The sequence below is a fragment of the Desulfomonile tiedjei DSM 6799 genome (genome assembly GCF_000266945.1).
Classification (GTDB): Bacteria; Desulfobacterota; Desulfomonilia; order Desulfomonilales; family Desulfomonilaceae; genus Desulfomonile; species Desulfomonile tiedjei.
Genome location: NC_018025.1, coordinates 5827542 through 5885212 on the forward strand (window position 1 = coordinate 5827542; position 57671 = coordinate 5885212).

Sequence of the window (57671 nt, forward strand, 5' to 3'; positions counted from 1 at the left end):
CGACGAGCTTTTCAAGCTCTTCGTTTACCATGACGAGTTTGGTCCGCATTTCACGGAGTATCCTGTTTTGTTCCACTGCGTCCTGGTACGTGGAGAGGAGGAGATTGAGTATCTGGTCTCGGGAAGACTTGATGAGATACTTCTTTGAACCGAGAAATATCTCCAACTCTTCTTCAGGTTTCGAGGGCGGCCGTTTGGCCATTGTCGTGAGGACGGATTCGATTCTGGAGAGGAGAGTTCGTCCGTCGTACGGCTTGCACACGTAGCAGTCGGCTCCGGACTCCAGACCGAGGAATACATCCTCGGGACTGGACAGAGACGTCAGGAGAATGATGGGGATATTTTGGATGCTCTTATGATCTTTTATCGCGCGACACATACGATAACCATCCATTTTCGGCATGATGATGTCGCTCACGATGAGAGTCGGTACGTGTTCCAGTGCCATGGCCAAACCTTCTTCCCCGTCATGAGCCACCAGGACACTGTACCTGTATTCCTCGAGCAGCCTCTTCAAGCGCTTCGCCTGCATGGCGCTATCTTCGACTATGAGGATTTCTCCGGTCTCCATAGTATTTAAATTGCCTCTCAGGGTTTCACTAAATACGTCAACTTTTAGAAGTACCATTCATACCCGAAGTCAACAGAAACACTTCGGATTATTCATTTCTCTAATCTGCATTTAAATACCGAACCAGAATATCACCTTACACCAGAAACAGTCTCAATACAAGAATAAGTCCGATAAACGCACAATATTCGATTTCTTGGAAGACATTTTGCCACAACAAAGAAGAGGAATGTACTTACATTGAGTGGAGACAAAACTCATGACTTTTGGCATGGAAGGCCGCAACTTGGATTGCATAAGCCGAAAAGGACGTTTATTCTGGATCGTGCACGTGCATTCTGACTAAGAAACATATCGATCGGATAACGGGAGATAGAATGCCTGATCAGACAAGGGATCAGCTTCTGACGCAACTCGAGAACATGCGCAGGCGCGTCGCGGAATTGGAAACCGCTCTCAAGAATTTGGCTTCGAGTTGCCAAGAAGCACTGAATCCTCCGCCTCAGAGACGTGAAAAGGGCAAGATCGTCGATTTCCGATGGTTCTCCGAAAGGGCCGCTCAGCTCAAGGCATATGAGTCCCACGATCTTTCAGACCTATCGATGGAAGATGTGGAACGCTTGCTCCGAGAGCTGCAAGTGTCACAGGTTGAAGTGAAAATGCAGAATGAAGAGCTTCGCCGCGTTCACGAACAGCTCATTGAGTCGCGCGACAAATATTCATCATTGTACGATGCTGCTCCTGTGGGCTATTTCACCTTGAACAAAGAAGGCTTTGTGCTGGAAGCCAATCTCACTGCCGCAATTCTTCTTGGAACCACCAAAGCAGGACTTGTGCACAAACCATTTTCGTCTTTTGTTTCCAAAGATTCATATAATGCATACTACTGGCACTTGGAACGTGTCTTCAGAACCCGGTCGAAACAGAGCTGCGAAATACCGCTGGTCAGAGTGGATGGATCTACATTTTACGCCAGATTTGAAAGTGTGGCCTCCCAAAATCCTGACATCACTCCGACGTACTGTCAGACTGTCATAAGCGACACCACCGATTTGAAAAAGGCTCAACAGGACCTTCTCGAATCTGAAGAGCTGCATCGAATAACTCTTTCCAGCATATCGGATACTGTTTTCATCAGTGATGATTCGGGTGGGTTCACCTACATATGTCCGAACGTTCATGTCATCTTCGGCTATACACAGGAAGAGGTGCAGGAATTCAAAAATGTCGCGCATGTTCTTGGGCCGAATCTGTTCGATCCTGCTCGATTGGACAGATGCGAGGAAATCCCCAATATCGAACGGACGGTCAAGGACAAAGCCGGTCGGGAGCATGTATTGCTGATTAATGTGAAACGAGTCTCCATAAAAGGAGGGACAACTCTTTTCAGTTGCAGAGACATTACCGAACGGAAGCACGCGGAACTTGCCCTGCAACAATCCCTGGAAAAAACGCAGAATGAAGGGAAAGTAATCTGATATCAATGCACTTTCAGGGCAGCAAGACTTGGCGACCGTCTCACAAGAAGGATCTCTCCGGTTCCGCCAAACATTTGATAATTGCGCTTTTTGTCTCTTTGTTCCTTGTGTCCTGCCTGGATAAGGGATCGTCGCAGGTGCATAAGTCATCCAGGCTTCTCATGGGGACGTTTGTGGAAGTCTCGGTCGTCGGAAACGATCAGGAGGCCAAAAAGGCCGCTTCGGAAGTATTTGACGAACTGAAGCGCATAGAAATGCTCACATCCTTTCACGGGGATTCCGAGCTGGCAAAAATCAACGCAAATGCCGGAAAAGGCCCTGTGAAAACCGATCCGGAACTCCTCAAGATCATCGATGAAGCACTGAGAGTAGCGCGTGAGACTCATGGAGCGTTCGATCCCACTGTGGGCCCTATTGCTAAATTGTGGGGATTCAGCGGCGAAGGGGAATCCCGGCTTCCGTCAGATTCCGAAATTCAAGAAACACTGCCGTTGGTTGGCTGGGACAAAGTAAAAATCGACCACGAAGCAGGAACCGTTGAACTGCCCCAGGCCGGCATGGCGCTTGACCTCGGAGCAATCGGCAAAGGATACGCACTGAACGGAACAGCCGAGCTTCTGGCAAAAGCGGGAATACGATCGGCTCTCGTGAATATCGGAGGGGACATCCTGGCCTTGGGAGAAAAGTCTCCCGGCAAGCCGTGGGTTATCGGTGTCGAAGATCCCCGCAACAGCCGGGCGATAGTTGCAGTCGTTTCGCTAAAGGATAAAATCATTATCACATCGGGTGATTACGAGCGTTTCTTTGAAAAGGACGGAAAGCGCTATCACCACATCCTGAATCCGAGAACAGGCTATCCGGCAGACAAGCTCCGGTCGGCAACCGTGGTGGGGCCGGTGGGAAGCACGCTTCAGCCCAGCGGTACAGCAGCTTTTGTTCTGGGAGTCGATCAGGGCAGGAAGTACATAGAATCACTCAAAGATGCATATGGGCTGCTCATCGACTCGGAAGGGAATAACCACTTCACGGCAGGGGCTGAAAGCATATTTCAGTTGAAATAAACAAACAAATCCGACACAGGAATCTGGAATACGGGCTGGTCAGGTATTAAATCAGAGGCGAAAAATGTACGTTTGAGGTACGATCAAGATGGAGCATTCCACCATGACCTTTGTAAGGGTTTCAAGAGAAAAACGATATCAAATTGATTTCCTGCTGATTTTGCCAGCACTACTCATCGCCATAGCGATTTTCATTTTTCCAACGAGGATTAGCGCTAACGATTCTACTGCTGCTCTTGGCGCGGGCGGGATTGAGTTGCAGAAGAGCGACGATATACGAATCCTCGAAGAAGTTTTGGAAATATCTCCTTACAATATTCGAGTAAAATACAGATTTTTGAATGAATCTGAACAGGATATTCATACCAAAGTGGCTTTTCCTCTGCCGTTGTATAATGGTGTTGCCCATTCAAATGTTTCAATTGCTGATCCCGGCGGGATTTTTTCAAGCTTTAAGGTTTCAGTAGATGGCAACCCGGTGGTATTAAAACGAGAACGTAAAGCCCTTTTGAAAAATAGAGATATTACTCGTAAATTACGTAAACTGGGTCTGTCCGATAAAGAAATATTCTTTGATGTTGCCGACAGAGAAAAAGGAGAACTGTGGAGCAAGCTGAAGGAATTATTACCCGAGATTGGTCAGTGGTGGGATATATCTTACACTGTTTATTGGGACATGAAATTTCCAACCGGAAAGGAAATCATTGTGGAGCACGAGTATGCACCCGCGGTCGGAGGAGGCTACAATGTAGTAACTGTGGGGACTATCGAAGGAAAATTCAATGAATTCCCCAAGAGTCAAGAAGAGAAAATGGATGAGCTCTGGAGATTTACTGGAACAGAGAACATAAAGAAGGAAGCCTGTATCGACGCGATTACGAAACGGGCGATCGAGAAGAAGGCAGATAGGGCTCTTGCGGTTCTTCCCCAAGAAAAATCCGGTATGTTGGCCTCTTATGATCGTGTTGAATACATACTCGGTACCGGTCGCAATTGGAAAGGCCCCATAGGTGAATTTACCTTAAGGCTGGTTAAACAGAAGCCGGAAGATTTCGTATCCTTGTGCTTTCCGGGCAAGCCTGAGAAGATCAGTTCTACGGTGTATGAATTCAAACAGAAGGACTTTGTGCCTCAAGACAAACTCACGGTGTATTTCTTCAAATTCAACTAGGAAATCCGGAATTGAACTCAAAAAGAGCAAGAAAAAAACTCCTTCTGAAATACAATTTACCTTTTTGTGTTCTGTGGAATGACTCTCTTGGCTGATTTTCAAACAGGCAGTACGTACGGCATATTGATCAGAGATTGTGTATTTAGCGGTTATCGAGAGTCTTGACGGAATCCAATGCCTGCAATGGGAAGAATCAGTAGCGCCGGCGTCCCTGCCGGCGAGAACTGATTGATTTGTTTGGTGAATTGTTCACCGGCACGGAGGCCGGTACTACTGATTGCTGGGAGCTGCTCTTCGCAATCCGTGATTTCTTTCGAGAATCGGTATGGGTGCGATTCCGCTAGGGTTTGTAGTACATCAGATCTCGCGCGTACGGCGCAGTCTGCTCCACCAGCTTGTCCATCTCCTCTTGCGTCATAGGCACGAAATTTTGTGCAAAAGTCACATTCTCCTCCAATTGGCGGAGAGTGTCGCATCCGATAACAGCGGTGCTAATGGGTTGCGAAAGCGCGTAGCGAAAGAACGGTTCCATTGAAGAGTACCATGGAAGCTGTTTGGCAAAACCACGAAAGTACACTTTCATGCCGATGACGGCGGTTCCGTTTTCCTGGGCACGAGGAATAACTTGCGAGATAAAGCTGTCGTACGTGGGTTCGGCTGGATTGACGGGAATCAACACCGTATCGAAATCGAACAAATCCATGCATTCCAGAAGCTGCTGCGGATCCTGGTGTCCCGTGAGACCCACGAATCGTACCATTCCCTTATTTCTTGCCGCTTCGAAGGCCTCGAGGGCTCCGTCCGTACCTAAAATCTCATCTACATCTTCATTCGAACGCACGTCGTGTATCTGCCATAAATCCAAGTAGTCCGTGCGCATATTCTTGAGAGTCTGTTCAAGATGAGCGAGAGCGCCATCTTTCTCTCTGGAATGAGACTTGCTCGTGAGAAAAATGTCCCTTCGTCTTTCCCTGAGCGCCTGTCCGTAATAGGATTCACTGCCCGAGTACGCACGCGCGGACTCAAAATAGTTGATACCCATATCGATGGCGGCATTGATTAAACTATATGCCTGTTTTTCAAAACCGTACGTTCTGAGTATCCCTTCACCACCAAGTCCCATTATGGTAACGTTTCTTCCGGTTTTCCCTAAAGGTCTTTGCTCAATTGACATGCTCGACTCCCCTCGTCACCTGATCCGTCAAGTGTAATTGACGGTACATATACCTGTCCACCAATATTCTTTATGCATGCTGCTTCTGTATATATTTCATATCGATTGTATTGAGAAGAAGTATTGCATGTAAAGAATGTCCCCCACTGTTTATTTCTTGGGAAAGAACGTCTCTCCGATCAGCCGACGAAACCCCACAATTCGTCAATGTGCGCTTTCCACTGCTGAATTGACGAGATCGCCCGTTTTGCTACAGCCTCCTTCCTCAATTTCTTGGGACATCCCTTGGGGGCAGGATCTATGATGCCAAAATTCACGTTCATCGGCTCAAATCGTTTTAAGGGGCAATTTCTCGTATGTTCGAGCAGGCCGCCTACAGCCGTGTCCGTCGGGGGAGTATCCGGTGCCAATCCTGCTCGAATCAAACCTGCCATGAGAGCAATTGCAAGACCCGAAGCGGTGGACTCAATGTATCCTTCCACCCCGGTGATCTGGCCGGCAAAAAACACGTGTGAAGCTGTTCTCGCCCTTGAGTAGGCATCCAGCAGCCTTGGTGCATCCAGATAGGTGTTCCGGTGAACCGATCCGAGTCTGATGAATTCGGCCTGCTCGAGACCCGGGATCATACGAAAAATTCTCTCTTGTTCGCCATAGGTCATTTTGGTTTGAAATCCCACAAGATTGTACATGCTTGCCTCTTTGTTTTCGGCCCTCAACTGCACGACAGCATATGGGCGTTCCCCTGTCCGGGGATCTTTCAATCCAACCGGTTTCATCGGACCGAATGCCAGAGTTTCCGGACCACGGGAAGCCAATACCTCAACAGGGAGGCAACCTTCAAAGTGGGGAATCTGTTCAAAAGGATAAGGATCGACTTTTCGTGCAGAGACAATCTCTTTCACAAACGCGCGATACAACGATTCATCCATAGGAGCATTCAAGTAATCTCCTTCGCTTTCGTCGTACCGGGAAGCCTTGAAAAGCTTGTCTCCATCCAGAGATTCCGCGCTCACAATAGGAGCAATGGCATCATAAAAAGAAAGCCCGTCAGCCCGCAGTAGGCGGCAGATATCACCAGCAAGCGCGTCCGACGTCAGGGGACCGGAAGCAATAATTGTAATGCCTTCCTCAGACCCCGGCACTCTTGTCACTTCCCTGTGTTCTATAGTCACGAGGGGATGTTCGGAGACCTTCTTGGTGATGAATTCCGCAAAGAGCCCCCTGTCCACAGCTAAAGCTTTTCCTGCAGGAACGCGGGCCCAATCCGCTGCCTGAATGATGAGGGAATCCAGAATCCGCAGTTCCTCTTTCAATAAACCGGGCGCTGTGTGGATTTCCGCGGATCTCAGGGAATTCGAACAGACGAGTTCTCCGAACAGGGGGGAACTGTGCGCGGGGGAATACTGTATCGGCTTCATTTCCAGGATGCGCACCGGCACCCCCCTGATTGCCAATTGCCATGCTGCCTCGGATCCTGCCAGTCCACCGCCGATTATCGTGATCGTCATGATATTATTCCGAAAAAAGGTCGAAATATTGTGTCCCGATTGCCAGGATACGGAGTAATGATACTCCCTTGCAGCCGAGATTTGAAGCAAGCGCGCGTGGAGGGAGATTCGGCAGCGCCGATTTGCGAAAAAGAATTTTGGCTTGTAATGTTAATACGTTGACAAGAATGTCTCCAGTCTTATGAAGTTAATAATCGTTTTTGAGAATAACAATGCATAATAAAAATGAATTTTTTGCTTGACAAAATTATGTAATTACGTAATTGAACAAAAACAGATAGTTTGAAGCGGAGGAAGGGTATGTTGAGAAGTTATACCTTTACCATCCTATTATTCCACTCATTTTTTTGAAATTCGAAAGAAGAGCGAAGTCCTGATTCGTGTGTGCTGACAGGTTGTCACTCGTGGATGCATCGCGAGATAAGGCTTCGGTCATCATGAGCGCGTACTGACCGTTCGAGAATCGCTCGATTTGGGTCGATTTCTTGACCTCCCAGCGGGAATTGGCTCGGTTGCGCATTTTTTGCGGTTGTATCTCGGAAGGAGAGGGGGGCTGAAAACCCCTATCCTCAGGGATGGGTACGCGCTTTCCGGGGTGGAACTTAAAGTGTCGCTTTTAGATTTTTGTTCTTAAATGCGGTTATTAGTTTTGAATTATAGATAATTGTTCATTTAAATTGATAAAATACTTTAGAAAATAATTGTAAGCAATGTTTTTTGAAAGATATGTACGGTTTTTGAAAGCTTATTCTAGCAAAAAGCCAAAAACCGATGGTTATTTTTGTCTTTTTTCCTTGACAGTCTTTCGAAAAAAATATTTAAGCATTGCCAGTTAGTTCGAGCTGGGAGGAAGGGTCCAATGAGAAGTTGTACCTTTAGGTTACTGGTATGCTTTGCGTTTCTTGTCGCTACATTTGGCGTTGCATCTGCCAAGTCACAAGACTTTATCCACGTAAATATTCTACCGCCGGAGAATCCCGCCGGTTCGGCTCTCCTGGGATCACATACTCTGAATGGCATATCTCAGGACGGGGCTGTTTACCGACAGGCAAGTGCGTCCTTCTACGGACCCGCATTTGCTCCACCATCCCGGGGAAAGCCTGTTACAAAGTGCAAAGTACCCGTATGTGCTCCGCCTCCTTGCGCTCCAGTATGCAAAACCTGTTGTGTATTACCGCTGCGCATGCCCGGTCAGTTTGAATTGTCTACTCAGGTTTTCTTCCCTCATGTCCGGGGTACCTTCCAGTGGCCGGGAACGGTGCTTGGAGTGCCGGCTTCTGAAGTAGCATTCTCCGATGTAGGTATTCCTTCGCACGCTACGCTTCTGGAGTATTCAGCCAAATATCAGATTGCTCCAAGGTGGGCGCTGTACTACTCAATTATGCCCATTGAACTATCCGGCACCAAGGTCGCCGAAAAGTCTTTCTGGTTCGGTCAGTGGTTTTATCCCATCGGTACACAGGTCCACGGGAAATGGCAGTTCACCTATCAGCGTGTCGGTTTAATGTTCCAACCGATTCTCAATCCGGCTGCAGCGGTATCCCTCTATGCGGGATGGACGTTTAACGAGCAGCGCGTGTCAATTAAAAGCTCCGTATGTTCGGGAAGAGGGAGTACGATAGACCGCACCAGAAACATGGTCAATTCGGGTATCGAAATCCAGAGATGTTTACGCACGCTTCCCAATGGTTCCACATTCGCCTGTGACAACAAGGCTGAGGTAATCTGGTTGGATGGAGCGTTTGGCTACGATATTCAAGCGGGAATGCGGTTCAGCGTTCCCCTGGGATATGGTCGATGGGGATATGCCAAGGGCGGTTATCGGCTCTTGAATCTCAACGAAGATCGTGACGATCTCCGGCTTGACTCCTCGTTTGAAGGCGGCTTCGTGGAAGGTGGCATCATCTTTTAGCACCCACGGTTTGAATGGCGCCGGAACTGAATGTCCAATCATAGGGGCTTTGATACCCGCCTTGATTGAATGTCCCCTCTCAAGGCTATCACCGGGACAAAGCTTCCCTCTCCGGCGCCATTCCTTCTCTACCTCAGGTCCACAAAAACGAAAAGCCCGAAAACGGCTGAATCAGCCGCCCCTTTCAGGGCTTTTCTTTAAATCGAAAGGGTATGTTGAGAAGTAGGTCCCTCCTATCATATTTTTCCACATCTGAGAAACATTTTTTTCAACACTTTCCGCTTGGTTTTCCACCAAGAGGGGAAATTTCATCTTAAAACCCGTAAGTTGCCTGCAACTCGTGACAGGCAACTTCGGTTCTTCTTCATCTATTCCCGATCGCATATCTACGGTCATCTCAACAAACTTGACAATGACCGATTTCTCGTTTACATTGAGTCTCGGCCTTAACTTGTTTTACTCCAGTCGACTTCGCGTCAGCGATCACGGGCGTATGCATGATTAAGATCCTAGGATATAGGTGCCCGTGCGAGGACGTCCAACCATCATGGTCAGACCTATCCCGACACAAAGAGCCCTAATTCTCAAATGTAAACGCACTCCCGCCTAGACGTGTGACGTGCCCTCTCTAAGGAGCTGAAATGAGCATCAAAATTTATGTTGGAAACCTGTCCTTTAATACGAGCGAGAACGAACTCCAGGGTTTCTTTGAGCCGTACGGAGCAGTGGATTCCACAAAGATCATTGTGGACCAGTTCACAAACCGATCCCGAGGATTCGGATTTGTTGAAATGTCCAATCGTGAAGAAGGTCTTCGCGCCATCCAGGAACTTGATTCCAAAGAACTTGGCGGTCGCAGCCTCAAGGTGAATGAAGCCCGTCCCAAGACCGACTCAGGCAATGGACGTCGTGGCGGCGGCGGTGGCGGAGGACGATCCCGCTGGTAACCTTGAGGGTGTAGCCTCACCCTAAATATATGGGGCCGAAGTCTGCTTGCGGACTTCGGCCCTTTTCATTATGGTTGTATTCGCAAGGAGACGTTTCTTTGGGAGAAATTTATAGGCATGCCCTATGTTTGCATCCGTATTATCGGGATAGCCAGTCCGGTTCGTTGGGCCTTGCCGTCTTTCCTCCCACGGGTCTCGAGTATATCGCTTCCGCACTTCAGCCTCATGTAGAAAAAGTCACCCTGTTGGATCTTCGTCTGCCCGGTCCTCTGAGAGATCCTAAGAAACTGCAAGCATTCATCCGGCAGGAGATCGATCTGCTCTGCATAAGCATCAATTGGGAATACCAGTTTCACGAGGTATGCGATCTGGTCAATTCTCTTCCCGCGGAAATTTTCACCGTTGTGGGCGGAAAACAGGCTACCGACTGCCTGGAAGACGTATTTAAAGCGTGCAAGGGAATTGATGTCCTGGTCCGCGGTGAAGGGGAAGAAGTCATCGCCGAAATCGCTTCAGGGGCGGATATCGCCACGATTCCGGGACTTTCTTATCGAAATGGTTCGGATATCGTTCACAATCCCAATAGAGCACTTGCAAACGTCGATGATTACCAGTTTCCCGATCGTTCATTGAGGCAACAGAAATATCACTTCAATATGGGGGGCTTTGCACTACGGGGCGAAGAATTCGATATCATCCTCACTTCCCGCGGCTGTCCCAGGAACTGCAAATTCTGCACGTTCACCATGAATCCGTGGGGTCAAAAGAGACCGTATTCGGTGCGTTCCATAGATTCGGTTATCGAGGAATTGCGACAGGTTTCGGCAGGTATCATTCTTGTTGCTGACGAGGATTTTTTCGTAAATCCGGCAAGGGCCAAGAAGATTTGTGAAAGAATTGCGGAAGAGGGGATAAAGAAGCGATTTCTCGTTCAGGCGAGAATCGAAATCTACAAACACCCCGATGTTCTCGAAGCCGCGGCAAAGGCGGGCATCAAGATCTTTCTCCTGGGCATTGAATCGCCGACCGACCGGATTCTCGATCAACTGAACAAAGGCTTTGATACGGCCACAGTGAGAAAAGCTTTTGAGGTGTTCCGGCAATTTCCTTTCTACTACCACGGTTATTTCATCTATGGGAATGTGACGGAAACAGACGATGAAATGATGCAAATTCCGGTCTTTGCCAAGGAACTGGGTCTCGATTCGATCAGCTACCAGAAATTACGCATAGAAAAGTACTCTCCTCTTAAGGAATTGGTTGAAACTACACCGGGTTATTTCATCGGAGACGACCACATCGTGTATCGTGAAGGAATAGGTCGCAAAGGACTCAAACGTATTGCTGCCCGAATTACCCGCACATTCTATACGCCGGCTCAGTTGACACGAATTACGCGAAAGCTTTTCGGGACTGGGTTGTTTGTGCCAAGGAACATTGCTCCGTTACTCCTCGCAGGACCCATCGTGCTCGGGAATTCCGTAGCTCGACTCGTGAACAAGAAAATGCGTCGGTTCCGGGTATGGCGCGATCTCGTCCCTGAATAGCATAAAGGGGGGTATTGCATATCTGCAGAATACTCCCGCAATTTCCATCCAAGAAAAACATATCTCATACCCATTCGCTTTTCTTTTCATAATCCGGGAGGCTGAGGTATCCTTCGCTCCGGACGACGCGAGGCCGTCTAATCACTCCGCTCAGAACACCTCAGCCTTCGCCATCTTATATGCATAATTGCGAAATGGTATCATACGGACTCGCGATCGAGATAGTTCTCATTGAGGCGACAGCACAGACCTGCGGTCCATACTGTTATACCGATTCTCGTAAGTAATCACGGATTGTGAAGAGGAACTCCCAGCAATTGGTAGCACCGGCCTCCGTGCCGGTGAACAATTCACCAAACAAATCAACTAGTTCTCACCGCAGGGACGCCGGCGCTACTGATTCTTCCCATTGCAGGTATTGGATTCCGTCAAGACTTTCGATAGCCGCTATAGCATCTTGCAAAATCATATCAGAACACAGACATACTCGATCGACAATACAAATGTAACTTGCTTCCCTAAGATAAATAGTTATACCGTCTTTGTTGTTCGGAGAAATATCATTGGAAATGTTTTTGACAGGTTGCATACTGAACGGACTAGTATTCTAAATGGGCCAGGAGTATGTTGAGCCTATATGATGATCGAAGAAGTGAGATTTTGGGTTTTTTCTATTGAGAGCGATTCTCAGAATCTGTCTTTAGCCTATGAATATGTGTTCATTCCCACGAGGCAATGTGTCTCCTGGCATGCATTGAATGGAGGTTGGCGGAATGCAAAAGAGCATCGCGTTATCTAAATCTGTTCTTCCCGTCTGTGTTGCAGCAATCTTTGCTCTTACGGCTATCTTTCCGGTCTCGGGTTTAACTGCGGATAACACCATAACCAGGGGGTCTACCTCCGGACAGACGACCGCGAAGGGGTACGATCATCCCAATCAGTTTATCCACATGAGGCCTGCAAAAATAGCTGAAAACATGGAACCTGTGATGCAGCATCCCGACCAGGACAAAGAAGCCCGGGAGAAATTGGCCGCACTCGAGAAGAAATTCGGAAAGAAACCGAATATTCTCATTTTTATCATGGATGATGTCGGATGGATGGACCCGGGGTTCAACGGTGGCGGAGAGAGCGTGGGAAATCCCACGCCGACAATGGATCGGCTGGCACGAGACGGATTGGTTCTCACTTCAGCTTATTCCACGCCCAGTTGTACGCCTACCCGTGCCACGATTCATACCGGTCAGAATCCGCTTCATCACGGCCTCACTCGTCCCCCGATGTACGGGGAACCCGGCGGACTTGATGGCGCAGTCACAGTCGCTTCTGTCCTGCAGAAGCTTGGGTACGTCACACAGGGAGTAGGAAAATGGCACATGGGTGAGAATGAGGCCTCTCTCCCTCATAATGTGGGATACGACAACTATTATGGATTTCTCGGCGTGTCCGACATGTACACCGAATGGAGAGACACGTATTTCAACCCTGAAATAGCATTGAGTCCGGGGCGCTTCGCTCTCATGCAAAAGCTCCCCTTCAACCACAACAATGTGCGATGCGTAAAAGGAGCAAAATCTTGCGAGAACCTGTACGAAATCGATCTCACGACCATAAAGGATCTCGACCAGGACTGGGCAGCCTACAGTGAAAAGTTCATTCGGGACATGAAAGACAACACTAAGCCCTGGTTTTTGTACCATGCCACCCGAGGGTGTCATTTCGATAATTATCTGAATGATAAGTACGCAGGGAAATCTCCTGCCCGAACCGTGTACTCGGATTGTATGGTCGAGATGGACGATATTCTTGCCAGACTGGTAAAGACACTCGAAGAAACGGGCCAGCTTGAAAATACACTCATCCTTCTGACATCCGACAACGGCCCGGAATGTGAAATTCCGCCGCATGGAAGAACTCCGTTTCGCGGCTGCAAAGGTTCGAATTGGGAAGGGGGCGTGCGGGTACCAACCTTTGTGTACTGGAAAGGAATGGTTAAACCGAGACGATCCGACGGTCTTTTCGATCTGGCAGACCTTTTCAACACGTGTATTTCGCTGGCCGGCTCACCGGGGGCTGAAGTGGCGAAGTTCGTACCTGCAGATCGCTATGTGGACGGAATCGACCAGGCCTCTTTCCTGATCGGCGATCAGGGGCAATCGAACCGTCGAAGCATCATATATACCCTTAATCAATTCGTTGCGGGAGTGCGGGTGGATGAATTCAAAGGCCATCAAACCGTGGAACTCGAACGCGCGATTTACCCCAGGGGGTACACAGGAGGGTTCAGCGGCGCAATCATACCGTTGACCGGAGGAGCCACTGTTACGAATCTCTACACTGATCCGCAGGAAGACGTGAGCGAGGGGATTCGTCACATACCCATTGGCATTCTAATGAGTCAAGAGGGCAACAGGTATGCAGAAGTACTGAAGAAATTTCCGCCCAAAATAATAATCAAGTTCGGAACAAATTAATACTGATTCGCTTTTCTTTTCATAATCCGGGAGGCTGAGGTATCCTTCGCTCCGGACGACGCAAAGCCGTCTAATTACTCCGCTCAGGACACCCCAGCCTTCGCTATCTTATGAACATCACTGAGAAATCCTGTGGCTCTCCATCTCAACTAAAGACATGGTCCACTTACAAAAGGCTTCCTGTATTTCCTTGCGCGCCGTTATTCCTCCTCAGAGCCGTTGTAGACCTCTCCGGAGCATCCCCTGAATCTTCGCTGATATTCGTTCGGTCTCAAACCGGTAAGCCTGATAAATAGTTTTCTGAAAAATGGAATGTCTTCGTACCCAACTTGATAGGTGATTTCGCTGAAAGTCTGGGTACCTTCCTCCAACAAACTTTTGGCTCTTTCCACTCGCAATTTCTGCAAATAACCCAATGGAGTCACTCCAAGTGACTGCCTGAAGCGCCGCTCCATGGATCGACGGCTCATGCGAAGTTCCCGGGCCAGCCGCTCGTAATCGATGTTCTCAGATGAATGCTGTTGCAGCCAGTCCTGGGCTCTCACAACCAAAGGATCGCCGTGATCTTTCGGAAAGAAGAAATGCTCGTACGGAGCCTGCGATACTCTACCCATATCCAGAATCATGGTTTTGGCGGACTGTACAGCCGCTTGTCGACCGCAGAATTTTTCCACCAGGTACAGAGAAAGGTCCAGACCTGCGCTTACCCCAGCCGAACAATAGAGACGTCCGTGATCGAGATACATTTTGTCCTGTTCCAGTTTCACCTGCGGATATCTTTTGCGGAACAAGTCGGCAAACCCCCAGTGAAGAGTGGCAGATTTGCCGTCGAGCAGTCCGGTTTCGGACAACAGAAAGACACCTGTGCAAATACTGGCTACATGTGCCCCTCGATGGTAGTGATCGCGTATCCAGGGTACTAGTTCCGGATTCTTTTCAAGAATTCTGTCGATGTAGGTAGCCGAGGAGATGACAATCAGATCGGTTTGGTGAACATCCGTAATGCTGCAATGAGGTTGGATAGACACGTTATTCACCGATCTAATGGGTAGTCCGTCCGCCGAGGCGATTATCACGTCAAAGAACGGAGTCTGCGGAGATTTCGTCACTCGATTCCACAATCGTCCCGCCTGGTTGAAAATATCCATAGGTCCGAAAATGGTTGTTGCCATAGTGTTGTAAGGCGCAAGAATAGTGACTTTCTTCATCGGTTTCTCCGGAAATGCAGAGAATGGCGATATCACCCACTAATATGACGATTATGCCACTTTCCTTCCGAACTGCAACAGGTATGATCGAAAGAGATACGCCCCGGAGAAGTAAGTATTTCAACCAAAGGAGAAAAGAGCATGACCGATGAAGAAATCAAGGAGTCCATAGCTCCCTGCGGCCTCTGTTGCGAGACGTGTTTTGCACATGTGGACGGGGATATACGTACATTGAGCCTCAAACTCAAAGAGAAATTGGGAAATTTCCACCTCAACGCCAAACGATTCGAGACGCTTCTGGAAAACCCAATTTTCAGCAAGTATCCTGATTTCAAAGAGATGCTTGACTATTTTGCCGCGGAAAACTGCAGGGGATGTCGCAATGAACAATGCAAGTTATTTAGGAATTGTGGAATACGCAAGTGTCACCAGGAAAAGCAGATAGATTTTTGCTATCAATGTGACCGGTTTCCCTGTGAGAAAACGAATTTCGATCCGGGCCTGCATAAAGCCTGGGTAATCATAAATGAAAAGATCAGGACAATCGGTATAGAACCCTATTGCCAAGGTGCCAGGACCCGATGCAGATATCCATGAGTCTGACACGGTTGCAAAGTTTATCTCGGCCGGAAGGAATGCCCCCCACTCACATCGGTTGGATGCGCGCTTCGGCAATAAGCCGTCCCAAACGCAGTCGATCCGGGCTCAAAGAGACCCGGATCGACCAAGAATCGTGCTCGCCTGTTGCTCAAATTATAGCTCAGAAAATGTTCCCGTCAACCATATTGCGCCCGATAATTGTGGACGTTTCGATCTCGACTCCAGGGAACAACCCTTCCCCCAGATGGTCGATGCCCCATACGAATTCGCAAAATTAATCTCGATCGAGAATAGGAGTATTGGTGGGTGTCGGCCTCCGTGCCGGCACATCTTCAATATGATCAATAATATCGACGGAATGGACTGTTAAGGACGCCGCTCCCGCTAATAGCAAGTATTCGAGCGTAGGATAAGCGTCAGAATTTTCAGCAATCGCTCTATGGTCTTTTACAAAAAAAAATGCCCGTTCGGAAACGGGCCAAAGGAAGGATTAGGTTTGGTTTGTCGCTGGCCGTGAAAAAACCATTTTTTTAGATGGTTGTCAAGTTTTTTTAAATAATCTTGTTAAAAAATATGAAGCACAATGACGGCTTTTGCGATAAGTAACTGAAAACACGTAAATGAGGCAATAGTAAAACACATCGTTTGACCTCGTTTACTCCCCCCGATTTCGTTGCTGGCGGCGACATTAAGAAGATGTGTGTTCTATGTACGAAATTATGCGCTCGACGGTTTCCAGGTCTGCGCGAAACGGGTTTTCCACGGCTTCCGGAAGGCTCAAGCAGTGCGTATCAGCGAATGGGGTTCCCTGGACCTTCAGATTGTACGCGCTCACCATGAGGAATTCGAGGTTTACCGCATCGAGCACATTGTATGCGAGGAGGGTTTCGAGAGCCTTGTCGTTTTTGTTCTCTCGGAAATCTCTCCAGAGGAGCACGGCAAAATAGCCGTTTACTCCATCAAGTTCTCTGCGGTCGATCCCGAATTTTTTCTCGCATCCCTTGAGCCCACCGGTATAGCCGAGGCTCTTCAAGAGAAATCTCAGGTCGATATGGACGTGATTCATGGGAACATGGAGATACTGTTCTATGAATGGCACGTCGAAACAAACGCCATTGTACGTCACCAGCACCTTATACTGAGATATATCTTGACGAAATTGCTCCAGGTTCTCACCTGTTACATAATATCTGACGATCTTGCCGTCGAATAACGCGATGGTGGTCACGCGCGCGCGATGACCGGCCAAACCGTTGGTCTCAATATCCAGGTACGCTGTGGAATCGCGAAATTCAGGAAAGATTCGCCACAAACAGTCGGAAGGGAGATGATCGCCGAAATAACCGGGATCTCTTTGCTCCATGTACTGGAGAGATTCCTCCATCCGACTTTGCAGAAAAGGATATCGTCGTTGCACGTCCGATGGGGCGGATAGTGCATCTTCCCAGCGCAAAAGTCCCTGAGACCAAAGTTTGGCTTCTGATTTCAGCCCAATTCCCGGCACATGACAAAAGGTATTAAGGAGCATCCGGTTTCCATATCCGCAATGATCTATTGTCCTGCAATGCTGCAGCCGATGCGGGATTCATTGCATATCTGGTCATTTGAAGCATTTCTACAATTCATACCATAATTTTGCCGATTTGTATGGCAGTACGGTTCAAACCTTTTTTAGATAGTCTTGAAAAAAGCCTTCCCCGAAAACCGTTTTCGGAGGATAAACAAAGGAATCCTCATGAGCGCCAGGAATTTGTCATCAGACTGAATCCAAAAAATTCGTGAGATTCGTGGAATAACGATCGATAAACAGGTGAAGAACCAAAGGTTTGATACCGCGTCTCGTAAGCTGGAGGAAACCGGATGATTTGCCGGGAAAAATCGGATGGAGGGGCATGCGACCGGCCGCTGTTTGTGCTGAAGTATAGAAAACTGCACGTTTTCTTGAGAATGATCGTTTTCACTTTGAGATAGGAGTATTGGTGGGTGTCGGCCTCCGTGCCGACACATCTTCAATATGATCAATGATATCGATAGAATGGACCGATAGAGACGCCGATCCCCACTAATAGCTTTTATTCGAGCGTAGGATGAGCGTCAGAATTTTTGGCAATTGTTATAATTTGACCCGATAACCGACGACGAGTCCCCGCCCGAAGCTGTAAGGCACCAGCCACAATCCACGGCCAGCCCATTATCGGCTATTCCGTCGTAAGATTGACTTGGCGTCCCGGGGTTTGGAGGGACTTTCTCTACAAAGAGGTCCCCCCAATATTCCTTGTCAATAATGGTATTATTCGCCGCGTTTGGAGGTTTTTGTCTCCCACACCGGCTGACCGCTCGATGAGATCTCTTTTTTCCAGTTGGATTCGACCATATCGTACACTTTGTCGGGGATAGGTACATAATGCAGACTGATAGCTTGTTGAGCCCCATTTTTGAAGCACCAGTCGAAGAACTTCAAGAGAGCTTTTGCCTTCTGTGCATCGGCTTGATCTTTGTGAACCAGAATGTATGAAGCGCCGGTAATGGGCCAACTCTTTTCCCCAGGCTGGTTGACCAGGACCATGTAGAAACCCGCGGCATTCTTCCAATCAGCGTTTGCACAGCTCGACTGGAAAGCTTCAATCGTCGGCGATATGAATCTGCCGGTGCTGTTCTGCAGAAGCGCGTATTTCAACCTCTGCTTCAATGCATATGCGAACTCGACATATCCTATCGATCCGGAAGTTTTCGCAACCAATGAGGAAACACCTTCATTGCCTTTGGCACCCAATCCGGTCGGCCAGGAAACAGTTTTTCCAGAGCCGATTTTCGATTTCCATTCTTCTGATACTTCAGTGAGATACGTCGTAAAAATCCAGGTTGTTCCCGATCCATCGGCTCTGTGGACGACCGTGATCTCCTCATCCGGCAATTTCAGGTCCGGGTTTACTGCAAGGATTCTTCGATCGTTCCAGCTTTTGATTTTTCCAAGATAAATGTCTGAAATGAGTTCGGGAGTCAGCCTGAGTTTTCCTCTGCGGACGCCTTCTATATTCACTACGGGGACGACTCCGCCCATGATCATGGGAAATTGTATGAGTCCTTCCTTGTCCAATTCCGCTGCTTTCATCGGTTCGTCGGATGCGCCGAAATCAACAGATTTCGCCTTGATTTGAGCTATTCCGCCTCCAGATCCGATAGACTGGTAGTTGATTTTCAGTCCCGAAATCTGGCTGTAGCTGTTACCCCATTTGGAATAAACCGGGTAAGGGAAAGAAGCGCCGGCGCCGCTCACCGATTCGACTTCAGCGGCGAAAACCCTGGGCACGGCTGTCATAGACAGAGCAAGACATGCCATGAATGCCAGAGCGATAGCAGCAGTCATTGCCCATGATGCCCTTTTGCCACGTGCGGTCACATACATGAATTTCTCCATACGTGTCCTCCTTTTTTGAATGGACCTAGAAATAATTTCGGGGGGAAATGCCTCTTCTACACCAAAAGAAAACCCCGGACTGAAGCGAACCAGGGAATAGATTTGTCGCTATTTTTCACACAGGCTGTAAAGACATTGCTAATGGCAGGTTAGAACTTTATAAACATCGATCCGGTGCAATGGGGCTTGTCAAATTCGGCCGTTTACGCATTTCAGTCCACTTTATGCAGCGCTTCCAAAATTCAATCCGGTATTCTTCTTTCGAACCGCAAAAAATGCGCTTATTTCATGCCGAACCATTCGACGAGCGATGGTATCTGCCGTGTCTCCGTGAATGTCTTTCTGGCTGACATCGGAACCATGATCCATGAGAAGGCGGACCATTTCCAGGTGCCCCGCTCCGGCAGCGAGCATCAATGCCGTCTTTCCATCCAGGGATTTGCAGTTGACATTCGCACCCCTATGGATAAGCAATTCCGCGGTTTCCACCGACCCCGAAAGCGCTGCTTCCATAACGGCTGTTTTTCCATACCGGTTGCAAGCATTGATGTCTGCTCCCGATTCAACCAATAGTTCGACAACGTCCGTTTGTCCGGTAATGCAAGCTGCAAGGAGTGCTGTTGTCCCGTACTTATTGCAGATATGGATGTCTGCGCCTCTGCGAAGAAGCAAACTTACCAATTGAGGATGTCCGGCCAGGGAAGCTTCCATCAGAGCCGTCCGCCCATCATTGTCTTGAGCGTTTATCTCCGCACCGAAATCCAGGAGATCCCTGGCAGTCTCAAGCTGTCCTGCCAGACTTGCCGTAATCAGAGGTGTGGATCCCAAAATACGTTCACGGGAGTTTACATTTATTCCAAGCTCGAGCAAAATTCGTACACGAAGGCTGTCCCCATCCAGAGAAGCCCTGATCAGGACATCGGTAGCACATTCAAGAGATTTGCGGTAATCAAATGAGGTAGATCCTTCACTTACTGATCCATTACGAATCTTCCTACTAATAGGACATTTCACTTTGTTAATTTTCGAATCGGGCATCGTTCACCTCAAATATAATGTAGAATCCATAACAGGTTAGAAACGTTCTGCTAAGATTGCATGAGGATTGGAAAAAATCTTCGCTAGTTCCGCCTCCCTCAAGCGACCTGATGTGCAGAATACCAGTGTCATACTATTTCGCAGTTATGCATATAAGATAGCGAAGGATACCTCCAGCCTCTCAGATTAAGAAAAGAAAAGTGAATCGGTATCATATGCCGCAGATGTATCATTGTCTTTTGTTTAGACGGATTCATTACATACTCACGAAATCCGAATGCGATCCTAACAAAGTGCTGTTGTATTTGTACGGGCTTGGCTTGTATTCCGAGAGGATGAAGGGAGGTATGAAAGAATGGGAGTGCTACCTGTTCCTGAGGAAGTGAGATCCATGCATGCAAAAATCGATCGTGTTCTCGATACAGTCTATATGCAAAACAAAGCTCTGGAGAAGATAATAGGAAGGCTCGACGAGTTCGAAGCTACTCAGAAAGATTTGCATGAATTGAGCCGAGAATTAAGGCACGTAAAGAATTCGTTGATAACAATAAAAGATTGTCTGCGGTTTGACGCAGTTTCTTGAGAGAGTGCGGTTGCAGGTCGGAAGCATTTAGAAATATGGCCGACATGAAAATCCAAGCGGATACAACGACGGCTTATGTGAAATGTTTCCGTTTGCTTCTGAAAATCATCCGCATTACAATTCGCTTAACCGTCTCATTATGAGTACGATTCCGATGATATCGCGAGGGATAACGATGGCCAGAGAAAAGGTCCTCGTCGTTGATGATGAAGAAGATATACTCGAGTTAGTACGATACAACCTTTCCAAAGACGGGTATCAGGTTACGTCAGCTCTTTCCGGTGAAACAGCTCTTAAGAAAGCCAAGGAAGAAAGTCCGGATCTGGTGCTCCTGGATCTTATGCTTCCGGGAGTTGACGGTCTCGATGTATGTAAGGAATTGAAACGCGATCCCGCCACCGCCGCAATCCCGATCGTAATGCTTACGGCCAAAGGCGAGGATGCAGACGTGGTGACAGGGCTCGAATTGGGCGCTGACGATTACATTACCAAACCTTTCAGTCCCCGCGTGCTTCTCGCACGAATAAAAGCAGTACTGCGACGGCGAAAACAACACCAGGCCAGCGAAGATACGGTTCTTCGCATTCATGACCTGGTTATCGATCCTACACGTCATGAAGTCCTGGTGAAGAACGTTTCCATGACTCTTACGGCAACAGAGTTCAGGATTCTTCACTTCCTTGCCAGGCGCCCGGGATGGGTTTTCAGTCGAGACCAGATCATCACCGGCGTGAAAGGAGACGATTACCCTGTAACGGACCGGTCTGTGGATGTACAGATAGTCGGTTTGCGCAAAAAGCTGGGATCTGCAGGAAATCACATAGAAACTGTCCGGGGCGTGGGTTACAGATTTAAGGAAGCAACCTGAAATGCATGCATCTTTGCAGTTAAGCTGTGGAACACTTCCGTAATCATGTCGCGGCAGCTTCAGGTCAATCCCGCCATTGCTCCACCAGTGGTCCGACTATTTCAGTCGAAGACAGAGGACTCCGCACGCCAAGTCCTCGGAATTCTCTCATTGTTGACACGCCTGAGCATTGTTGATAGGCTCGAGTACTTATCCCGCGGTCGGAGGCCTGCATATGGGAACTAAGCCGACCCTCTTTTGGCGATTCTACCCCGCATCTCTGCTGATTGTACTCTTGTCCCTGATCACTATGTGCTGGTACGTGTCTCGAATTGCGACAGAGCAATTTACCGAACGAGCTGTGAATGAACTGCTTTCTGAGGCTCACATAGCTCGGGAACTCGTTGGAGACCGATTTTCTGAACAGAATGCTCCCGAAATCGATGCTATGCTGAAGAAACTCGGTAGGCATCCTTCCAGTCGTATCACAGTGGCTCTGCCGAATGGAGTGATTCTCGGCGATTCACAATTAGATCTTGCCAATATGGATCAATTCTTCGATCGGCCTGAAATTAAGGAAGCGTTGAGCGGAAAAACCGGGATGGCAACCCGAAAAAGTCTTACAATGAATGCCACTGTACTCTTTGTTGCTATTCCGGTCCAAAATCAGGGGAATACTATTGGTGTCGTGCGAGCGGCATCGCCGGAGATTTCTTTCGATTTTTTCCAGTGGACCCGGGTTCCGTTGTTCTGGATTCTTCTGATTGGGCTCCCGGCTCTTCTTAGTTTTTACTGGTCTCGAAAACTAGCTAAAAGTCTGCATCAGTATCGAACTGCTGCGGAAATGCTGACTCATTCAGATCTGGAGCACCGTTTGAATGAAAGAGATACATCTGAATTTGAGGCTCTGACGGATGCAATGAATACCATGTCCGAAGAGGTGCATTCACGTATCGCTGCCATCCTGCGGCAGCGTAACGAGCTTGAAGCAGTATTATCCGGAATGCTCGAATCGGTCATGGTCGTGGACATTGAAGAACGTATCGTGCGGCTCAACAAGTCTGCGGAACGGCTGTTCAGGACGAGTCTCGATAAGGTGAAAGGCAAGACGATTCAAGAGGCGATTCGCCATACGGAACTGCATCGATTCGTCGAGGATACCCTTGCATGCGGAGATCCGCTTGAAGGTGATATCATGATTATCGGACCCTCGGATGTGTTTCTTCAGGCCAGAGGTTCCACGCTCCGCGATACTCGAGGCAATGTTCTGGGAGCGCTTATCGTGTTGAACGACGTCACTCGGTTAAAAACTCTCGAAAACATACGGCGAGACTTCGTCGCAAATGTTTCCCATGAACTGAAAACTCCCATCACATCCATCAAGGGTTTTCTTGAGACCTTGCGAGAAGGGGCCTGGGAAGATCGTGAGAACGCTGAACGGTTCATGGATATTATGCTGAAGCACACAAATCGCCTGGATGCGATAATCGACGATCTTCTCAGTCTGTCAAGGATAGAAAGGGATACGGAACGAGGAGAAGTGCTTCTTGATATCGGGTCGGTTCGAGACGTCCTTGAATTGGTTGTCAAAGAAGCAAAGGAAAAAGCCAAAGACAAGGATATGACGATCGATTTCAGGGCTCCCGACGAGTTGGTTGCCCGAATCAATCCCAGCCTTCTGGAACAGGCTCTCATGAATCTGGTGGAAAATTCCATCAAGTATAGTGACTCGGGAAAGACGATTTCCATTTCAGCCGATCGTGGTCCAAAGGAAATCATCATTCGCGTCAAGGACCAGGGATACGGTATTTCTCAGGAGCACCTCTCAAGGATTTTCGAGCGCTTCTATCGCGTGGATAAGGCGAGAGATCGGAAGATCGGAGGGACAGGGTTAGGACTGGCTATCGTAAAACACATAGTCCACGCACATGGAGGCAGAGTCGGCGTGGAGAGCTCTCCGGGAAAAGGCAGTACTTTTTCCATCTTCCTTCCAGCCGATTCGAAAGATTTACACGAGATGTTGCCCAGATGATGGCGCTCATACGTATATTGCCGAAGCACGTAATCAATTCCGATATGAGGAGTATCGAGAATGCGAATCAGACTGCAAAGAGACATTGATAGACTGAAAAAACAAGTCGTTTCTCTTGCAACTCTCGTGGAAGAGCGGTTCCGTCTGGCTATTCGAGCAGTCGAATGCAGGGACGCGGATCTTGCCCGAAAAGTAATAATTGGGGATGCGGAAATCGATCAGAAAGAGGTCGATATTGAAGAAGAATGCCTGAAGATTCTTGCACTTCATCAACCCGTCGCGGACCATCTTCGCTATATTATTTCCGTACTGAAACTCAATAACGATCTGGAACGCATCGGCGATTTGGCCGTGAACATCGCCCAAAAAGCGGAAGTGGTCGCATCCAAGCTGGAATTACCTATTCCTTTCGACTATGTGACCATGTCTCAGCGTGCCGGTGAAATGCTGGAAGAAAGTCTTAACTCGCTGGTAAACCTTGACCTGCATTTAGCGTATCGTGTCTGCGCTCAAGACGATGAAGTCGATTTCATGAAAAGCGCCATGCAACTACAGTTTGCAGAAGAGATTCGCAAAGCCAAGGAGGAGCACATTGAACCCTTGATTCACTTATTTCTTATATCTCGTCACCTGGAGCGCATAGCGGATCACGCGACCAATATAGCAGAAGACGTCATCTACATGATTACCGGCGAGATTCACCGTCATAAAGGATTCGAATATCACCATTCTGAAGAGTAGCCTATGATTTCTTAGATCGGTGAACCTGCCGAACATTGAATGTGCTGCAATAATCCAGTCTTTTTTTCAGCCGACGCAGACTCCGATTGCCTCTCTTACATTCCCTGTTCGAAAAAAGGTGAACCATTCATCCGCACAAGCAAATAGCGCTGCTTCTTACTATAGCAGTTGACCTAATTTCTGCTCCTTACCCTTTATAGGGAGCGGTAGGGCCGGCGTCGCTGCCGGCCGAAAACTCCTCGATTTGTTATGAAAGATGTGCCGGCACGGAGGCACGGCACCCACCAATTTTTAGAAGCGTTTTTCGCAATCGGACAAAAATTCTGTCATTTGCTATAATGTGATTCTCAGCTTATCCAAGCGTTTTCAAAAAATCCTCCCAGGGAGTTGCAGGCATGGTTTCGGTTTGGGTCTTACCATATCCGCGAATTATCAGTGCAGCCTTTGATACTTGCTGAGGATCGTTCGATTCCACAATATCCACAACATCGAATCTTCCAAATGTCACGAAGCTGCTTTTCCAGGTCACCCCGGGGCACTCTTTCTTTATCCGCTCCGAGACGGTTTTGGCAATTTTTGTGAAATCTTTCGGATCACTGAACGCTTCGGGCGATATTCGGCTTAGAATAATGTAGAACGCCATCTTCCCCTCCCTTGAGCAATGAATAATTACTGCTATGTTTTCAAATTGGGCTGCTTTTGTCAATGCATGTATAAGATGAAAAACAAACCGAACATGTGAAAAAAATTGTGCTTCAAAAGTTCCCGTGTTGTCTCGAATGTGGTATGGTCATGAAGCATTCCTATAACACAATCAGAGTTTCCTATGGCTAAATCGATAAGTGCTAAACAGATTTTGGTGGATATCAGGGCTGGTTTGAGCGATGCCGAGCTGAAAGAAAAATACAAGCTGTCCGATAAAGGCCTCGACTCAGTGCGTAAGAAACTACAGGAAGCCGGGTTGATTCAACCGGATCAAAAAACCGATTCCATGAAAGCGGCAGCGGCAGCCGGCACGAAGGAGTCTTCAAATTTCGACCCGGATCTTGTGTCGACTCTTGCTGAAGATGTGAAGAAAGGGTTGCACGATAACGAGTTAATGCGTCGTCATGAACTGGCACCTTCTGCTCTGAAGAAACTTTTATCCGAATTGGTCGCACGCGGCTACTTGACCGAAGATGAACTCGCACTTCGTTCGGGTAACAACAGCATCTTATGTGTTTCGTGTTCGGGAAAAAATGTGCCGACTGCCGAGATCTGTCGTCATTGTGGAAGGAAGCTCGGAGAGACACCCGATCACGAACAATTTCCCGAACATCCTGAGATGTCACAGGCCCGGAATCCGGAAGCGGAGCTGTCTTCCAGCTCTTCAGACGAGCTTTGGCACGAATGTCCGTGGGAAGAGCGGGAAAATTACGGTCTTTGGAACGCATACTTTCAGACCGCCTGGAAGAGCCTCCTGTCTCCACAGGCTTTCTTTTCCAAGCTGCCCCCGGACGGTGGATACGGCAATCCCATATTGTTCGGGATCTTTTCCGTCGCTCTCAGCACTCCCCTGGCATTGCTAATTCTGACGCTCCTCGGAAAGATGGGAGGGGCGGTAAGCCTGGTCGGAATCGTAATCGGCTTTGTGTGCGCTTTCATCGGTGCGGCAATAGTGTACCCGGTTGTACTCTTGGTCGTGGCAGGACTGGTTCACCTGGTGCTTATGGTTCAGGGAGTGGACAAGGAATTTCAGCGTACTCTCAGGGTCACCTCCTATTCAAGCGCACCCCATCTCCTCGAATCAATACCTCTGGTGGGAGCCTTAATTGCCATAGTCTATTGGATAGTACTGATGATTATAGGTTTGCGGGAGATGCATGAGACTTCGACGGTGAAAAGTGCGATAGCGGTTTTGTCTATTTTCATTGTGTTTGGACTCGTTGTTTTGGCTTTGTATGCAATTAAGACCTAGTTGAATGGGAATAAAACGTATACTGATGTCTTTTTTCCCATAGATCGTTTTTATTGGCATCTATTCTCCATTCAACATGGTTAGGAACTATTCATTTTGTACCCCTTTTCTGATTTTCGTCTTTGTTGTGATGCGCGTGCTCGGAAATGGTACAGATTAAAAAATACCCAATGAGAATGCTGGTAAGTGCTTGACATTTCGAACCTGCATTTTGTTTTATGGGCTTTTTTCTCTCACATCAGAGAGATATGTTTTTCTCACTTGATCGAAACGACGCCTACTTTCATTGTAATTTTAGGTACTTTCTGTTTTAGAACTTTCTAGATCGAATTGGCATTAGATCTGCATAAACAATGAGCTATCTTGATAGAGGATCAGAATGCTCGACAAGTTACAAAAATTGGTAACGATAAATTTCTGTGGTGGGGAACAGAGTCATAGAGCGAGCACTAATACTTAGGAATCAAGCCGGGAAACAGTAACTGCTTCCGGTTGAATGCGTAGAGAAAAGGCTTCCGGGGACCCGACGCGAGCTGTTGAGTCCGAGGATTAATTGATACAAGGTGAATTTTGGTTGGCACAGCCAAACTTTTTGCACAGAGGAGAGAGGACTCTGCGATACAAGAGTCCTGCCATGTAATTACCATGTGATGAGCTCGAAATAGAGTTAACGTGGTTAGTGAAATGGTTCTGTGAGTTTTCTCGTTTGAGAGGCGAGACGCTCACTATTCTAAGATCTATTCATATTTATTGAGGGGCTGAAACAGCTATTAATAACACGAAAGAAAACCTAAGCATGTATTCAGGGGGGGAAACCAATATCTTACATGAAGGAAATAACGGTTCGAACGGCTCCGATTCGGTAACTGGGCATCGGCCGTTGTTGTTGCGACACGAGGAACGTTTTTCTCCCTGAACCTGTTCGAGACCTGCAATCGGGGCTGAGCAACCGTGAATCCGGGAACACCCGTGCGGGAGTGTTGCTGTCATTACGTAAGGATGTCGGCTGTGAACATTATGCTGAACAAAAAATGCTACTTACAGGTTAATACGACATGGGAAAAGTAATCTGAAATTGATGAATTAGAGGAATTACGCAAGAGCGACGCATTCTTTAATGTCAAAGGAACAGAGCGAGGGATTTTCAATGAGAGCAATAATTCTCGCAGGTGGCAAAGGGACACGACTTCTCCCGTATACGACCATTTTGCCCAAACCTTTAATGCCGGTAAATCAGCAATCGATTGTGGAGATCGTGATTCGACAACTCAAACATAATGGTTTTGATCACATAACACTTGCTCTGGGGCATTTGGCTCATCTGGTTAAGGCTGTCCTGGGTAACGGAAACCATCTTGACGTCAAGATAGACTATTCTCTGGAAGACGTACCCCTTGGAACCAGCGGGCCATTATCCCTCATCCCGGACCTCGATGACACTTTTCTCGTCATGAATGGAGATATCCTCAGTGACTTGGATTTCAAAGACATGCTCCAGTTTCATCGAGAACGGCAGGCTGTGGCGACAATAGCGGTGCACAGACGCAAGGTTCACATCGATTACGGCGTGCTTCACCGGAAAGATTACCGTCTTCTGAAATACGAAGAGAAACCGACCATAGACTATGAGGTGAGCACCGGCATTTACATTTTTCAACGGGAAATTATCAATTACATACATCCGGGAGTATATCTCGACTTTCCCGAGCTGGTGAAAATGCTTATCCACAATGAAAGACCCGTCATGTGTTATCCCTTCGACGGCATATGGTTCGATCTTGGTAGAGTTGAAGATTTCCAGTACGTCCAGGAACGAATAGATGCCTTGAAAGATGCTATTCCCTTCCTTTCTCCCAATGGGCATCGGAGTAACCCTGACCTGTACGTTCCGGCAAGCACGTATCGAGAGGAGCAGCCGTATGAAGCTTAAACGCTTCTTCGATATAGTTGTAGCATCGATAGGTATTTTCATTGCATCACCATTGATGCTTCTGATCGCGATCTTGATCAAAATGGAATCGAAAGGTCCTGTTCTCTATCGCTGCATTCGCGTCGGCAGGTACGGCAAACATTTTGGGATGCTGAAATTCAGGACTATGGTTGACAATGCGGATACCATTGACTTGAAACTGTGCGGCGAAAGAGACGTAAGAGTGACTCCGTTCGGAACTCTTCTCCGCCGGACCAAGTTAAATGAACTGCCGCAGCTCTTCAACGTTCTGCTGGGTGACATGAGCCTGGTCGGCCCTCGGCCGGAAGATCCCAAATTTGTAAGTCATTATAGAGACAAGTGGGATGTGGCTCTTTCAGTCAGACCCGGAGTAGCAGGCATCAATCAGGTGCTCCATCGCAATGAGGAAGATCTCTTTCCACCGGGAGCCGATAGAGAAACCTACTACCTGGAACACATACTTCCGGACAAACTGGATCGAGACATCCAGTACATTGCTCGTCAAACCGTATGGAGCGACATAGCACTTCTTACTAAAGCGCTATTGGCAACGCTCTTCGAGGGAGGCATTGTCTCCAGGTTGTTCCAGTATCGAGAACTGGGAATTCAGTTGTTGGCCGATCTCGGTTTTTCGATCCTTGCGTTCATGATCGCTCACGCTGTGCGATTCGAAACCTTGGCTCTCCATTATGAGAACAGTCTTCCTGCTCTGGGCATGGTTGTAGTGATCAATCTCGTCTTGTTTCCTTTGATGGGACTCTACACCAGGAGTCCTCGCTTTTTCTCCGTAACCGACCTGTTGCTACTTGCGAAATGTTCACTACTCTCCAGCATTATTTTGACGGTAGCGAATGTTTTCCTCTTCAGCGGGAATGGTTTATCCAGGGCCGTGCTGATTTTCTATCCATTCGTCCTGTCGGTATTGCTCGGGGCATCTCGCATCATGCACCGAATTGCGCTTGAGAAAACCGAAATGCAGCGGCAGCCAGGAGGTCCGGAGCGAAACGTAATAATCTACGGAGCAGGTCGGCTGGGGTCAGAGACTCTGCAGCGCCTGAAATTCGAACCTGGAGTGAAGATATTCGGGTTCGTGGATGACGATCCGGCAATGAGGAATCGCTCCATTTACGGAGTAAAAATTATCGGAACAGGGCATGACCTCTCTTTCCTGAAAACGCTCTACGAAATAGATCAGGTTGTCATAGCGTTCGCCTCGGCAAATACCGATGCATTGAATCAGGTTCGTCAGCGTTGTCAGGAGGCAGGTTTAAGTAATGTGCTGATAGTCTCATCCATTCCGTCAATTCCCAGGTCTCACGCTTCCGTTCGAAGATATTTCAGAGGTATCCGATTTACCGATCTTCTGGGAATACCGGAAGTCTCTCTGGATGTGAAAAATCTCCAAGAAAAGTTCGCTGGAACGACAGTGGCCGTTGTGGGTGCCGGGGACCATTTGGGGGAGCATATTTGTCGAGAACTCCTCAGGTTGGATATCGAGCAACTGGTGGTACTGGAGGATTCTTGCCACAGACTCACGAGAATCAACGACACATTCGAATATATCAACACGAACCAAATTCCGTTCCACAGCTACTTTTATCCTTTCGGCTTTCATGAAGAAATCGAGAGCGTCTTTAAGTGCTTCAATGTGAACTGGATTATCTACAACCGTCCCAATACTCCTGCGGCCTTACCTCTGAACGAGCCTGTCCTATTTCTCACCGAGTTTCTGGAAACGGCAAAATTCGTGGATATGGCCGGACGTCTCGATTGCCATGGATTTTGTCTCCTGTCTCCTTACTTGAAGGATTGTTTCTGTGATGGAGAGCGGACTATGCATCTCCTGGGCGAACACTACCTGAGGATCTCCACAGGCATGAGAAACGGCAGCACGAAATATGGGATTATGCGATTGTCGAACATTTTGGAGAACGAAGTAGAAATCGTCAGAAAGTATTACGATCGCAAGATTCACGATATCCCATCTTTCATTCCACGCAGTCCCATGAGGTTTTCGTCATCGAGATATGCGGCTCGAACTGCACTGAATAGTATGGTGCTTCAGAACAAGGGAGAAACCTTCATAGAAGCTGCCAGCTCTCCCATCCGCCTAGACAGGCTCCTTGAATTCTACTCCATGTATCAGGAGAACGGGGTCAAGATGCGTAACACGCAATTTGACTGGGAATCCGAAAGTCAAACGAGTGATGTTGAATTCAGTTCCGCATATGCAGATTCCGGCGTGCCCGGCATCTCAATCCACTCCAGGCCGGAGTTGCCCGATCCTGGCGAAGGAAATCGCCTTTTCAAGATAAGTCAGAGCTTCTTGAATCCTGCCGACAAGCTCATGCTGAAACGTTTCTTTTCTGTCCTGGACTCTAATCATGGGCATCTTCTGCAATCAGGAAACGGAAGCCTCTTATCCGATCGCAATAGGCTGATTCAAAATGCGAAAGCGATAGAGCACACTTCACAATGAAAGACCGGATACTTAATAGGGGAGGTTCGGATCATACAATTATGAAAATTTCCGACAAAAAAGTTCTCGTGACAGGGGCGGGCGGTTTCATAGGGTCCCACCTGTGTGAGGAACTGGTGAAATCCGAGGCTCGCGTCAGGGCTATGGTGAGGTATAATTCAAGTGAATCCCACGGATTGCTCGAAGGCTTGCCCCGTGAACTCTACAATCGACTCGAGATTGTATCCGGGGACATTCGCGATATCGATTCAGTCACCAAGGCCGTTTCGGGGTGCGACATCGTCTTCCATCTGGCTGCTCTCATCGGGATACCGTACTCTTATCATGCTCCCAAGAGCTACGTTGATACGAATGTAGTGGGAACACTTAATGTGATGCAGGCGTGCAGACAAGAATCCGTAGAGAGGGTGATTCATACGTCTACAAGCGAAGTGTACGGTACCGCGATGTACATCCCTATAGATGAGCACCATCCTCTTCAGGGCCAATCACCCTATTCCGCAAGTAAGATTGCAGCAGACAAAATAGCGGAAAGCTACTATCTTTCATTCAATCTTCCTGTAGTTACCATCCGACCTTTTAATTGCTACGGTCCCAGACAATCTTCCAGAGCTTTTATTCCTGCAATGGTGTCGCAACTGTTGAGCGAGTCGGTGATCAAGTGCGGATACCTGGCTCCTCAAAGAGACTATACCTTTGTGAAAGATACGGTTGCCGGATTCATAGCTGCTGCACTGGTGCCCGGAATTGAAGGAATGACGATCAACGTCGGGACCGGAAAGAAGATCTCTATGGGGGATCTCCTTCAGCGCATCATGTCGAGAATGGATCTAATGAAGCAGATATTGCCTGAGGAAAGTCGTTTGAGACCGCCTAAGAGCGAGGTAATGGCTTTGATCTGCGATAACACGCGAGCCAGAGCATTCTTGGGATGGGAACCCGGTTATACGCTGGATCAAGGTTTGGATGAAGTCGTCTCGTTTGTGAAATCCAATTCGAACAGATACAAAACCGATCATTTTGTGGTGTGAACATGGACTGGAAAGTTGCTTTGTCGGACATTACCTTGGGCCCCGAAGAACGAACCGCTGTGAACCGTGTCATGGAATCCGGCTGGATCTCCATGGGGCCTGAAATCGAACAATTCGAATATGAATTTGCAGACTATCTGAGAGTAGATTTTGCTGTGGCAGTGTCCTCCGGAACCACTGCCCTGCACCTGGCACTTGCCGCTGCCGAGATCGGAGCAGGCGACGAAGTGATACTGCCGTCTCTGACGTTTGTGGCTACAGCAAATGCCGTCATCTACCAGGGAGCAGTCCCGGTATTCGCAGACGTTGGAGATCTCTCTGACTGGAATCTGTCTCTCGCATCAATTGAAAAAAAGCTGTCGTCCAAAACTAGAGCCATCATAGCGGTTCATTACGGCGGATTTCCCTGCATGATGGATCAATTGCGCGAACTCGCGGCTACTTACAATTTAAAAATAATCGAGGATGCTGCACATGCTCCCGGGGCTGTTTATCAGGACAGGAAACTCGGCACATGGGGAGACGTAGGCTGTTTCAGCTTCTTCTCCAACAAGAACATGACCACAGCAGAAGGGGGAATGGTTGTCACCGACAATCCGGAAATTGCGCGGAGAGTGCGGCTGCTCAGATCGCATGGTATGACTACGCTCACGTGGGATCGTCACAAAGGGCATAGCTTTTCGTACGATGTCGTAGAAACCGGGTTCAATTATCGAATGGATGAGATACGGGCTGCAATAGGACGGGTCCAATTGGCCAAATTGGAAGAGAACAATGAGAAACGTAAATGGATCACCAGAAAAATGAGGCAGCTTATATCGGATATTGACGGGGTATTCGTACCGTTTTCCGACAACTTGATCGAGTCCTCATCCTGTCACATCTTCCCGATATTTCTCGAGGACAAGGATATCCGACCTCTGGTCATGGCTTCCATGAGAAATTCCGGAATTCAAACCAGCATCCATTATCCGCCGGTACACCGTTTTTCGGTTTTCTCATCTTCTGATAGGGCTCCGCGAAAAGACTTGCGGTTCACGGAATTGATCGCGGAACGGGAAATCACGCTTCCACTTTTCCCTGGTATGACCGACTATCAGATGGAACTCGTGATTGAAAAACTCAAATTGAGCCTGTCGGCTGCCCGCAGATCCATGGATCAATATACAAGTGCTATGTTGACGCCGAGTGGTGCCTAGAAACAGTATATTCACATTATGAGCGTGATACACAGAAATTCGGAGATGTAACAGAGCGCGGCGACTCAATTGCTGCTGAGTAAATTCGAAAATACATGAATTATGACTGCAGTTAGAACACTCCATTGCCGTTCCATGTACTCCTGCCGCCAGAATTCCTTCGCAATTTTCAAGATGCACGGCGACTGTTGTTGCGACAAACAGCTCGCCTTGGCATCGACGAACATGAAGACTGACAAATAGGGCGAATCAGGAGGTCATGGGCAATCGCGTGGCGATCACGATTCATACCCTTTGCAGCCAAGTAAAGGATTATGGAGAGGAACTTCTTACAGGAATGTCTTCGCCGACTTACTTTCTTTGACTGCGAACTGGGATCGGTTACGGCCGCTATGTTCATCTGAAATAATACGAAATATTACGGGAGAGCCCAGGAATGAAACAGATTGAAATGAGCGCAACGAAGCTCGACGATTCTGAAATTGAAGCAGCATTACGAGTATTGCGGTCCGGAGCATTCCGTCAGGGAAAGGAATGTGAAGCCTTTGAGATAGAGTTTGCAGAAAAAGTGGGTGCGAAATATGCCGTAGCTTCTTCAAATGGATCTGCAGCTCTTCATCTCGCCTATATGGCTTTTCTCAAGCCCGGTGATGAGGTGCTCGTGCCGTCTTTCGCCTTCATTGCGTCGGCCGCAATGATCAGTATGACCCAGGCGAAGCCGGTGCTGTGCGACATAGACCCCAAAACATTTCTCATTGATCTAAACGATGCGGAACAGCGGATTACACACAGAACCCGGGCAATCGCTCCTGTACATCTGTTTGGAAACGCCTGTAACACAGAGGATGTCAGCAATTTTGCCGACAAACATCATCTCAAGATTGTATGGGACGCCGCACAGGCCCACGGAACAATGCATAAAGCGCAGGACATCGGGGGATTTCCCGATTTTGTCTGTTATTCCTTCTATCCATCCAAAAACACATTCGTAGGAGAGGGTGGCATGACATGTACACCCCATGCCGAACTCCACGAGAAGATGAAATATTTGAGATCCCATGGTGAGACGCGAAAAGACTATCACACGATGTTGGGTATGGACTACCGGATGACTGATATCGAAGCAGCCATTGGCAGAGAACAGCTTCGGCACCTCGATCGAATGCTGGAAATTCGTCGCAAGAATGCGCATCATCTCGAAATAGGAATTGCCGCTATTCCCGGAATACGCTCACAGCATGTCACACCGAATTCACTTCATGCCTGGCGTCAATATTGTGTGTACGTGGATGCAGATAAATTCGGGTGCGATAGAGATACCTTGGCCGAGCATCTCAAGGAGAGAGGGATAGCAAGCAGCATCCATTATCCGCGGGGAATTCACTCTCAGCCGGTATTCGAACAGCTCTACGGACGAACTTCGTTGCCCAATACCGAACAGATCTCTCGAGGAATACTCGCTCTTCCCGTACACCATGAACTTCATGAAGATGACGTATACAGAATTATCGAAGCAGTAGAAGAATGTTACGATCACAGCCCTTATTTCAGCAGTGCTCGCATGAGCAGACTCGAGTTGATGCCCCAGCCGGAGTTTTCGCAAGGTATACAGCGTTCTGTGTGAACTGCCCATCGGCTTGTGCATTGGAGATCCTCTATCTATAGTTTCGCGATTCTTGCATGGTCGAGTCCGCGCGTGGAGCGCGGGCCGTTGAGTTTTTCGAACTTATTGATTCGGCTGGCTTTCGAATAAATTCTCAGCGAGAAATGACTCCTTCGAGCTGCTGCCAGCATGTCTGAAAAGGTGAACGACTTTTTCCGGCAGTACCAGGGAGCCGGGTCGGCAACGAGGTTCTTTGCAGTGACGAATTGCCCAACGAACCAAAGCACTACAAAGCAGTAGGCCCAGTAAGCAAACATAGGGGCACGGGTTACCGAGGTCTCTTTCCGACACTGAGGTTCAGCCGCACCCAGGAGGTTCTTGGTCTCTCGATTGGTCATCTCAATGCTAAAGCGTGCAGCGTAGCGCTCGATAATCTGCTGTGGTGCAGCCTGAGGGTCCGTATCGAAAAACACCATATTGGCATGGTGGCCGGCGCAATGCTGTTGAATTAAGGAAAGGGTTCTTGATTTTTCACGTTTAACCTCCGAGAATTCAGAAGGAATTGTGTTGACATGCGGGTAGTTACGCGCGATAAATTCTTTCAAAACAAGCTGCTGAAAGGATTTTATTATGGCACGCATTATGCTTTGAAGAACCATGCCAACTTAGCGCGTACGCTGAAAAATTTCTTCACATTATTCCCGGACAAATCGACCCTTCCAAGAAACGCTCGCCTCAGGACTTTACTCGAAACAGAAAACTCGCCTTTGGAAAGCTTATCACCTTCATCTTGTCCATTGCCGCCAGTGGAAAGGGTAAAGGAGTGGACATGAAATCCGGTGAATTCTTTCGACATGCCAGAATTCTTGGCCTTTGGCCTGACGCCGAGGCGATCCATCGAAGCGCGCTCACCAAGGCGCGCAAAAAGGTGGATTGGAGGATCTTTCGGCAAATACTCGATGATGCGGTTGGTCTGGCTTATGAGTGTTGGCCTAAGAGCCCGAAGGACGAGTGGCATGGTATGTCCACTCATGCGATAGATGGCTCCGACTATACGCTTCCAGCCGCCGATGAGCTCAGGGCCGAGTTTGATCCTGAGAGCGGACTTGGGCAAGCGGGCAAAGGACATTATCCTCAGTGTCTTGTATGCACGCTCTATGACGTCTTCAGACGTCTGCCCATCGCAAGAACTGTGGTCCCGGTGAATTCTTCGGAGCGGGACCAAGCCAAACATCTCCTGCCCCTCGTGCCTGAGGGAAGTGTCTTGCTCCTGGATCGAGGTTACCCAGGATATGAATTTCTCAGCTACCTTTTGGACAAGTTCAAAGGCTATTTCGTGATACGTTGCCCCGCAACGTCCACCTTCGCCACAGTAAAGGAATTCATTCGGAGCGGGAAGAGCGAAGCCGAAATCGTGATTCCTCCGACATCGAACTATCTCAGCCAGGTGACGGCTGAACAACGAAAGGCCGCCAAGCCCATCAGAGTGAGAGTCATCAGACTGTCCAATCCTGACGGAACCCTCTCGGTTCTCCTGACGAATCTTTACGACAAGGTGGAGTTTCCGAGACAGGAGATCACTGACCTCTATTTCAGGCGATGGGAAATCGAGAGCTATTTCCGGGATGAAAAGATTGGGCTCGAAATCGAAAAATTTCATGGCAAAACCTGCAACAGCGTCCTGCAAGAACTCTTTGCAGCTGCGATCATGGCTGTGATCTCAAGAACTCTCATGGCCATTTCCACCCAGTTACTCGGTGGAGAGCTCGGAGAACCTCAGTTCAAGAATGCGGTCATGACGCTCGCGTCTGAAGCCGCCGTGCTCGCCGCAGACGATCCTGAAAGAGCCATCGAAATCTTTCAGGATATTCTCAAAGAAATCTATCGTGTCAAATACTATCGACCAAACAGTCAGCGACCACCCCAACCAAGGGTGAACAAGCAAAGCAAAAACAAATGGCTTTACCGCAGGTACAAAAATGTCCCCGCAGCTTAAGTCAACAGCATTGGGTGGCCGGCCGGGTCATGGCACAACACGATCGAAAGAGGCTGTTGCCCTGCGCTATGATACCATAGCGCCGTGAACTGATGTATCAGGAGCTTAGTTTGTTTTCCATAGCAGAAGACCCTAATCTCATTCCACCCCAGATTGGGGTCCTGGAACATCGTTTCCAGGGAGGGCAGTCGAGCGCCTCTCTTGCGAGGTCTGCCCATCACTGTAAATGGAGCAGGTTCCAGCACAGCGAACAAAGCTGCATCCTTTCTCAGCCTCCCTGTAATGTGCACATTCTTGGGTCGTGCTTTGAGGATGGTATCGCAGCAGTATCCCAGGTCGAACACAATTCTCAGTCTTTCTCCCTCTTGGAGCCATGAATGAGTCAGATTTATAAGATCCAATCCAAGTTCGGGTTTTGTCTTGTAGGGCAGGCTCTTGGGATTAAACTTGGCCTTTGGCGGCCACCAAAGGCGGGCAGCGTATGGCAGACAAAACATGCGATCGCTGATGCCGGGAAGGCGAATCGCCAGTCCTATGATGACAAAGCACACTCCATACCCCTTTTGCTTAGTATGCTTTGGGAGTGAACCATCATGCTGCCAGCCCGCGCCACAGATCTTCTTGCCAGTGTGCTTGTTCAAGGTGTCGTCAATCACCACAAGGATCTCGATCCCTTCTGCAATCAGCGTTTCTACCAACATTCTGAAGACGAAATAGGAGACAAAGTCAGTCTCCCATCGTCCCTTGCCGAGGAATCGGTAGATGCTGGCGAAGTGCTTGGATTCATGGAGTCTCATGGTCAGAATCACCTGGCTGATAGTGTGCTTGCCCATAGTGAGCACCCAACCGACCACCAGCGCAACGAAGATACGGAAACTCGGTGCGCTGAAACACGCTCTGAAATGAATCTCGTCAATCCCGAACGGATCTGGTATAGATCTCTTCAACTGGCGTTCCTCCTTCCCAGAATCTTTACACAAAACCGGGTATGTGCGGAACGCCTTATTTTTTCAAGGATTATCTCACCATCTAACCGTCCAGAATACAAAAAGGGCGAAACTATAGCCTCTATAGCAATCGCCAAAATTAATGTCCGATTTAGGACAGGAGTGTTAGTGGGTGCCGGCCTCCGTGCCGGCACATTTTTTAACATGATCGATGATATCGATAGAATGGACCGGAAGGGAGAGACTGTCTCAAAATTCTCGAATACACAAAAATCGTGCCACGATTCATCGTCCTTGTAGGGGCAGGTCTCGTGCCAGCCCTCCTGCAATGACCGGCACGGAGGCTGGTCACTACCGGGCACCCACGAGGGGCGCCCCTACAATCAGGCCGTGAAGATCATGAGAAGTTCGTGCCACGATTTGGGATAAATTTTGATTTTGAGACACTTTCGGGACGCCGGTCTCCACTAATATCTTGCACTGGAGCGTGGGATAAACGTCAGAATTTTTGGCAACGGTCCTAATACTAAATGCCCCCCCGATTCTCCAAAAATGCTGCACACGCGAAAAGACCCTCCGCAATGGGAGGGTCTTCCTGTTCTTGAAGCATCATATTCTCTGGGATGCGAAATTCCCCACGAATTTTCTGAAAGCGACTTCGTATCGCTCTGGGATGATAAGCAAACCGGGTTTAATAATAGTATACCAGTTCGCCGAACCAACCGCCCATGGCAACGTCTACTTCTGCACGCCAAGGCGTTCCCACAGTAATTTGTCCATTTGTGACTGTCAAGACTGTCGTCCAATCCTTGAACTGGATTGTCGTGCTTCGATAACCCGATCGAAGCGCCACAACACCGAGCACGGTTTCAACTGTCTTGACTCCCCCTGCAATCTCCCAGTCTGTCACATTGGTTCCCGCTATGGACCACCTGGCTCGACCTTCTGCAATGGGTGAAAAACCGTACGCATTATATGTAGGACAAAGCACCACATGAAAACCCAGGGTAAGCGCTGATGGACCGCTGACTTCGGTCGTTCTCCACACACTCGGACCGGTGATTATTCCCGACACATTCAGAGTAGGGCGGTACAGATCGTAATCCATATCGATCCCTATCCTGGAACAACTCCAGCGAAACACGTCAAAGTCGCCACCAATGCGTAGTCCTGTATAATCGAATGCAGCTTGTCCTACTGTTCCTCCCGGAAGAGGTGGAGCCGCCGCTGAGCCTTCTCCGCCTTTGAAGTAACGCATTCCGTAATTCAGTCGTGCAGAGAACGGCCCCACTTGCAGTCTCACCATTGCATCCAGAAATGTCGCGGACCGCTCCATTCCCCAGTCATCTCGGAATTGAAAAGTTTGGAATGCTGCGGGAATTGTTTCCTTGCCCTTCAGGAGTTGCACCCAGATCAGTGACGCTTTCGCTTCGCCTTGCAGGGGAGGAAACGAAAAAACCGGTGAAAAGGGATTAGCCAACCCGGGAAACACCTGAGCCATGCAAGGAGTTATCCCTGATTGCAACAAAAAAAGCACGCAAACGACACCCAGAACCATTTTGGACAAAGAATACCTACACAATTTGGCTCGCCTTTCCCTGGGGATAATGGTCCTAATTATTAACTGAGAAGAGGTTCATAGTCAATGAAAAGCAGTAGACCTCTTCGATTCTTTTTTCGTGGGGTATATCACTAGTGCGGCAACTACGGATAAGTCGTTCGTCAAGTTTTTTGCTTGGAATTCCAATGTATTATTCTCGTTTTTCACGTTCCGTTACTTCACTGGGAACCTAACTTACGTCGGCTCGGTAGTTCAATTTTTACTCAAGTTACGCGTTTTGTTTGCCTAATTCGCTGTCTCATGCGCGTACGCTTCGAGAAGGCCCGTAAATAAGGACTGACACACTGTCAGCAGAAATTCTGCTCCTTATTTGAAAAATTCTTTAAGAAAAATCGTAACCAGTCCGTTTTTCTTGAAGATCTTTTTGCGGCTTGAAATGGCGATATCATGCGGTAGCTCATTCAATTTCACCGGCGTAATCCGAGCCGGCAGAAGGTAAAAAAAATCTTGACAACCCTTGGCATTTTGTAGAATTGTAACCTATGTCCCCTTTAAATGTTCGGGTGCGATGAATAAAAGTTAAATTGGCCTGGGAAAACGGTCTATACCGTTTCTATTTAAGTGCGATTGCAGATACTTGGGGTATGGTAAGTTGATGAACAAATACAAGCTGCTTACATGGCAGTCTAGTTGTCTACTGATATTCCTCCTGTGCATTACCTTGTCAGGATGCATAGGACTCATGCCTTCGCCTTTCAGACCATCACCCGGACCGCAGAAAACCCCTCAAGCATACGATTTGGCGCAGGCTTTCGATATCGCATGCAGGAATTATCGCTTGGGGCCGGGCGACAATCTGCGAGTTCTTTTTCAGACGGAATGGAGTATACCCAGAGGTACCTATACCCTTGACACCCTCGATGAAATCGAAGTGGAATTTATTCTCGATCCTGCATTGAACAGAAAAGCAGTGATCAGGCCCGACGGAATGATCACTCTTCCGGGTATCGGAGAAGTCCAGGCCGCTGGGGTGACTCCGGACCATCTCGCCAAAATCATCTCAGAGAAATACCAGGAAACGGAGATCTTTGGAAAAGAAGATGACAGGCAGCTCAAGCAATATAAGCTTGTGACTGTTCATGTTCTCAGTTTTTATCAAAAGGTTAAGAGACTTGTAGAATCGCTGACTACGCTTACTGGGGGGCAGCAACTGACAGTAGTCGTTAATCCTGACGGCAATATCGATCTACCCCTTCTGGAACAGAGAATATTGGCTGCCGGGAGTACGGTAAGAGAAGTCGAAAAAACCGTTAATACCCTGTACAGGCGAGGTCCGCTTCAGCATGTGGTTGCATCGGTTTCTCTGCAAGAGGGGAAATCGCGAAAAGTGTACGTAATGGGAGAAGTCACCCGACCCGGAGCATACGACATAACCCAGCCGATAACTGCCCTGCATGCAATAGCTCTTGCGGGTGGTCATAATTCCAGGACTGCCGATCTCACGAGTGTAATTCTCGTTTCAAAGGATATTTACGGGAAACCTATTGGAAGACGACTGGATCTCAAGAAGATTCTTGACGTGGGGGACATGGGGTCAGCGATCATGGTCAAACCATACGATGTTCTTTTCGTTCCGAACACTTACGTGGCTGACCTGAGACTTTTCATGGAACAATATATTCTGACGATAACAGACTTTGCGACCTTGAGGAACTTGATCAACCAGTAGGGACTGAAAGTCGGAAGTCGTTTTCCTTCAGGATCAGGGGGAACACGGCCTTGTTCTTCCAGTGAACGATATGCCGCGAAATTAAGCATGAATCAACAATATATTACAAATAGTTGCGGTCATTCACATCTCTATAATGTCGGTCCTGTGCTTTGGCCAAATGATCGCAGCGGGCGGAAAGTAAAATGATACCACCTGTTTTCTTAAATGGGGTAAGAGTCCCTGAGGAGACTTCCCGGGCACTCATGAATTCCATGGGGCCGTTGCATGGGATTTGCGATCATTGCGGGGGGTCTGTTGTAGAAATCAAAAGCGTAATCATTGGCACCCAACCGACTCCGTTGTTCCGTATCTGGTGTTCGACCTGCGGACGGTATGGTGACGTGGTTCACGAATTTCCCTCTGATTGGTACAAACGCCTTCTCCGCTCCGTGGAACTTCAGGTCCAAAGGATCTTTTAGCAAGAAAGACTTTGAAGATCGCAAATCGCTCCTTCTGCGACGCTTCCCGCTGCGTGGAGCCGCATGGCGACGGGCTTGCCTCGATGAACGAGTGCTGCTGAAGTCATGTATTCTTAGCTGAAATTGCTCCTTATACCGATTCGCTTTTCTTCTCATAATCTGGGAGGCTGGAGGTATCCTTCATTCCGGACGACGCAAAGCCGTCTGATCACTCCGCCTCAGGACACCCCAGCCTTCGCTATGTTATGTGCATAACTGCGAAATGGTATTATAGCTTTGTCCGAGGCAGTTTTGACGTTCGAATCTGTGTACTATCATCTCGTCTCGTCCGAGCGGGACTCACCTTCCGAAGAAAGCCAGGCAGATCGGATACACTAACAATCAGCATCAATACAAGGTATAATGTTTATACAATGATGGTAAGATACTCTGATCTACTTTTGCGAAGCTATTTATTGTTTTCAAGGTTGACATTGTCAGGCATCATAGAGTTTTACTGATGTGCATGCTTTGATACCATGCATTCGCCTTATTTCGAGATAATATTCTTCAATTGTTGGTTCCGGTAGAGTACTGCAGATAACCTCTGTACAACTGGTTAAGTGAATCATATTCTTGCTGAAAACTGATTTTCAGGGCTGACATTTTTTTCTGTTCCTCCTGATGACCGCAAAGATAAGCGTTTTCTTCCAGAATCCCTGCCAGTGCGATCAAGCTCGTCGTGATCTCTTCCGCCCCATGTCGGTAATGAGCATTTTTTGACATTAGCCGCAGTATTTCACTTTTCAGGTATTCTTCCGTTTCTCTTTTCAGACAGGATTGAGGATTGTCGAAGGCCCAACAGATCAGCCTGTAATAATTGGGCCAGGGTCTGGCATGCACTAATTGCTTCAGTTTTTCTCCCAACCGGGGGGGAACGTGCTGGGCTTCAAAATGTGACTGCATTGCTTCGCTGCGTATTCTCGTTTCCTCGTCGGGGTACCAAATGCCATCATAATCTGAGGAATCCAGCGCCCTGCGATATAGGATGTCAGTCCTGCGCACGAGCACCAGGGAATAATCATCACTAAAAATACATCCCCATCGACCGGTTTTGAGCAATGACATTCCCAGGTTAAAATCATATGGATAGGTAGTCAGTACAATGTAAGATACGCCATACTTGTCCAGAAGTCCCTCCGGTTCCTCACGTGATTCCTGAGCCACCCCCATGATGATGAAATAATCTTTGATGATCTGAGGAGGGAAAAAGGACTGATCCCGAGTATCCATAAAAAGCTGAAGTTTGGGCGTATAAAAAAGGAGATAAGACGAGATTTCCCATCCGGCCAGGGTCCGCCCTTCTAATCGGTTCTTTTCGATGAACGACACCAGTCTGCTCGAGAATGTGTCGTAGCTCATGAAATCTCGGAGAAGAGACCGAGGTGGTCTGAGCGGATTATGCGGTGAATACGGTAAGACAACTGTTACAACAAAAAGCCAACACGAACTTATCAGCGCTAGGGCGACTGCTGTAATGGAGCCTGTTCTGAATATCCTCGAGGCAGTGAGGTCTCCGAATCTTTCTTTGGCTGTAATTGCCAAGCTTTGAATCGAAAGCGTCACGAGAACAGAGACTGCAGGGACAAAAGCCATCGCAGCAAAAAGAATGAATCTCCTGTGCTTCAAGGAGAGCACGAGTAAAACCAGAAGCACCATAGCTTCCATAATCAGATCGCAGGGGATTGTCGCCAATTCCTTGTGGATGCTGAATTCACGATTGACCGCATGAATTCGGGATTCGTCGAAAACTCTAGATTCCGTATGAGCTGTTTCACCTGTTTGCGAATCACGCTGTTCCTTTCTGAAGCCTGTCCACACCACAAGCATTGCGAAAACGACCAGCATCAGAAGACTCAAATAGGGGAACTGGGATCCGGTGCCCACAATTCTCACGCCCGCATCAGTGAAGTTCAGGAGTGAAAGCCAATCACTTGAATTCGATGTGACTATGCCGGTTCCCACCTGAGTAAAAGGCATCACGAGATTAGTGATTCCGTACGGATTGAAAAAAGCGCTCATGGCAATACTTGCAAATGCGACGAACCACCATTGCGCTACAAGAGATTCTCGGCTTCTGAGACACGAAGAAGGCAGAATTCCTAAACCGGCCCGCAAGCTTACCAGACAGGCTTTCGCAATCACAAGAGCAAGACCGAGCATAAATGAACCGTGGAAATTGCTCCAGATGCCTATGACCACAGGTACGCCGTATAACCGTATGCGATCCGACCAAAAGGTATCGGAAAGCAGACTGACGAGGATCAGCAGATAAAATATCCCGAAATTTTCGGCTCTAATCGTGAGGAAGGGACTTGCTGCGAAGAGCCCGGCGAACAAGCTGAAGAGAGCAACGTCAATGCCGGCACCCAGCCTCCGGCACCGGTAATAGAGAAATGCCGAACAGAAGAATAACAAAAGAGCTTTGATCAGTACGGGTCCGGATTCCTCGAAATGGCTGTAAACGATGTAATAGAGAAGATGACTCAGCCAATTCTGATCCACCCAAAGACCGGCCGAGTTGGTGAACGACCAATGGCACGGGACCGCCATGCCTTCGCTCAGAATGCGTTTTCCTGCTGCGAACCCGAGAAACAAATCCGAATTGAGACCGATATTCCCGACAGCTACGAGATACGTCACGGCTACGGCACAGATCAGCGATGCTCTTCTCACCCAAATGACTCGGCTGTCTGCACCTGTCATAGGAGAATTCATGCTCTTGGCGGAACCCTTTCTTCGTCCGTGACGGTCGTGATGAGTTTTGTATCCGGTGGGCCGCATTATGGCATATTTCGCGCCCGGCGAGTGTCAAAAGTTTGAGGCAATCAAAGAAGGAAAATTCGGGGAAACCCTTCTTGTAAGAAGTGTTTCCCCGAGCCCCATCCCAAGAACTTCTAGCATTTGTCTGAGTTATCGTTTTTTCATCAGAAAAAAACGATAACTCAGACAAAGTGTTAAAAGTTTTTGGAAGGGCTTGGGGAACCTTTTTGCAAAAAGGTTCCCCAAATCTTACTGCTTTGAAAGCGTATTGGTATTACAAGAAGTTCCGCACCGATTTTCGTTTGAATCGGCTTGACCTGGCAATCTGCTCATACTATTTCTGATGCTGTGTCCGAATGAGGCAGAGGCATATGCAGACAGACCATTCAAATCCCGATATCGAGAGTTTCCGACCTGCAAAGATCTCCCGCTCATACGTGCTCGTCCTGACTCTTTGCTTGCTTGCTCTGGCGCTTATTGTTCAGTGGCCGGGTCTCAAAGCGCCGATGGTGTATGATTCCCGTGTGTTCATTGCAGAAAAGGCCGAGGTCTTCTCACAAGAGGGGGTGAGTGGTGTAGTAGCTCTCTATCCGGGGCGAGCTTTGGCAATGGCTTCATTCTACCTGAATTATGTTTCTACCGGAATGGACCCGACCTTTTTCAGGCTCGTGAACATTTGCCTTCTCGCAGGCTGCGGAATTGCCGTCTTTGTGCTCGTGTTCATGCTTCTTTCGATCCGGAATGCTCCTGCTGATGAAGATGTTTCGCTTTCCCTTACCGTGGCGACACTTCTGGCTGTTCTATATCTGATTCATCCACTTCAAACGTTCTTATCTTTGTACATCTATCAACGTATGGCACTTATGTCTTCGCTGTGTTTTCTATTCGCTATCGCCCTGTACATTGCTGCTCGCACGGGAAGAATGAGCTCTCCATACGCGGGATACTTCGCTGCATTCCTTTTGTACCAGATCGGAATGTTCAGTAAGCCGAATATCTTCACTCTACCGCTTGTTCTCCTTCTTGCTGAAATTGCTTTCTTCCGGACGGGGTTGAAAGCGTTATGCAAATTGGCAATCATATTCCTGATCGCGAGCATCCCGTACTTCGCAGTTATGAAGATATTCGTGCCTTCTCCCGAAGGTATTTCAGCTCCCGGAACCGGGTTCGTAGCATCACTCGCGGCATACTATGTAGACAGCGGGATCACCGTAAAAGAACAGGCTTTGACCAACTGTCGCGTGCTCTTCTCGTATCTTTCCACTATCTTTGTCCCTACACCTTCGAATGTGCAGTTGCTTCAGGTGCAGATTATCTCCCGTTCCTTACTTGACCCGCCTTCTACTCTTCCGGCATTTCTGGGAGTGCTTATTCTCGGCGGTTTCGGCCTTCTGGCGCTCAAATTACGGCCGTTGACCGGCTTCGGCATAACCTTTTTCCTGGTAACGATCATCCCCGAGAGTTTTCTGGTGCCTCAGTATTTGTACGCAGGATATCGGCCTGTTTTGCCCATGGTCGGCCTTATCTTCGTTGCAGCGGACGTCATTGGAATAGCAGCGCTCAAACTGAAAGATCGTGTGGGGACACGTGTAGCAGCAAAGACAGTTGCACTCGTTTTGGTTCCGCTGGTGTGTTTCTTCGGAGCAGTGACTTCCATCAAGGCGACGCTATGGAGCAATCAATTACTTTTTTGGAAGCAAAGCCTCGAGAAGTTTCCCCCGTACGGCACGCATGTAGAAAAGAAAGCCTACCTGGACACTCTTCTGAATATTGGAGATGCATATTGCGAAGTCGGTCGATGGAAGAATGCGGTCCATCATTATCAACAAGCGCTTGAAATACAACCTAATTTTGCCACATTGCACAATAATCTGGGGTTCGCATTGCATGAAGCAGGAGAGACAGAACTGGCTTTGGAGCATCTGCACAAGGCAATGGAACTGAACCCGCAAATGCCCGATGCCTTTAATAATGCGGGATTGGTGTTTTTTCGGCTCGGAAACACTCAGAAAGCAATCGATTACTTCACCAGAGCTATCGAGCTGCATCCGGGATTCGTTCCCGCATACGCGAATCTGGGAAGTGCGCTTATCCAGGCGAACCGAATACCGGACGCGATTCGCATTCTTTCAAAAGCGCTGCAGTTAGATCCTTATTCTGCACAGACACATAACAATTTGGGATTTGCATACTATCGGTCGGGTGATTCACCAAAGGCGGTCGAACACTTTCGGAAAACCCTTGAGATCGAACCGGGCTTTCAGGAAGCAAGAGAAAATATGACCCGTGCTCTGCAGAAGAAGTAGCAGAAATGGGGAGTGGCTGAGAGAGAATTTAAGAGAAATAATACTCGAGGAACCTTTTTTGCAAAAGAGGTTCCTCAAACTCCTCCAAAAAACTCTTATCATTTTGTCTAAATCATGGTTTTTTCATTGAAAAAACCATGATTTAGACAAAATGATAAAAGTTCTTGGGATGGGGCTTGGGGAAACCCTTCTTGTAAGAAGTGTTTCTCCAGTATTTGCTGATTGAAAGCGAAATTGCCATGAGTTGATTTAGGTTGACAATCCGGTGCTGACGAGAGAAAAATTGTCTCGCAATTATCATGTGCTCGTAAGGAGGCACTTTGGAAAGAATTGTGGATTGGCTCAGAGGTGTCCGAGTGCAGTTCTTGTCGTTATCTGTTGTACTGGTGTTCTTGGGCACATCAATAGCCGTGTCGGAGGGATTGCATAATCCGGGCTACTCTGTTTTGGCATTACTTGGCCTTCTCTTGCTCCATGCCAGCGTCAATCTCTTGAATGACTATTCCGATTATCACAGCGGAATCGATTTTGCTACGAATGCCACTCCATTCAGTGGTGGCAGTGGAATGCTGATTGCCGGCCGTATTGCGCCATCAGCCGCTCTCTGTGTAGGCATTGCCTGCGTGGTGGTCAACATCGTTATAGGACTCTATTTTGTAAAGGTAACGAACTGGCAGCTTATGCCGTTACTATTGGTCGGAGTATTCACCGTTTGCTGTTACACGGATGTCCTGGCAAGGTGCACTTTGGGAGAAATCTTTGCGGGGTTGGGTTTGGGCCTGTTACCCGTTTTGGGCTGCTATTTTATCCAAGTGGGGCATTATTCTGCGAAGGCTTTTGTTGCAGGAATTCCTGCCGGATTGCTCACATTCAATTTGCTGCTTCTCAACGAATTCCCGGACTACCCTGCAGACTGTAAAGGTGGACGCAAGAATCTGCTGATGCTGCTGGGCGTCGAGCGAGCCGGTCGATTGTACGCTTTTGTGATGGCTCTCGTGTATATCAGTATAGCAACAGGGGTGGTGTTACATTTGATACCAGGTTATTGCCTGCTTGGATTGTTGACGATTCCTGTAGCACTCAAATCCATAAAATGGGCCTGGAATCATACAAACGATCTGGGCACGGTAATCCCGGCGCTTCAAGCCAACGTGATCGCAAATCTGGGAACACAGACGCTCCTGGGCGTTGGTTTTCTGGTCTCATCACAGGGATGAATTCAGAGATAAATTCCAAAAGCGCTGCACGCGAAAGATCGTCTGGAATTGTGCAGACAACTTCGTCTGATGAACCGTTGTTTGTACTAACGTACCAAACATACAAAGTTACATTAAGAACCATCCTGTATGCCATTTGGATTCCTATGCTTGGAATTGGTCCTTTTATATTTCCGTGGGAAGATGACGTGTTCAAATCAGTATGTCAGAGAGTCCTCTGCATATGCCTATTCTTAACAACTACTCTCCTAGCCGTTCATATTCTGTCCCTAAAGGAAATAAGACTCCATAGAGATAGAATGGTAAAAGTGTGTCGATTTGGCGGACAAAAAGAAATAAAGTTGGAGAATGCAAGGTTCACTGGCACGAGGTTTCGTTTAACCAATATAAAGAAAATCTGCCATCAAGATACGCATCCGTTTGCATTACATAAAGCAATCATGTACGACGAATATCTGGCCGACGGCAAGGCTGTAACAAAGCTAAATGCACTTTTAGCCGAGCTTTCCGGCAGAAGGATCGAGGAATTTGAAGGAAAAACAGACATGGACCCTTTCATCAAAAGATGAGGAACATGCGAATCTTGTGAAAAGAGGAGATCTCGACAGTTATTCCTGCGTAGATCCGGCCCCCGTTTGTGAGGACTGCCCGATCAATTCGCTCCAGTCACGGGTAAATCTGTACACCTGTCCGAGTCCGTACAACGAAAGGGTGAGGAATACTGTTTGATCCGGGTCCTTTATCTTTTGAGTTACCGGGTCCTGTTCGCGAACTTCCGAATATCTGAGCACCACATTCCAGCACTGCGGATGGTAATTCAATCCGATACTGGTGAAGTAAGCAAAGTTAAACTGATGCGTATATTGATTCTCGAAAAAACATTCCAGATTTGAAGTCAATTTGACCTGAACGTTCACATTGGTTTGTCGATTCAAATCCTGCAAACGGTCACCCTCGGTGAATTGGTGCAATATTCTTACGAGATCGCCTCTGTGATCCATGAGTCCCAGGTTGAGGCTGTACCGTCTCATGCGGTTGAAGACCGGGTCGTATTCGGTTTGAGCGCCGAAATCCACCATGGAATGAGGCTTTAAAATCAACTCGGCCCGTGTGTTTGTCCAGCGAGTGTCCCCCAGCAACAAGCTACGTTGTCCGAGCGGATCGTCTGCAGATCTGGTGCTGTAGAAATCGTATCCCTGTGACAGGGTGAGTGTCATGAAGTCGAAATACTCGTCTTGACTAAGTCTACCGGTAAGTACCTGTCGCATTTCTGCAACCAGGAGACTCACCTGGTCGACTCTATCGCTGTCATCAAAGAAAGGGTAGGTTTGCTGTCGTGCAAAGGGCCGGTACGTCCAAGACACGCGAGGGCGTACCCAATGCTTTATCCTCTGGAACCCCAGACCGCCATTGTAAATGGATTGGAAATCCGTGAACACGTCAGCGCTTACCTGGTACAAATCCGGTCGAATTGTGTTGACCGAACTGACACTTTTTCCACGTTCGTAATAGTCGGCCAAGTACGCTTTGGGAAAGTACGTCATTGAAGGTTCTACTTTGAGATACCTTCCGAGCGCCAGGGGAAGACTCAGGCGAGTATCCATCTGAAAACGGCTTCCAAGCCACTCGCGGTCTTTGATTGGAGCAAAAAAGAAATTATACGCGAGATTGGAGTTGAGATAGAACGGCGTGTACGGAATCTTCTGGTAAAACAGGACCGATCTGATCGTTGGGAGATTCTGCACTGTTGCAGCATTGTCCGGCATATCGAGATTCTCGAAATGCCTTGCCTCTGCAGAAAAGAGAAAGTTGTTCAACTGTTTGTACAGGACAACATTCGATTCCAGGTATCGCACGCGAACTCTTCTGTCAAAACGTCCACCCCAGACTTCGAAATAGCCGCGATCCGAGACCCAGCTTCCATTGGCCTGTAAGCGTATTGCAGACGGCAAGTCCTGCTCGTGTCGCCACGTGACATAAAAGAGATGGCTTCGCGGATTCGACTCCGACCCGAACTCCCAATCGTAGGTGTACTCCCCGTGAAACCTTCCCTGAAAATCTTCATAAGGGAAATACCTGAATTCGAGGCCCAACTGTAATGCTCTCCGGGTGCACACTCTGGGGACAATGGTTGCGTCAACGCTTGGCGAAATGTCCACGAAGATGGGTAGCCGTACATCGAATCCTTTTTGGCTGCTATTTGCAAAGGTCGGCATGAGAAGGCCGCTCTGCCGTTGACGTTTTGCCGGATATATCAACCAGGGAAGATAAAAAACCGGGATATCCTTGATATAAAAGAAACCATGCTTCAAGGTACCATAGCCTTCCATGGTGACGTTCAGGTCGCGACCTCGTATCCTCCAATCCGGAATAATACCGTCACAGGTGGTGAAGCTGCCTTCTTGAAGGCGATAACTGGAAGGGCCGGTCTTTTCCAGCACCTTTCCTTCAAGATAAATATTATGTCGAGTGAGAAGCAGCTTGCCGTCAGTCAGCTCGCCGGTGGCATCCTTGAGCCGCACCAGCACCTTGTCTGCTTCAATAACATCTCCTCCCATGCGGACGATGACTTTCCCGGAGGCTGTCAAATTTCCGGTATTTTCCTCGAACACGATGCTGTCCGCACGAAGCCGAAAATTCCCCTGGGCAACTGTCACGTTCCCGCTGGCAGTCCACGTATTGGTTTCACGAGTCAGTGAGACACGATCCGCTGAAATCTGAATCGGTAATTCTCCGGGAAATATGCTCTTCGGTAATGCGGAAATGTCAAAATCTTTGGATTTGGATTCCTGAGCGGAACTGTCAGATGCACATATCAATACTATCAGCAAACACCAGGAGGCCAGCAGGCATCGGAAAACGGAGCGCACCCGATCTCGAGACACGTGCGAGCTTTTCCATAAGGACTGCTGGAAGATTGTACAACGCATGAGCATTTCAATTGTCTTGTACGCCGCACGCTCTCCTTACCGGACCAATCATATACAGAGAGCCTACAGCCAAGATAATGTCATCCGGTGAAGCCTTCTTCAGGAGTAACTGAAAACCTTCTTCTATATCCATTACCGCACTTGCCGGAACGCCTTGAGCCCTCACGATCGCGGCAGCCTCCTCGGGGAGCAGGGCTCTGTTGCTTTGTGGAGGCACACAGACAACCTCGCGAGCGAGGGGAGACAGAATCTTGATGAGCTGTTCGTAATTCTTATCCCGGAGCATTCCAAGAAGCAGAAGAGGCTTTACTCCCGGGTACAATTGAGAGAAAGTACTCTTGAGAAGTCGAGCTCCTTCGGGCGTATGCGCCCCATCGATGATGACGTCCGGCTGCGATCTGAGAAGCTCGAATCTTCCGGGAAACCTTGTCATTTCGATTCCCGATCGGATTGCCCCTTCGGGAATGCGGTATTCGAGAGATCGTAATTCCTCGATTACAGCAATTGCCAATGCAGCGTTCTTGATCTGAAAACTTCCCGGCATACTCGTTGAGAGATGTTCCAGAACAAGGCTTTGGGACCGGTACGAGAATGAATTCTTGCCGGTACGAAGCCCCATGAAATCGCGACCGAATTTGTGAACCTGCACGTTAAGATCGCGAGCGGTCCTTTCAATGACATTCCAAGGTTCCGACCTGCTTGCTCCGGTAATGAGAGGAACTCGTTTCTTTATTATTCCCGCTTTTTCTTGAGCAACTGAAGCCAATCCCGCGCCGAGGTAGTCTTCATGTTCGCGGGAAATGTCCGTGATCACCGTAACCAGAGGATTGACCGTGTTTGTCGCATCAAGTCTTCCGCCCAATCCTACTTCGATTACAGCCACATCGGGTTTGGCACGTGCAATACAGTCGAAGGCAGCAGCAGTGGAAAACTCGAAAAAGGTGGTCCGTTCCGGATCGTATATGCTCCGCACTTTCCTGATGGCGGTGAGCAGAGACTCCTTGGAAACGAGAGATCCATTCAGCCGTATGCGTTCACGAAAATCATTGAGATGGGGAGACGTATAGAGCGCGGCCTTATAACCGGATTCCAGCAGGATGTGGTAGATAAATGACGCAGTTGACCCTTTGCCGTTGCTTCCCGCAACATGCACTACCGGAAATTGAGCTTCCGGATTACCCATAGTGCTCAGAAGTCGTGTGATATTATCGAGTCCCAGGAGAATTCCAAAGCGCTCCAGCGAATACATAAAGGAGATCGTCTCCCGGTACTCACGATCCAATTCTTTGTCTTCCAGCAGAGGCTACCTCCGGAAAAGTTAAATCGCGACTGTTTCAAAGCGGTTTCGCTAAGATACATCTGGAGTGCTTATAACATACCGAAAATTGCCCGTCAAGGTCACTTGAGAATAAGTACCCGGATTAATTTAACAATGGGCGGCAACAATCTTTCGGGAACATGCATTCGACATGTGTGTCTGAATTACTTGCACACCTTTAATCTTTTTTTCCTTTTCAGAGAGGCTGAATTGATGTGGGAGAGGCCGTGAGTGGCTTTATCCTGGCGGCAAAGGAGGCAGTTCATGAAGACGAGATGTCCTGATTGCGGCCGTGAATTCAGCATTCACTACTATCCGGAGCGGGAGCAGACAACGTGGTGTCCGGAATGCGGGACCTTCTTCAGCACTGAAGAACATCTGCTCGCTGAGTCTAAGGTATCCTCACAAGATGAGACGTTTGCAGTAGAGTGGCAGATGCCGGGCTGACCGTTTACCTGCATTTCACCAGGATGGACGGTTCCTTGATCCATGTAGTGCACAGGCGCTCGGGTGCGACCGGGTAATCGCAGATTCTTGTCGGCGCAAGAGGAAGCACGCAGTCGCGCACCGGGGCCACCGGACCCGCACACATCCGGAGAGGAACAACAGGAATTTCGCACAGACGCGCAGGCAAAACAGGATTTTCGCATATTCGCGGGGGGGCAATAGGGGGTTCACACAACCTCATCGGAGCCACCGGTTCTGCATATATTGCAGCAGGTGCTACAACGGTCGCACAGTGTAGGGGAGCAGACGGGTGGCATACAAAACCGAATCCTGCCGCAGGGAGCACAAGAATAAACGCCAGAATCACCATCAGCTTTTTCATTGACACACCGGTCCCGAATCTCCAATAAATAGAGCGTCATTTTATCACGTTTCGAGAAATAGGACACACCAAAAATGAAGATTCAGAGATCTCTTCTGATTCTCCCGGTTAATGTCCCTCGCTTCATCGATAAAGCTCATCTGAGAGGTGCGGACGCTATAGTACTGGACCTCGAAGATTCTATTCCCCCAAGCGAAAAGGACAGCGCGAGAGAACACGTTTCATCGGCAATCGGTAAGGTCGGTCGCGCAGGCGCCGATGTCTTTGTTCGGGTAAACAACGATCCCGCTCTTTTTGAAAAGGACATGCACGCGGCTGTTCGATCCGGACTTTATGCGATTTTTCTCCCGAAAGTGGAATCGGAGAATTTCGTTCGAGAGACGGAGACTCTTCTTTCCCAATTGGAATCGGAGCGCGGCGTACTGGCTGGTTCCATAAAGCTATCCCTGCACATCGAAAGCCCCAAAGCTTTGTTGAACCTGCAATCTATACTTGCAGCGGGAACGAGAATCGAGTCCATAAGTCTCGGCACGGACGACTATTGCCTGGAGCTTGGAGTGGAACCTACTCCCGAGGGAACCGAGTTGTTCTTTCCCTTGGTGATGCTGATCACTGCGGCAAAAGCTATGGGAATTCAACCCATGGGAATTCTCGGAAGTGTTGCGGGATATCGTGACCCGGAGGGGTTCAGGAAAGCGGCTGAAAGAGGAAGGCAGTTGGGATGTACCGGCGCATTCTGCATTCATCCGGATCAGGTGGATATTCTCAATAAAGTCTTTTCGCCGGATCAGGCGCAGGTGGATCAGGCTTTGCGCATTAAGGCAGTATTCGAAGAATCCATGGCGCAAGGCCGGGCCGCAACAACGCTGGACGAACGCATGATTGATACTCCAATCTACAAAAGGGCTCTCAGGACTATTCAATTGGCTGATGCAGCGAAAGAACGCGAAAGAAATGCTGGAGCGGCAACGAGGAATCTGTCCGAGTGATCGCTTGACACACTATTGAACCTCACCTAACAATGAGAGTCCCGGAGTTTATCGCTCTCCTGACGAGCAGAGCGTTGCCGTGGAATAGAAACCCTTGATGTGGTGAATTATATAGTCATTGCCAAAATAAATGACCGAAACTCTGTAGATATGAGTCGAAAAATCCCCCCTGACCCCCCTTTAATAAGGGGGGAATTGAGGTGTCGCCTCTTACCCCCCCTTTCGTAAAGGGGGGTTGGGGGGATTTGAATCGGACAAAATTTTTGGCAAACACAATATATAGAGGACTACATGGTCAAATCAGTTAATGCGTCCTGGTGGATACAACGCTGGAATGAGCTCCAGCCTGAAAAAACTGCAATTCTCTTCGAAGATCGAAATATTAGCTACCGACAGCTCCACATGCGGTCAAACGCAACCAGTTGTTGGCTTCAGTCGTTAGGAATAGAAAAAGGCGACCGTGTTGCGGTCCTTCTGGAGAACTGTCCGGAATTTATAGAGCTTTACCTGGCGTGCTCGCGACTCGGCGCCATCTTTGTGCCGATAAATTTCAGACTGGCGGCTCCTGAAGTCGATTACCTGATAAGACACAGCCGTCCGCGTTTGTTCGTGTTCAGCAAACGATTCATGAATACGTTCCAAAGTCTGGATTCCGAGTCGTACAGGCCGCCTCTCCTGGCTGCTGTTGTGGGCGATACCAAGCCATCCAATCGCATTTTCAATTACGATCTGGATACACGGAGTTTCGAAGGCAAAGCTCCCTTCATAACGCCATCGCTCGGTCCTGCCGATCCTGAAGAGCCTCATGTAATCATGTACACCTCCGGGACTACAGGTCGGCCGAAAGGGGCTGTGCTGAGTCATCGAAAGACCTTTTTCAATTGTCTTAATGCGGAAATCTTCTTTCAACTCTCTTTTCAGGATAACATGCTCGTGATGCTCCCGCTATTCCATTCCGGCGGCCTGTTTATCCAGGCTTCACCGTGTCTTTTCAAAGGAGCTACCCTGGTAATTCATCCTCGATTCGATCCCATCAAAACATATCGGGATATCGAACGATTCAAGATCACGAAACTCCTGGGAGTTCCCACCGTATTCCGATCTCTTCTGAGCGTGGATCCGAGAGAACGAGGAGACCTTTCATCATTGCACGTGTGCGCAATCGGTGGTGAAAAAGTCACTCACGAACTTCTGGTAGAATGTCGCGAGAACGGGTTTCCTCTGCGGCAGATCATGGGACAGACTGAAACCTCCATTCTCTTGTGGGCTTCGGAAGAAGAGTCAATTGCCCGCCCCGGAACGGTAGGAAGACCGGTGTTTCATGCGGAGGTCACGCTTGTCGATAAACAGGGTAAACGGGTAAGCCCCAATGAAGTGGGCGAAATAGTCGTTCGTGGATCCATCATGATGAAGGAATATTGGCAGGATCCTGTCCAGACCGAACAGATCTTCAGCGGAGGTTGGTTGCGTACCGGCGATCTTGCCCGTATGGACGACGACGGTTATTTCTACCTTGTTGACAGGGCAAAAGACATGTACATATCCGGCGGAGAAAACGTGTACCCCGCGGAAGTGGAACGAGTGCTCAAAGAACACCCCGCAGTGGAAGATGCAGCAGTTGTCGGCGATTTTCATGAATTATGGGGAGAATGCGGGCACGCATTTCTTCTTCTGCGCAAGGATTCGTCATTGACCGAGGACATGTTGATCGCGTTTTGCAAAGAACGACTCGCATCGTATAAACTGCCTCGAAAAATAACCTTCTGCGTCTCGTTTCCGCGTACACCTCTGGGCAAAGTGCGTAAGTTTTTGCTCAAGAACAACTCGCATTCCGAATCGGGTAAGTGAGAGTTCTTGTTACTTCTACTCAGTTATCTCTACCGATTCTCGAGAGTAATCACGGATTGTGAAGAGCAGCTCCCGGCAAATTGGTAGCACCGGCCTCCGGAAAGTGTCTCAAAATTCTCGTATGCACAAAAAATCGTGCCACGATTCATCATCCTTGTAGGGGCAGGTCTCGTGCCTGCCCTCCCGCAATGACCGGCACGGAGGCCGATCACTACCGGGCACCCACGAGGCGCGCCCCTACAATCAGGCCGTGAAGATGATGAGAATTTCGTGTCACGATCTGGGATAAATTTCGACTTTTGAGACAGTCTCTCCGTGCCGGTGAACAATTCACCGAACAAATCAATCAGTTCTCGCCGGCAGAGACGCTGGCGCTACTGATTCTTCCCATTGCAGGCATTGTATTCCGTCAAGACTTTCAATAACCGCTATAAGAAAATCGTAAAAGTATTCTTTGTGGGACAGGGTCTTCCAACCTGCGGCATCTCAGAGCGTTACTCAGCGGAACGAGCGTCACTGTCCGGCATTGTGAAATAAAACGTCGAACCGACCCCAACTTCGGATTCAACCCAGACTCGCCCTTTGTGACGTTCGATTATTTTCTTTACGATCGCGAGCCCCATACCTGTCCCTTTGAACGGTCCTTTTTTCTGTAGTCGCTGAAAAATCACGAAAATACGATCATGGTGACGCTCGGGAATACCAATCCCATTGTCCTTGACAGAAAAGACCCAATCACCACTTCCATTTCTCTCGGCAGAAATGTGGATCTTGGGCGGTTCATCACGCCGAAATTTTATCGCGTTGCCAATAAGATTCTGAAATACCTGCATGAGCTGCACAGGATCGGCGTTGACAATCGGCAGAGGATCATGAGTTATGCAGGCTCCATGCTCGTCTATGACATATCTCAAATTGACCAACGCCTCTTTTGCTACTTCTTCGGAATCCGTTTCTTCGAGGGAATTCCCTTTCGTGGAGATACGCGAAAATGTCAGCAAATCAATGATAAGTGACCTCATCTTCTTGGCGCCTGCCACGGCCCAATCTATGAGTTGATCTGAATCGCCTCCAAGCTTGCCTTTGTGGCGTTGCTCCAAAAGTTGCAGACAGTTGGCAACGTTTCGTAATGGTTCCTGCAGATCATGCGACGCCACATATGCAAATTGTCTCAGATCCTCGTTCGAGCGTGCCAGTTCTTCGACTCCACGTCGCAGAAGCTCTTCCGTCCGCTTACGTTCAGAAATATCTTCAATCATGCTCAGGAAATATAACGGCTTCCCTTCGGAATCCCTGACAATGGATCTTGTAAAACCAATCCATACGATCTCGCCCTGTTTCCTAACAAGACGTTTTTCCATCTTATAATAAGGTATTTCGCCTCTGTACAGTTTTTTTGCCTTTTCAATATCCTCAGCAATATCTTCCGGGAACGAGATGTCCGTAAATGTCAATTTTCTGAGCTCTTCCTCGGAATATCCCACAATTTGAGAATAGGCCTTATTACAAGTCACAAAACGATAATTCAGGTCCGCTATATGCATGCCGAGCGGACCTTGTTCAAATACTGTCCGGAAACGCTCCTCGCTTTCCCGGAGCTTTTCTTGATTTCGCTTATGTTCGGCTACCAGCTCCCATTGCTGCAAAACCCGTAAAGCGAGATACGGCATGTCTGCGAACGCTAGCGGGGATTTTACCACGTAATCCGCTGCGCCTGCTTTCATGGCATCCACAGCGAGCCGTTCATCCCCGTGGCTGGTCATCAGAATTATTGGAAAAGAACGATCTTCCTCACCTGCAGGCAGAATATCCGTGCCTTTGCCATCCGGCAGCAGCCAGTCCGAGATAACGAGATCAGGAAAAGATTCACTCAAATATGTCAATGCATCCTCGATATTGGAGACGCAGGTCAGGTTCACAGGAGGGCCCTCAGCTTTCCGAAAGGCTCTTCTAAGGGCCTCTGCATGGGCTTCTTCGTCTTCAACCAGCAAAATATTGATAGATTTTTCAGCCAATTCATGGCTCCATTTTTAAACCGGGGCATCACCAAGGAAGGGATTGACATTCCAACCGAGCCAGTAAGAGCCGAGATCTCGCATGAGTTCCGTGAACTTGCTGAATTCCAACGGCTTCACCAGATAACTGTTTGCATGATAATCGCAGGCCATCTTCACGTCATTCCCTGCCTGGGAACTAGTCAAGATGACC

The 57671-nt window shown here is 48.4% G+C and carries 42 protein-coding genes and 2 pseudogenes (2 of these 44 cut by a window edge); 27 read left to right on the top strand and 17 right to left on the bottom strand.

Features of this window, described 5'->3' with window-relative positions; translation table 11 throughout:
* Window positions 1–628 carry the 5' end (the start) of a response regulator gene (locus DESTI_RS25030; RefSeq protein WP_014812760.1) on the bottom strand. Its footprint begins 1583 nt before the window's first position, so only the first 628 of its 2211 coding nucleotides appear in the window; the start codon lies at window positions 626–628; its stop codon lies beyond the left edge, outside the window.
* A gap of 320 nt (window positions 629–948) precedes the next feature.
* On the opposite strand from DESTI_RS25030, the gene DESTI_RS25035 reads away from it, so the two are divergent.
* From DESTI_RS25035 to DESTI_RS25045, 3 genes are all read left to right on the top strand, one after another.
* Complete coding sequence (locus DESTI_RS25035) at window positions 949–2049, top strand: PAS domain-containing protein (RefSeq protein ID WP_014812761.1); 1101 nt, start codon at window positions 949–951, stop codon at window positions 2047–2049.
* Window positions 2050–2054: 5 nt separating this feature from the next.
* On the top strand, window positions 2055–3110 hold the full coding sequence (locus DESTI_RS25040; protein WP_014812762.1) for an FAD:protein FMN transferase: 1056 nt from the start codon (window positions 2055–2057) through the stop codon (window positions 3108–3110).
* Window positions 3111–3198: 88 nt separating this feature from the next.
* On the top strand, window positions 3199–4281 hold the full coding sequence (locus DESTI_RS25045; RefSeq protein ID WP_041286477.1) for a DUF4424 domain-containing protein: 1083 nt from the start codon (window positions 3199–3201) through the stop codon (window positions 4279–4281).
* A 340-nt stretch (window positions 4282–4621) separates the two neighbouring features.
* On the opposite strand, the gene DESTI_RS25050 is transcribed toward DESTI_RS25045, so the two are convergent.
* Both DESTI_RS25050 and trmFO read right to left on the bottom strand, forming a co-directional pair.
* Window positions 4622–5455: an aldo/keto reductase gene (locus DESTI_RS25050; RefSeq protein WP_014812764.1), complete on the bottom strand. Its 834-nt coding sequence runs from the start codon at window positions 5453–5455 to the stop codon at window positions 4622–4624.
* Between the two features lie 179 nt (window positions 5456–5634).
* Window positions 5635–6963 (bottom strand): methylenetetrahydrofolate--tRNA-(uracil(54)-C(5))-methyltransferase (FADH(2)-oxidizing) TrmFO, encoded by a 1329-nt coding sequence (gene trmFO, locus DESTI_RS25055; RefSeq protein ID WP_014812765.1) that lies wholly within the window; start codon window positions 6961–6963, stop codon window positions 5635–5637.
* Between the two features lie 859 nt (window positions 6964–7822).
* On the opposite strand from trmFO, the gene DESTI_RS25065 reads away from it, so the two are divergent.
* The 4 genes from DESTI_RS25065 (at window position 7823) to DESTI_RS25085 (ending at window position 13843) form a co-directional block, all read left to right on the top strand.
* On the top strand, window positions 7823–8875 hold the full coding sequence (locus DESTI_RS25065) for a porin family protein (RefSeq protein ID WP_014812766.1): 1053 nt from the start codon (window positions 7823–7825) through the stop codon (window positions 8873–8875).
* A gap of 641 nt (window positions 8876–9516) precedes the next feature.
* Window positions 9517–9822 carry an RNA-binding regulator gene (gene rbp / locus DESTI_RS25075; RefSeq protein WP_014812767.1) on the top strand — a complete coding sequence of 102 codons (306 nt, stop codon included), beginning with the start codon at window positions 9517–9519 and terminating at the stop codon, window positions 9820–9822.
* A 98-nt stretch (window positions 9823–9920) separates the two neighbouring features.
* On the top strand, window positions 9921–11369 hold the full coding sequence (locus DESTI_RS25080; RefSeq protein WP_014812768.1) for a B12-binding domain-containing radical SAM protein: 1449 nt from the start codon (window positions 9921–9923) through the stop codon (window positions 11367–11369).
* 773 nt (window positions 11370–12142) lie between these two features.
* Window positions 12143–13843, top strand: a complete 1701-nt coding sequence (locus DESTI_RS25085; protein ID WP_014812770.1) for a sulfatase-like hydrolase/transferase — start codon at window positions 12143–12145, stop codon at window positions 13841–13843.
* Between the two features lie 200 nt (window positions 13844–14043).
* On the opposite strand, the gene DESTI_RS25090 is transcribed toward DESTI_RS25085, so the two are convergent.
* Window positions 14044–15051: a GlxA family transcriptional regulator gene (locus tag DESTI_RS25090; RefSeq protein WP_014812771.1), complete on the bottom strand. Its 1008-nt coding sequence runs from the start codon at window positions 15049–15051 to the stop codon at window positions 14044–14046.
* Window positions 15052–15192: 141 nt separating this feature from the next.
* Between DESTI_RS25090 and DESTI_RS25095 the strand changes: the two genes are divergently transcribed.
* Window positions 15193–15648 carry a DUF3795 domain-containing protein gene (locus DESTI_RS25095; RefSeq protein WP_014812772.1) on the top strand — a complete coding sequence of 152 codons (456 nt, stop codon included), beginning with the start codon at window positions 15193–15195 and terminating at the stop codon, window positions 15646–15648.
* A gap of 691 nt (window positions 15649–16339) precedes the next feature.
* Here the strand turns inward: DESTI_RS25095 and DESTI_RS25100 are convergent.
* The 3 genes from DESTI_RS25100 to DESTI_RS25110 form a co-directional block, all read right to left on the bottom strand.
* Window positions 16340–17179, bottom strand: a complete 840-nt coding sequence (locus DESTI_RS25100; RefSeq protein WP_014812773.1) for a ribonuclease H-like domain-containing protein — start codon at window positions 17177–17179, stop codon at window positions 16340–16342.
* Window positions 17180–17941: 762 nt separating this feature from the next.
* The gene (gene pstS / locus DESTI_RS25105) at window positions 17942–19069 is read right to left on the bottom strand and encodes a phosphate ABC transporter substrate-binding protein PstS (protein WP_014812775.1); all 1128 of its coding nucleotides are present in this window, start codon (window positions 19067–19069) and stop codon (window positions 17942–17944) included.
* A 222-nt stretch (window positions 19070–19291) separates the two neighbouring features.
* Window positions 19292–20107, bottom strand: a complete 816-nt coding sequence (locus tag DESTI_RS25110; protein ID WP_014812776.1) for an ankyrin repeat domain-containing protein — start codon at window positions 20105–20107, stop codon at window positions 19292–19294.
* A 355-nt stretch (window positions 20108–20462) separates the two neighbouring features.
* Between DESTI_RS25110 and DESTI_RS25115 the strand changes: the two genes are divergently transcribed.
* From DESTI_RS25115 to phoU, 4 genes are all read left to right on the top strand, one after another.
* Window positions 20463–20690, top strand: coding sequence for a hypothetical protein (locus DESTI_RS25115; RefSeq protein ID WP_014812777.1), 228 nt, complete (start codon window positions 20463–20465; stop codon window positions 20688–20690).
* Window positions 20691–20865: 175 nt separating this feature from the next.
* Window positions 20866–21558, top strand: coding sequence for a response regulator (locus tag DESTI_RS25120; protein WP_014812778.1), 693 nt, complete (start codon window positions 20866–20868; stop codon window positions 21556–21558).
* Between the two features lie 214 nt (window positions 21559–21772).
* Window positions 21773–23569: a sensor histidine kinase gene (locus DESTI_RS25125; protein ID WP_014812779.1), complete on the top strand. Its 1797-nt coding sequence runs from the start codon at window positions 21773–21775 to the stop codon at window positions 23567–23569.
* A 60-nt stretch (window positions 23570–23629) separates the two neighbouring features.
* A complete protein-coding gene (gene phoU, locus DESTI_RS25130) occupies window positions 23630–24310 on the top strand; it encodes a phosphate signaling complex protein PhoU (RefSeq protein ID WP_014812780.1) in 681 nt (226 codons plus the stop codon).
* 352 nt (window positions 24311–24662) lie between these two features.
* Here the strand turns inward: phoU and DESTI_RS25135 are convergent, their stop codons facing one another.
* A complete protein-coding gene (locus DESTI_RS25135) occupies window positions 24663–24953 on the bottom strand; it encodes a GYD domain-containing protein (protein ID WP_014812781.1) in 291 nt (96 codons plus the stop codon).
* Window positions 24954–25136: 183 nt separating this feature from the next.
* Between DESTI_RS25135 and DESTI_RS25140 the strand changes: the two genes are divergently transcribed.
* From DESTI_RS25140 to DESTI_RS25165, 6 genes are all read left to right on the top strand, one after another.
* Window positions 25137–26267, top strand: a complete 1131-nt coding sequence (locus tag DESTI_RS25140) for a YIP1 family protein (RefSeq protein ID WP_014812782.1) — start codon at window positions 25137–25139, stop codon at window positions 26265–26267.
* A gap of 1147 nt (window positions 26268–27414) precedes the next feature.
* A complete protein-coding gene (locus tag DESTI_RS25145; protein WP_014812783.1) occupies window positions 27415–28197 on the top strand; it encodes a sugar phosphate nucleotidyltransferase in 783 nt (260 codons plus the stop codon).
* A complete protein-coding gene (locus DESTI_RS29470) occupies window positions 28187–30697 on the top strand; it encodes a glycosyltransferase (protein ID WP_014812784.1) in 2511 nt (836 codons plus the stop codon). Before DESTI_RS25145 ends, DESTI_RS29470 begins: the two co-directional genes overlap by 11 nt.
* A gap of 41 nt (window positions 30698–30738) precedes the next feature.
* Window positions 30739–31728, top strand: coding sequence for an SDR family NAD(P)-dependent oxidoreductase (locus DESTI_RS25155; protein ID WP_041286480.1), 990 nt, complete (start codon window positions 30739–30741; stop codon window positions 31726–31728).
* Between the two features lie 2 nt (window positions 31729–31730).
* Window positions 31731–32927 carry a DegT/DnrJ/EryC1/StrS family aminotransferase gene (locus DESTI_RS25160; protein WP_041286481.1) on the top strand — a complete coding sequence of 399 codons (1197 nt, stop codon included), beginning with the start codon at window positions 31731–31733 and terminating at the stop codon, window positions 32925–32927.
* A gap of 436 nt (window positions 32928–33363) precedes the next feature.
* Window positions 33364–34551, top strand: coding sequence for a DegT/DnrJ/EryC1/StrS family aminotransferase (locus tag DESTI_RS25165; protein ID WP_014812787.1), 1188 nt, complete (start codon window positions 33364–33366; stop codon window positions 34549–34551).
* 35 nt (window positions 34552–34586) lie between these two features.
* Here DESTI_RS25165 and DESTI_RS25170 read toward each other — a convergent pair.
* Window positions 34587–35030: pseudogene (locus DESTI_RS25170) on the bottom strand (IS701 family transposase); the annotation flags it as partial.
* A gap of 278 nt (window positions 35031–35308) precedes the next feature.
* Here DESTI_RS25170 and DESTI_RS25180 point away from each other — a divergent pair.
* Window positions 35309–36526 carry an IS4 family transposase gene (locus tag DESTI_RS25180; protein WP_237671475.1) on the top strand — a complete coding sequence of 406 codons (1218 nt, stop codon included), beginning with the start codon at window positions 35309–35311 and terminating at the stop codon, window positions 36524–36526.
* A gap of 14 nt (window positions 36527–36540) precedes the next feature.
* On the opposite strand, the pseudogene DESTI_RS25185 reads toward DESTI_RS25180, so the two are convergent.
* Window positions 36541–37473, bottom strand: a pseudogene (locus tag DESTI_RS25185) (IS701 family transposase); the annotation flags it as partial.
* Between the two features lie 691 nt (window positions 37474–38164).
* Window positions 38165–38974: a porin family protein gene (locus DESTI_RS25190; protein WP_014812790.1), complete on the bottom strand. Its 810-nt coding sequence runs from the start codon at window positions 38972–38974 to the stop codon at window positions 38165–38167.
* An 802-nt stretch (window positions 38975–39776) separates the two neighbouring features.
* On the opposite strand from DESTI_RS25190, the gene DESTI_RS25195 reads away from it, so the two are divergent.
* A complete protein-coding gene (locus DESTI_RS25195) occupies window positions 39777–40763 on the top strand; it encodes a polysaccharide biosynthesis/export family protein (protein WP_014812791.1) in 987 nt (328 codons plus the stop codon).
* Window positions 40764–40948: 185 nt separating this feature from the next.
* Window positions 40949–41224, top strand: a complete 276-nt coding sequence (locus DESTI_RS25200) for a hypothetical protein (protein WP_014812792.1) — start codon at window positions 40949–40951, stop codon at window positions 41222–41224.
* 549 nt (window positions 41225–41773) lie between these two features.
* Here the strand turns inward: DESTI_RS25200 and DESTI_RS25205 are convergent.
* Window positions 41774–43969 carry a hypothetical protein gene (locus DESTI_RS25205; protein ID WP_014812793.1) on the bottom strand — a complete coding sequence of 732 codons (2196 nt, stop codon included), beginning with the start codon at window positions 43967–43969 and terminating at the stop codon, window positions 41774–41776.
* Window positions 43970–44397: 428 nt separating this feature from the next.
* Here DESTI_RS25205 and DESTI_RS25210 point away from each other — a divergent pair, with 428 nt between their 5' ends.
* The 3 genes from DESTI_RS25210 to DESTI_RS25220 all read left to right on the top strand — a co-directional run bounded on the left by DESTI_RS25210 (window position 44398) and on the right by DESTI_RS25220 (window position 48118).
* Window positions 44398–46332 (top strand): tetratricopeptide repeat protein, encoded by a 1935-nt coding sequence (locus DESTI_RS25210; RefSeq protein ID WP_014812794.1) that lies wholly within the window; start codon window positions 44398–44400, stop codon window positions 46330–46332.
* A gap of 320 nt (window positions 46333–46652) precedes the next feature.
* Complete coding sequence (locus DESTI_RS25215) at window positions 46653–47549, top strand: prenyltransferase (protein WP_014812795.1); 897 nt, start codon at window positions 46653–46655, stop codon at window positions 47547–47549.
* 299 nt (window positions 47550–47848) lie between these two features.
* Window positions 47849–48118, top strand: coding sequence for a hypothetical protein (locus tag DESTI_RS25220; RefSeq protein WP_041286485.1), 270 nt, complete (start codon window positions 47849–47851; stop codon window positions 48116–48118).
* Between the two features lie 39 nt (window positions 48119–48157).
* On the opposite strand, the gene DESTI_RS25225 is transcribed toward DESTI_RS25220, so the two are convergent.
* Both DESTI_RS25225 and DESTI_RS25230 read right to left on the bottom strand, forming a co-directional pair.
* Entirely contained in the window at window positions 48158–50434 is a 2277-nt protein-coding gene (locus tag DESTI_RS25225; protein WP_169316399.1) for an LPS-assembly protein LptD, read from the bottom strand.
* A 52-nt stretch (window positions 50435–50486) separates the two neighbouring features.
* Window positions 50487–51728 carry a bifunctional folylpolyglutamate synthase/dihydrofolate synthase gene (locus DESTI_RS25230; protein ID WP_041286487.1) on the bottom strand — a complete coding sequence of 414 codons (1242 nt, stop codon included), beginning with the start codon at window positions 51726–51728 and terminating at the stop codon, window positions 50487–50489.
* Window positions 51729–52061: 333 nt separating this feature from the next.
* On the opposite strand from DESTI_RS25230, the gene DESTI_RS25235 reads away from it, so the two are divergent.
* Window positions 52062–52244 carry a hypothetical protein gene (locus DESTI_RS25235; RefSeq protein ID WP_014812799.1) on the top strand — a complete coding sequence of 61 codons (183 nt, stop codon included), beginning with the start codon at window positions 52062–52064 and terminating at the stop codon, window positions 52242–52244.
* Window positions 52245–52248: 4 nt separating this feature from the next.
* On the opposite strand, the gene DESTI_RS25240 is transcribed toward DESTI_RS25235, so the two are convergent.
* Window positions 52249–52626, bottom strand: coding sequence for a hypothetical protein (locus DESTI_RS25240; protein ID WP_014812800.1), 378 nt, complete (start codon window positions 52624–52626; stop codon window positions 52249–52251).
* A 74-nt stretch (window positions 52627–52700) separates the two neighbouring features.
* Between DESTI_RS25240 and DESTI_RS25245 the strand changes: the two genes are divergently transcribed.
* The gene (locus DESTI_RS25245; protein ID WP_014812801.1) at window positions 52701–53615 is read left to right on the top strand and encodes an HpcH/HpaI aldolase/citrate lyase family protein; all 915 of its coding nucleotides are present in this window, start codon (window positions 52701–52703) and stop codon (window positions 53613–53615) included.
* A 291-nt stretch (window positions 53616–53906) separates the two neighbouring features.
* Window positions 53907–55463, top strand: a complete 1557-nt coding sequence (locus DESTI_RS25250; RefSeq protein WP_014812802.1) for a class I adenylate-forming enzyme family protein — start codon at window positions 53907–53909, stop codon at window positions 55461–55463.
* A 494-nt stretch (window positions 55464–55957) separates the two neighbouring features.
* Here the strand turns inward: DESTI_RS25250 and DESTI_RS29475 are convergent, their stop codons facing one another.
* On the bottom strand, window positions 55958–57478 hold the full coding sequence (locus DESTI_RS29475) for a sensor histidine kinase (protein ID WP_014812803.1): 1521 nt from the start codon (window positions 57476–57478) through the stop codon (window positions 55958–55960).
* 15 nt (window positions 57479–57493) lie between these two features.
* Window positions 57494–57671, bottom strand: partial view of a response regulator gene (locus DESTI_RS25260; protein ID WP_014812804.1) — the end only. The gene runs 263 nt beyond the window's last position; the window shows 178 of its 441 coding nt (coding positions 264–441); its start codon lies beyond the right edge, outside the window; it ends in the stop codon at window positions 57494–57496.

What these genes read in the sequence shown, in the direction of transcription:
- DESTI_RS25035 (WP_014812761.1), top strand. Translation starts at nt 949, where the DNA reads ATGCCTGATCAGACAAGGGATCAGCTTCTGACGCAACTCGAGAACATG.
- DESTI_RS25040 (WP_014812762.1), top strand. Translation starts at nt 2,055, where the DNA reads ATGCACTTTCAGGGCAGCAAGACTTGGCGACCGTCTCACAAGAAGGAT.
- DESTI_RS25045 (WP_041286477.1), top strand. Translation starts at nt 3,199, where the DNA reads ATGGAGCATTCCACCATGACCTTTGTAAGGGTTTCAAGAGAAAAACGA.
- DESTI_RS25050 (WP_014812764.1), bottom strand. Translation starts at nt 5,455, where the DNA reads ATGTCAATTGAGCAAAGACCTTTAGGGAAAACCGGAAGAAACGTTACC.
- trmFO (WP_014812765.1), bottom strand. Translation starts at nt 6,963, where the DNA reads ATGACGATCACGATAATCGGCGGTGGACTGGCAGGATCCGAGGCAGCA.
- DESTI_RS25065 (WP_014812766.1), top strand. Translation starts at nt 7,823, where the DNA reads ATGAGAAGTTGTACCTTTAGGTTACTGGTATGCTTTGCGTTTCTTGTC.
- rbp (WP_014812767.1), top strand. Translation starts at nt 9,517, where the DNA reads ATGAGCATCAAAATTTATGTTGGAAACCTGTCCTTTAATACGAGCGAG.
- DESTI_RS25085 (WP_014812770.1), top strand. Translation starts at nt 12,143, where the DNA reads ATGCAAAAGAGCATCGCGTTATCTAAATCTGTTCTTCCCGTCTGTGTT.
- DESTI_RS25090 (WP_014812771.1), bottom strand. Translation starts at nt 15,051, where the DNA reads ATGAAGAAAGTCACTATTCTTGCGCCTTACAACACTATGGCAACAACC.
- DESTI_RS25095 (WP_014812772.1), top strand. Translation starts at nt 15,193, where the DNA reads ATGACCGATGAAGAAATCAAGGAGTCCATAGCTCCCTGCGGCCTCTGT.
- DESTI_RS25100 (WP_014812773.1), bottom strand. Translation starts at nt 17,179, where the DNA reads ATGCTCCTTAATACCTTTTGTCATGTGCCGGGAATTGGGCTGAAATCA.
- pstS (WP_014812775.1), bottom strand. Translation starts at nt 19,069, where the DNA reads ATGGAGAAATTCATGTATGTGACCGCACGTGGCAAAAGGGCATCATGG.
- DESTI_RS25110 (WP_014812776.1), bottom strand. Translation starts at nt 20,107, where the DNA reads ATGCCCGATTCGAAAATTAACAAAGTGAAATGTCCTATTAGTAGGAAG.
- DESTI_RS25115 (WP_014812777.1), top strand. Translation starts at nt 20,463, where the DNA reads ATGGGAGTGCTACCTGTTCCTGAGGAAGTGAGATCCATGCATGCAAAA.
- DESTI_RS25120 (WP_014812778.1), top strand. Translation starts at nt 20,866, where the DNA reads ATGGCCAGAGAAAAGGTCCTCGTCGTTGATGATGAAGAAGATATACTC.
- DESTI_RS25125 (WP_014812779.1), top strand. Translation starts at nt 21,773, where the DNA reads ATGGGAACTAAGCCGACCCTCTTTTGGCGATTCTACCCCGCATCTCTG.
- phoU (WP_014812780.1), top strand. Translation starts at nt 23,630, where the DNA reads ATGCGAATCAGACTGCAAAGAGACATTGATAGACTGAAAAAACAAGTC.
- DESTI_RS25135 (WP_014812781.1), bottom strand. Translation starts at nt 24,953, where the DNA reads ATGGCGTTCTACATTATTCTAAGCCGAATATCGCCCGAAGCGTTCAGT.
- DESTI_RS25140 (WP_014812782.1), top strand. Translation starts at nt 25,137, where the DNA reads ATGGCTAAATCGATAAGTGCTAAACAGATTTTGGTGGATATCAGGGCT.
- DESTI_RS25145 (WP_014812783.1), top strand. Translation starts at nt 27,415, where the DNA reads ATGAGAGCAATAATTCTCGCAGGTGGCAAAGGGACACGACTTCTCCCG.
- DESTI_RS29470 (WP_014812784.1), top strand. Translation starts at nt 28,187, where the DNA reads ATGAAGCTTAAACGCTTCTTCGATATAGTTGTAGCATCGATAGGTATT.
- DESTI_RS25155 (WP_041286480.1), top strand. Translation starts at nt 30,739, where the DNA reads ATGAAAATTTCCGACAAAAAAGTTCTCGTGACAGGGGCGGGCGGTTTC.
- DESTI_RS25160 (WP_041286481.1), top strand. Translation starts at nt 31,731, where the DNA reads ATGGACTGGAAAGTTGCTTTGTCGGACATTACCTTGGGCCCCGAAGAA.
- DESTI_RS25165 (WP_014812787.1), top strand. Translation starts at nt 33,364, where the DNA reads ATGAAACAGATTGAAATGAGCGCAACGAAGCTCGACGATTCTGAAATT.
- DESTI_RS25190 (WP_014812790.1), bottom strand. Translation starts at nt 38,974, where the DNA reads ATGGCTCAGGTGTTTCCCGGGTTGGCTAATCCCTTTTCACCGGTTTTT.
- DESTI_RS25195 (WP_014812791.1), top strand. Translation starts at nt 39,777, where the DNA reads ATGCCTTCGCCTTTCAGACCATCACCCGGACCGCAGAAAACCCCTCAA.
- DESTI_RS25200 (WP_014812792.1), top strand. Translation starts at nt 40,949, where the DNA reads ATGATACCACCTGTTTTCTTAAATGGGGTAAGAGTCCCTGAGGAGACT.
- DESTI_RS25205 (WP_014812793.1), bottom strand. Translation starts at nt 43,969, where the DNA reads ATGACAGGTGCAGACAGCCGAGTCATTTGGGTGAGAAGAGCATCGCTG.
- DESTI_RS25210 (WP_014812794.1), top strand. Translation starts at nt 44,398, where the DNA reads ATGCAGACAGACCATTCAAATCCCGATATCGAGAGTTTCCGACCTGCA.
- DESTI_RS25220 (WP_041286485.1), top strand. Translation starts at nt 47,849, where the DNA reads ATGGTAAAAGTGTGTCGATTTGGCGGACAAAAAGAAATAAAGTTGGAG.
- DESTI_RS25230 (WP_041286487.1), bottom strand. Translation starts at nt 51,728, where the DNA reads ATGTATTCGCTGGAGCGCTTTGGAATTCTCCTGGGACTCGATAATATC.
- DESTI_RS25235 (WP_014812799.1), top strand. Translation starts at nt 52,062, where the DNA reads ATGAAGACGAGATGTCCTGATTGCGGCCGTGAATTCAGCATTCACTAC.
- DESTI_RS25240 (WP_014812800.1), bottom strand. Translation starts at nt 52,626, where the DNA reads ATGAAAAAGCTGATGGTGATTCTGGCGTTTATTCTTGTGCTCCCTGCG.
- DESTI_RS25245 (WP_014812801.1), top strand. Translation starts at nt 52,701, where the DNA reads ATGAAGATTCAGAGATCTCTTCTGATTCTCCCGGTTAATGTCCCTCGC.
- DESTI_RS25250 (WP_014812802.1), top strand. Translation starts at nt 53,907, where the DNA reads ATGGTCAAATCAGTTAATGCGTCCTGGTGGATACAACGCTGGAATGAG.